This window comes from Actinomycetota bacterium (assembly GCA_040754375.1).
Taxonomy (GTDB): Bacteria; Actinomycetota; Acidimicrobiia; order Acidimicrobiales; family AC-14; genus JBFMCT01.
In genome coordinates this window covers 1-44,669 of sequence record JBFMCT010000029.1, presented here as the reverse complement: position 1 = coordinate 44,669, position 44,669 = coordinate 1, and the positions used below count along the sequence as shown (strand labels likewise).

The following is a 44,669-nucleotide window of genomic DNA, read 5'->3' as shown; positions in this document are numbered from 1 at the left end:
CGGCCCGGGCCAGGTACTCGTAGATGGTCGTCTTACCCGCCCCGACGCTGGCGGCGATGTCACGACTGTTCATCCCTGCGGCCTTCAACCGCAGGACCTCGGTGATCTTGCGCATGGGTAGCTTCCTCCTGGGCACGTCGGTCCTCCCTCGAATGACAACTGTGGAAGTCGTCATCCAAGAAGGCCGCGTGCCCGCCTTGGTGGACCAAGGCGCCGCCCCGTCGCGCTGGGGATCAGGTGTCCGGAACCAACCGGAACGCATGTCCGCTTTCGTCCGGAACGGGTGTCCGGTTTCCTCCGGAATCAGTGTCCGCTTTCGGCCGGATTACACACCCTAGGCCCACACCTGCAACGCGTAGCCCCATCGCGACCGTCCCCAGAGAAATACTCCTTGCCGTTCCAACGGACGTCTCGGAGTACGGGACCGTGGCGTTGTAGTCGAACGAGACCCCGGCGTTCTCACGGAACCTCGCCTCTCGCATGACCTTGCACTCGGTCGACATCACGATCTCCTCGACGTAGGGCTGGAGGTCGATGCAGGTCGCCGGGCTAGGCCCAAGCTGCTCGGCCATTCCCGTGAGGTCCAGGCCGTTGACCGGGTCTCCCGAGAGGTAGTCGTAGGCGTTGGCGCTGCCGCCGTCGACGGGCCCCTGGGCCAGGAAGCGGCCGATGGAGGGCAGGTAGGGCCTCGCTCCCATCTGGACGACCGGGGCCAGGCCGTCGGCGTGCTCGGTGGGGCGCTGGTGCGAGCCCAGCCAGCCGTAGCCGAAGGGGCCGTCGAGGTTGCCGGGGACGGGGCCGAGGGCCTGGCCGTCGGGGGTGTAGACCACGGTGGGGCCTTCTTTGGCCCCGGAGGCGTCGGCGGTGGCCATGACGTCGCCGTGGACGTTGGGGTAGCTCCACCTCTGGTGCTGGCCGGTGACGGTCACGCTCACACCCCCGAGCAGGGCGACGTAGCGCCGGGCCACGGCGCCGGCGTCGTCGGTGACGAACGTGGGGGCGTCGCCCGGGCCGGAGTAACCGTGGCGGGAGGCGGGCTGGCCCGCCTCGGCCCGCCTGACGATGCGCCCGGTGGCGTCCCGGGAGTAGGTGACCCGGGCGGCACCGCCGACGTTGGTGGAGCTCGGCCAGCGTGGTCCCGTTACCGTAGGCCACCGAGGTCAGCTCCCCAGCGGAGGGGTCGTAGGAGGCCGTGGCCAGCACGGTGCCCTCCACCCTGGCTTCCATGGTGGTGAAGAGGTGGAGGCCGAGGCCGTAGACAAGACGACGCGGCGGGACGGCCCCTCCCAAGCGTGATGCGTCTATCACGGTGGTGACCGGAGATCTCCAAAGGGACCGCCTTGAGGGCATGGCCGCCACTCGCCATCCTCCATCACGACGGAGATCACCGACAACACGCGTTGCCTCTCGCCCTCAAGAACATGGTAGGCAGCTCTCTGCTCACCACGTAGAGGGCGGACCACCCTGATCCTACCAATGCGGTTAAAGTCCCTTTCTACCATGCTCCTAAAAGAGTCGAATGACACTGAGTCCCTGGTTGTACCGCACAGCATCTCGTAGGCAGCGTCTAAGTTGCCTTCGCGAAGAGCCCCAATATAGGTACGAACGGCTGGTCCGAACCGACTCTCCAGGAACGATGGAAGCGTAAGGACCGCTATTATGGCAAGTACTAGTGACACTCCTAGGAACCAAGGCCAGAACTGACGGTGGCGGGTTAGCTGAGGACCGCCAGGACATCGTTCCGGCGCGACCGACTGGACATCGTTCCGCAACAGGACGTCGCTAGCCGACAGGACATCGTTCCGGTGGTGGAGATGCGCTTCCGCCAGGACATCGTTCCGGTTTTGCTTCTCGCTCATCATCGAGCGAGGAGGCATGGTTGTCCGAGGAAGAACTGCGTCGTGAGGCGGTCCGTCGGAGGCTGGCCGGGGAGAGTCCGGACCAGATCGCCTCGGCACTGGGCCGAACCGACCGCTGGGTGCGCAAGTGGGTGGCCCGCCACGCTGAGGACGGCCACGCTGACCGCTGGGCTCAGGAGCGGTCCCGGGCGCCGCACAGCTCACCGACGCGGACACCCGACGAGCTGCGGGATCAGATCCTCGCTGCCCGGGAGCGCCTGGTAGCCAACCCGCGGGCGCAGTACGGATCCCTCGCCATCCAGTGGGAGCTGCGCCGGCTCGGGGTGGACCCCATCCCGCCGTCGCGCACCATCGAGCGCGTGCTGGCCCGGGCCGGACTCAGCCGGCCCCGTCGCCGCTCGCCCCGCTACGTCTCCAGGGGCGTTCCCTACCCGGCCCCGGTGGGCGTCGAGCCCGGCACCACCCACCAGGTGGACCTCGTCGGTCCCCGGCACCTCTTCGGTGGCGTCGAGTTCCACGCCCTGAACCTGATCGACGTCGGATCGCACGAGGCGGCCAACGACATCCTCGACGTGTGCCGCCCGCCGTTGCTGGCTCGGTCTTTGGTGGGGATCTGGTCAAGCGTCGGGGTGCCGGCGGTGGCCCAGTTTGACAACCACGCCAACTTCAGGGGAGGCATCCAACCCGCCTCGGAGTACTTCGGCCCGGTCGTGGCCACGTGTCTGGACCTGGGCGTCACGCCTCGCTTCATCCCGCTGCGGGAGCCGTGGCGCAACGGGGTCATCGAGCACTTCAACGACGTGTGGGACAAGAGCTTCTTCCGCACCGAGGTCTTCGGCGGCATCGACCACCTCCGGACCGAGAACCGGGCCTTCGTCGCCTTCCACAACACTCACCACCGCTACGCCGCCCACGGCGGCGCCAGCCCCAGCGAGGTCATGGCCGGCCGGCTGCGCAACCCACTGTCGGCCAGCTACGAACCGCCGACACGCCTGCCCGCCCAGGGGCGCATTGAGGTCGTCCGCTACGTGCGATCGAACCGCCGGGTCGACCTCTTCGGCAAGCGCATCACCGTCGCCGAGGACCAGACCCACCAGTACGTCACCGCCATCATCAAGGTGAGGGCCCGCAAGGTCCTCGTCGTCACCCTCGACGGCGAGGTCATCCATCACGGCGACTACGCCATCTCTCGAGTCCTCCGTTGACGGTGGCGCCGAGCGGAACGATGTCCCGTCGGCATGTGAAGTCGTGTGCCGGAACGATGTCCTGACGGTCGTCTACCTCGGCGCCGACCGGAACGATGTCCGGTCGGTCAAGAGTTAGCATCCAGTACTCACATACTTCGTTCTGCCGACAACTACCGAGCCTCCGAACGAAAGTCCACCTGCAACATCACCTGGTACCCCCGGGCTTCCGGTACTCCCAGCAAGCCGACCAGCGCTGGCGCCAAGTTGAAAGCAGTTACGAAGCGGTGCTGGTTGGCTCGTATACAGTACATTTGCTGACGCTCCCACACCGCAGCAACCGATACCCCATTATGGAGCTCCCCCTTGTGCTCCACGACTGACACAGATCGCAATGCAGGCATGCAGCGAGACATCAATCCTCGATCTGACGCTCGCAGCTGCGCCCGGAGCCCCCTCGGAGTACGGGACCGTGGCGTTGTAGTCGAACGAGACCCCGGCGTTCTCATCTCACGGAACCTCGCCTCACGCATGACCTTGCACTCGGTCGACATCACGATCTCCTCGACGTAGGGCTGGAGGTCGATGCAGGTCGCCGGGCTAGGCCCAAGCTGCTCGGCCATTCCCGTGAGGTCCAGGCCGTTGACCGGGTCTCCCGAGAGGTAGTCGTAGGCGTTGGCGCTGCCGCCGTCGACGGGCCCCTGGGCCAGGAAGCGGCCGATGGAGGGCAGGTAGGGCCTCGCTCCCATCTGGACGACCGGGGCCAGGCCGTCGGCGTGCTCGGTGGGGCGCTGGTGCGAGCCCAGCCAGCCGTAGCCGAAGGGGCCGTCGAGGTTGCCGGGGACGGGGCCGAGGGCCTGGCCGTCGGGGGTGTAGACCACGGTGGGGCCTTCTTTGGCCCCGGAGGCGTCGGCGGTGGCCATGACGTCGCCGTGGACGTTGGGGTAGCTCCACCTCTGGTGCTGGCCGGTGACGGTCACGCTCACACCCCCGAGCAGGGCGACGTAGCGCCGGGCCACGGCGCCGGCGTCGTCGGTGACGAACGTGGGGGCGTCGCCCGGGCCGGAGTAACCGTGGCGGGAGGCGGGCTGGCCTGCCTCGGCCCGCCTGACGATGCGCCCGGTGGCGTCCCGGGAGTAGGTGACCCGGGCGGCACCGCCGACGTTGGTGGCCACGTGGCGGTCAGCCCCGTCGAAGACCAGCTCCTGGCCGTCGAGGCCCACCGCGTTGCCCCGGCTGTCGTAGGCCAGGGCCACGGTGGCCGGGGAGCTCGAGAGCAGGCGGTCGTCGGTGCCGTAGCAGTAGTCGGTGGCCCCGCCGTTGTCCACGGCCCGGGTGCGGTTGGTGTTGAGCCCCGCGGCCTGGGCAGGCCCGCAGGCGGCGGTGGCCGAGAACTCGCGGCCGGCCTGGTCGTAGGAATAGGACGTGAGGTTGCCCCAGACGTCGGTGTAGGGCACGAGACGGCCGAGCAGGTCCACCCTGGCCTCGATGGTACCCAGCCCGGGCTCGCTGGCCTCGCCCATGGGGTCGACCGTCGTCTTGGACAGTAGGCGCGTCGGGTCCTCGCTGTCGTGGGAGAGGGACCGGTCGACGACCGTCGCCGTGGCCCCGCCAACGAGCACTCCCGGGCTCTCGTAGGTGGTCGTCCGCACAACCGCACCGCGGCGGGGGAACACGTTGGCGGCCGGGACGGGGGCCGGGGGGGCCAGGCCGGGAGGGCCCCAGGACAGGCCCAGCAACGGCGTGCCCTCGGGCACGTAGTCGAGGCGGGCGCGGTGGCGCCCCGCAGCCAGCTCGACCTCGGGGCCCCCCACGGGGTTGGCGTGGGGCGCCCAGGCGTCGACCACCAGCACGTCGTCGACCCACAGCCTGGCCTTGCCGTTGGCCGAGAGGTAGAAGCGCGCAATCCCGGCTCGGACCGCCACATCTGGCTCGTGAGGGCGACGAGGACGGGCGGCGGCGGGCTGGCAACATGAGCGGGTGGCGACGCCCCTGGAGGAACTGGTCGAGTTGCTCGACCTCGAGCAGATCGAGGTCAACCTGTTCCGGGGGGTGAGCCCCAAGGACGACCGCCAGCGGGTCTTCGGTGGGCAGGTAGCGGGCCAGGCCCTGGTGGCTGCAGGCCGCACCGTGGCCCGGGGGACCGTCCATTCCCTCCACGCCTACTTCCTGCGTCCCGGGGACCCGGCGGTCCCGATCGTCTATGACGTGGACCGCATCCGTGACGGGCGTTCGTTCACGACCCGCCGGGTGGTGGCGATCCAGCACGGGCGGGCCATCTTCAACCTGGCGGCCTCGTTCCACATCTCCGAGGAGGGTCTCGACCACCAGATCGCCATGCCCGCCGTGCCCGGCCCCGACGACCTGGCCACGTCGCCCCACGGGCCTCGGTCGATCGACGTGAGGCCCGTCGATGTGGGCGGGCCGGGGCCACGGGGACGGGCCTGGTTCCGGGCCGACGGCCCCCTGCCCGAGGACCCGTTGCTGCACGCCTGCGTGGTGGCCTTCGCTTCCGACCTGACCCTGCTCGACACCACCTTGTCGGCCCACGGGCTGCACGTGTGGGAGGCGCCGGGCGTGATGCTGGCCAGCCTCGACCACGCCATGTGGTTCCACCGGGCCTTCCGGGCCGACGAGTGGCTGCTCTACGACCAGGACAGCCCGGTCATGACCGGGGCGCGAGGCTTCGCCCGGGGGTCGATCTTCACCGCCGAGGGCCGCTTGGCCGTCTCGGTCGTGCAGGAGGGGCTGGTGCGGCCCCTCCGATGAGCCTCCCCGGGCGCCGCCGCCGTACCCCCCTGGTCGTGCTCGCTCTCGTGCTGGTGGCCGCCGCCTGCAGCGCGGGCGGCAACGGCGGGGGCGACGGCGCGGGGCCGGGGACGACGGCTGAGGGCGAGGCACCCGCCAACGGCAACGGCCCGGGCGGCGAAGGCCCGGGGCCGACCGAGCCGTCGGAGCCGGCCGGCCCGCCCGAGGTCGGCCGGGCGGACGTGCGCCTCGTCAGGGTGGCCGACGTGCAGAGCCCGGTGGCCATGGCCGTGCGGCCCGGGGACGACTCGATCTACGTGGCCGAGAAGACCGGGCGGGTGAGGAGGGTCGTCCGGGGCCAGACGGCCGATCCCGGCGGCCTTGACAGCGCGGCCGTGCTCGACCTGTCGGGCCAGGTGTCCACCGGTTCGGAACAGGGCCTGCTGGGCCTGGCCTTCTCTCCCGACGGTGACCGGCTCTACGTGAACTACACCGACCGCAGCGGGGACACCCAGGTCGTCGAGTACGCCTTCCGTGACGGCCGGGCCGACACGTCCAGCCGCCGGGTGGTCCTGTCCGTCGACCAGCCCTTCGGCAACCACAACGGCGGGCAGGTCTCGTTCGGGCCTGACGGGATGCTCTATGTCGGTCTGGGCGACGGTGGGAGCGGCAACGACCCCGGCAACCGGGCCCAGAACCTGGCCGACCTGCTCGGGTCGGTCCTGCGCATCGACCCCCGGCCCTCGGGTGGTGCGGGCTACACCGTGCCCCCCGACAACCCGTTCGCCTCGGGCCAGGACGGCGCCCGGCCCGAGATCTGGATGTACGGGCTGCGTAACCCGTGGCGCTTCAGCTTCGACCGCCAGAGTGGCGACCTGTGGATCGGCGACGTCGGCCAGAACGCCGTGGAGGAGGTCAACTTCCTGGCTGGCGCAGCGCCCGCCGGGACCAACTTCGGGTGGGCGCAGGTCGAGGGCTCCCGGCGGGTGAAGGGGCCCAACCCCCCGGGAGCCGTCCTGCCCATCCACGAGTACGGCCACGACCAGGGGTGCTCGGTCACGGGCGGGCACGTCTACCGGGGGAGCCGGGTGCCCACCCTGAGGGGGATCTACGTGTTCGGGGACGCCTGTTCGGGCACCATCTGGGGCTTGGTGCAGTCCGGGGGGGAAGCCGTGGACCACGGCGTGCTGGTGAGCGGGGACGACGCCGCTGTGCGAGCGCCGGGCTTCTCCATCGCCTCGTTCGGCGAGGACTCGGCGGGCGAGCTCTACGTGCTGAACCTGGCGGGCTCGCTCCTGCGCTTCGAGCCGGCCGGTTGAGCCGCCCGGGGGTTTAGGGTGGGGCCCGTGCCGAACCCCCAGGAGGACCCCTACCGGGACCTGATGCTGGCCTCGTTCGCCAACCTGGCCAACCAGGGGACGATCACCGAACTGGGCCTGTCGATGGTCGTCGGCGGCGCCTGGGTCACCGGCCAACTGGTCGGGGCACGGGCGTGGTTCGAGGGCCTGGCCCGCTCCCTCGACGACACCGGCTCGTCGAGCGGCTTCGGCGACGTGATCAGGATGGTGGGCGCCCAGGTCTACCCGTCGGAGTCCGAACGGCTGGCCGCCGGAGAGCTCGACGACGACCCGCTCCTGCCGTCGTTCCTTCACCTGCGTGACGCCCACGTCGTGGGCGGGGACGGGCGCGGCGTACCCACCCGGGGCGGGTTCGTACGGGTGCGGGTCGACTCGGTGGCCGCCTGGATGCTGGGCCGGATCGGCCCTGTCGGCTACCAGCCGCCGCCCGCGGGCTGATGTCAAGGGCAGGCGAGCCCGATTACGTCGAGTTCGAACAGGGGCGGCCCGACGCCGTGCTGGCTCGCATGGCGGCCATCGCGGCCGCCGGCCAGGGCTGGGTCAACTTCGAGCCGGCTGTCCACGTGGAGGACGTGCCCCCGCCCCGCAGCGGGATGTTCTCCATCTTCTCGGCCCGGGGCCCGGACGTGCCGTTGGCCACGTGGACACCTGGCGACCCCGGCCGCTCCCGCCCCGAACCCCCCACGATCGGCATCCTCCACCCGACCGGCGCCGGGGCCAAGGCCCGCCTGGCCGACCGGGGCCGGCCCGTGCCCGACAAGTGGGTCGTGCTCCAGGACTACTCGAAGAAGGGCCTCGTCGTGGCCGTGCCTCCTTGGGTCAGCCACGGCGAGGTGCTGGACTGGCTGCTGGCGGCCTCGACCATCCTGTCGCTGATCCCCCTCACCGGCACGTGGAGGGCTTCGGTCTACGAGGGCTGACCGGCCCGTACCGTGGCCGCCTCCTCCCGGCAGTTCCGGGCGCGGGCCTCGTCGCGGCCCTCCAGCGCGGCCGCCCACTCGTCCAATGTCCGGGCCAGCAGGGGGAGGGCCCCGGTCCGGCGGTGGACCTCGACGGCTTGGGCGAAGTGACGGTCGGCCTCCGCGGCCCGGCCCCGGGCCACGGCCACGTGGGCCCGGGCCCGCTCGACGGCCCCGGCGCACGCCCAGCCCGGGCCGACGACCACCAGTTGGGCGGCGGTGGCCGACAGGGAGTGCCCCAGGGCGGCCGCCTGGTCGCGTGCCCCGGTCAAGAAGGCCACCTCGGCCAGGGCGGCGACCGCGTCGAGGCGCAGGCCGTGGGCCCCAAGCGTGCCCGCCAGCTCCCGGCCGGCCTCGTCAAGGCGCCCGAGGCGGGCCAGCAGCAGGGCCAGCCACGCCCTCCAGGCCTGGTCGCCGTGGCGGTAGGCCCGCTCCCGGCAGTGGTCGAGCAGCTCCTCGCGCTCGCTGGCCGTCCCGTACTCGATGGCCGCCCAGAACCTCTGCGCCCACGCCCGCTCGGCCTCGGCACCCCCTGACCAGGGTGCAGCCAGCGTGACGGGCCGCCCGGCCATGAGGGCTCGCATGGTGGCCCAGGCGGCGGCGTCGGCCCGGTCGGCGGCCCGGCCCTCGTCCCGGGCGAGGGCGGCGTGGGCCGCCAGCAGGCGGTCCACCTCGGCCATGTCGCCCGTGGCCAGCACGGCGGGGATGCGCCGGGCCAGCTCGGTGATCTGGGGTTCGGTGTCGTCCCCGGCGCCCGCCAGGACCGCCGCGGCCAGCCGTAGCCGGTCCCGGGGCGAACCCGACGCCGTGCCGGGCGCGGGTGAGGGCGTGGACGGGCGCTGGTCCCGGCGGCCACCGGCCCGGTCCCGGCCGGGGGAGGCGGGCGCCGGCCGGCGTCCGTCCCCCGATGGCCTGGGGGGCGCCGTGCCGCCCGGGGCCGTCCGGTCAGCGGCGGTGCGGTGGGACGCGGTGTGGCCTGGGGCACTCGGGGGCGATGGGGGGCTGGCCTGGGGGGAGCTGGCCGGGGCGACGCTGGCCGGGGCGGCGCGGTCCGCGGCCCAGGCCGTGTCGTCCAACACCCAGGGGGCCTGGTCGGCTGCGGGGTGGGCCGGGCCCGTTGGGGCCCCGGCCCAGGCCGTACCGCCCGGCTGGGCCGTCCCGGATGTCGTCCACGCCGACGACGAGCCGCGGAGGAGCCGGACCTCCTCGGTGAGCGCCTCTTCGAGTTGGCGGTCCAGCAGGTCGATGTCGATCACCGGCGTGCCCTCCGTTGTCTGTGGCTGATCGGGCCAACCGGAGGTATCGGCGCGCCGGCGCCTCGGCTTGAGGGGCGGGCCCGCGAGACTGGCCGGCCGTGGTGCACGACGAGTTCACGACCTTCGCCCTGATCATGGGCCTGGCGGCCGTGGCCGGCTTGGTCGCCAACCGCCTGCGCCAGCCCCTGATCGTCGCTCTCATCGCCGTAGGGGTACTGGCCGGCCCTGCCGGCCTGGGCTGGGTGAGCGGGGGAGACGAGCTGGAGCTGCTGGCCCGGCTGGGGATCGCCTTGTTGCTCTTCCTGGTGGGCCTGAAGCTCGACGTCCACCTCATCCGCACCACCGGCCCCGTGGCCCTGGCCACCGGCCTGGGCCAGGTGGCCTTCACCTCCGGCATCGGCTTTCTCATCGCCCTCGGCCTGGGCATGAGCGCCACCACTGCCCTCTACGTGGCGGTGGCCCTCACCTTCTCGTCGACGATCATCATCGTCAAGCTCCTGTCGGACAAGCGCGAGCTCGACCAGCTCCACGGCCGCATCGCCGTGGGCTTCCTGGTCGTGCAGGACATCGTCGTCGTCCTGGTAATGATCGTGCTCAGCGCCTTCGGGGGTGGCCCGGGCGAGAGCCTGGCGTCGGAGGTGGCCCTCGTCCTGGCCAAGGGCGGGGCGTTCCTCGGTGGCCTGTTCGTGTTCGCCCGCTACCTGCTGCCACCCGCCCTCAACTGGGCGGCCCGTTCCCAGGAGCTGCTCAGCTTGTTCGCGGTGGCATGGGCCACCGCCCTGGCGGCCGTCAGCGAGCACCTGGGGTTCAGCGTGGAGGTGGGGGCCTTCCTGGCCGGGGTGGCGGTGGCCTCGACCCCCTACCGCGACGCCGCCGGGGCGCGCTTGGTGGGGCTGCGGGACTTCCTGCTGCTGTTCTTCTTCCTCGATCTCGGTGCCCGGCTGGAGTTCAGCGACGCCGCCACCCAGCTCGGCAACGCGGCCGTCCTGTCGTTGTTCGTGCTGGTGGGCAACCCGCTGATCGTGCTCGTGATCATGGGGGCCATGCGCTACCCGGCGCGGGTGTCGTTCCTGGCCGGGCTGACGGTGGCCCAGATCAGCGAGTTCTCCCTGATCCTGGCCACCCTGGGGTTGGCCCTGGGCCACATCGACGACTCGACGGTGGCCCTGATCACCGTGGTGGGCCTGGTGACCATCGGCCTGTCGACTTACATGATCCTGTACTCCCACCAGCTCTTCGACCGGCTGGCGCCCGTACTGCGCCGGTTCGAGGCTCGCACCACCCGGCCCTTGCCCGAGGACGTGGGCGGCGGCTACGACGTGATCGTCTACGGGCTGGGGCGCTACGGCTCGCACGTCGTGGCCGCCCTGCGCCGGGCCGGCCAGCGGGTGCTGGCCGTCGACTTCGACCCCCGGGTGGTATCGGACCAGGGCCCGTCAGCCACCAAAGGGGGCACCGGCGACGGCACCACCGAGGGTGGGGTCGTCTTCGGCGACGCCGAGGACCTCGACTTCCTCGAGACCCTCCCGCTGGCCTCGGCCGCGTGGGTGGTGAGCACGATCCCGTCGGCGCCCGCTTCGCTCGCCCTGCTGCACGGGCTCCGCCACCACGGCTACCAGGGCCGGGTGGCCCTGACGGCCCTCAACGAGCACGACGCCCAGCGCTACGCCGAACTGGGGGCCGACGTGGTCCTGCGCCCCTTCGCGGTGGCGGCCGACGCCACCTGCGACCTGCTGGGACTGGGGGTCGGCGCGCCGGCCGGCGGCCTCAGCCCTCCACCGGACGGCCCTGAGCCCGACCCGTCCCCATCCTGACGGCGGCCGCCAGCGCGAGCCGGCCGCCCCGGCGGTGGGCCTCCAACTCGGACACGAAGGCGTCGTGGACCGCCTGGCGGAGCCGGTCGCCCTGGCTGGCGACCAGGGCGGCGGTGCGGACCGTCCCGTGCACCAGCGCCTGCCAGACCTGCTCGGCGTCGGCCGCCTCGTGCGTGAAGGCGAGAGTCGTCACCGACACCTCGGCCAGGCCGGCCCCTTCCAGCAGGCCGGTCAGGGCCGCCTCGTCGGAGTAGCGGAAGAAGGGCGGGCCCTCGGGTACTCCCGCGGTGGGCGGCGCCTCGCAGGCGGCCAGCGCTCGCTGGAAGGCATCGAAGATGGCCACCTCCTCGGGGTGGCCCCACACCGTCACGGCCAGGGTGCCGCCGGGCACGAGGGCCCACGCGGCCTCGGCGGCCGCGTCGTCGGGCCGGCCCATGTGCAGGACGGCGAAGTTGGCAGTCACGGCGTCGAACGACCCGGCGGCGAACGGAAGGTGGTGCCCGTCGGCCCGGCACAGGCCGAGTGGAGGGCACCGGACGCGGGCGATGGCCAGCATGGCCTCGGCGACGTCGAGCCCGACGACGTGCGCACCCCGGGCGACCGCCGCCCTGGCCACGACCCCCGGCCCCGTGGCCAGGTCGAGCAGCCGGGCCCCGGGCCCGACGGCGGCCGCGTCGAGCAACGGCCCGGCCGCCTGGGCCGTCATGGCCGGGAAGAACCCGTCGTAGCCGGCCGCCTGGCGTTCCCATGTCGACGCCTCGAAGGCGTCGAAGTCGGCGAACGGCTGCTCCCCGGGCGATGGCTCCACTCGGCGACCCTAACCCCGGCCCCTTGCGCCAACCTCACGGCCGTCGCGATCGCCGGGCAACCGTGCGTGCCCACCAGCCCTGAGCTGGCGTGGACTGGTGGTGGGCCGGGAAACCGGGGCCATGGCTCGTGCCGAGTGGGCGCCGTCAGTGGAGGCGGTCCCGTAGGGGGCCGTCGACCGAGGCCACCATCCGTGCCCTCCACTGGCTGGCCCGCCGCTCGTGGTGGGCGCTGGCCGTGGCCGCCGCGGCCAGGCGGTGGCCGTGCTCGGCCAAGGCCGCGAAGCCGTGGCCCTCGGCCACGCGGATGCCGGCCCTCAGCTCGGACCGGGCTTCGGCGCCCGCCCGGGCGCCGGCCGGCAGCCGGGCCAGGGCCTCGCCCCTCAGCAGGTGCGCCCTGGCTCGGTACTTGGGCGCCCCGTAGCGGTCGGCCATCGTCGCCGTCTCGGCGGCTGCGGCCAGGGCGGTCTCAATGTCGTCGCCGGCCAGGGCGAGCAGGCCGCGGGCCCAGTGGAGGCGGTTGAGGTAGCGGAACCGGGCGTACTCGGCTTCGGGCACCAAGGCCTCGGCCTCGGCCAGCCGGGTGGCGGCCCGGCCCGGGTCCCCGAGACGCAGGTGGTCGGCCGCCAGGTTGAGAAGGGTGTGGACTCGGGGCTCGAGGGCCGCCGGGCCACCCTGGTCACAAGCGATCTCCAGGCTCTCCTCGTCGGCGTCGAGAGCCATCTCCACCAAACCGAGGTCGAACAGGAGCGAAGCCCGGGTATTGGGCACCCGGGCCCGCACCACTGCCTCCTCGCCCCGCCCCACCGAACCCACGTCGTCGAGGGCGGCCAGGGCCTCGCCGTAGCGGCCCAGGGCGCCCAGCGCCCACGCCCTGACCACCCGCTCGAACACCAGGGCGCGCTCGTCGTGCTGGTCGGTGGCCAGCGCCCGGCACCAATCGAGGGCCTCCAGGGCGCCGGGCTCCTCGCCCCGCTGGTGGCGGACCAGGGCCAGGCGGTAGACGACCAGGGCGGGCGGCGCGACGCCCCGGCGCTCGGCCACGGCCAGGGCGGCGGCGACGTGCTCGGACGCCAGGGCGAGCTCGCCCAGGCTGCCGTAGGGGTTGGCGATGAAGGCGTGGGCCCGGCCCGCCAGGTCGTCGTCGCCCAGCGACGTCGCCAGGTCGAGGGCGGCGCGGGCCGGGGCGAGGGCCAGGGACGGCTTCCACGCCGCCCAGTGGCAGTCGGCCTCGACCAGCAGGCGCTCCACCTCGGCCGGGCCCTGCCCGGCGGGCAGGGAGGCGACGGTGGCGGCCGCCTGCTCGGTCTCGCCCAACACGAGGAGTGCCCGTGCCCGGCCCACGGCCGCCCGGTGGCGGACCGCGGGCCTGTCCGGGGTGGCCCCCGGCTGCTCGTCGAGGACGGCCAGGGCCCGTCCGTAGTGGCCGGCCGCCTCCCGGTTGGAGTAGGCCGCCGCCGCCCGCTCGCCGGCGTCCAGGCTGGCGGCCAGCGCCCTGGGCCAGTCCCCGGCGGCAAGTGCGTGGTGGGCCACCTCCTCGGGCCCGGCCTCGGAGGTGAGCAGCCACTCGACGGCCCGGCTGTGCCAGTCCCGCCTGGCCGGCGGGTCGAGCTCCCCCAGGACCAGGTCGGCGAACACGTCGTGGCGCACCCGCCACGTCCCGCGGGCTTCGGCCATGAGCCCGGCGTCGGCCAGCGCGCCAGCGGCGCGCCGGGCTCCGGCGCCCGTGATGCGGGCCAGGGTGGCCAACGAGCCCAGGGGGACCGGCCGGCCCACGACAGCGGCCGCCCGCACCAGCTCCACGGCGTCGGCCCCGGCCGTCCGGGCCCGGCCGAGCACACCCGCGGCCAGGTCGGAGTCCTGGGCGCCGGCCAGCAGCTCGCGCAGCAGCAGGGGGTGCCCGCCCGAACGTTCCCAGAGCTCGAACGCGTAGCCGCCGGCCATCACCTCGTCGGCGCCCAGCGGCCCCAGGTCGAGCCGTTCGAGGGCCCCGAGGCCGGAGGCCAGTTCGAGGAACTGGGTGGGGGCCCCTTCGCCCGCCAGGTCGGCCTCGCGGCCCGTGGCCAGCAGGGCCAGCTTGCTCGGACGGGCCCGCAGGACGAGCCCCAGCGCAGTGAGGCTCGGGGGATCGGCCCATCCGAGGTCGTCCACCACCACGACCACCGGGCGGCCCGCCAGGGCCTCCAACCACCGCGCCGCCAGCCGGCCGGCGACCGCGGCCGGGGCGACCCCCGGGGCCGGCCCGGCGTCCAGGTCCGGGGCCAGTTCTGGGGCGAGGTCGCGCAGCGCCCCGTAGGGGACGCCGGCCAGCAAGCGGAAGCAGGCCGCCCGCCGCACCTCAGGGACGGGAGCGCGGGCCACCGCCTCGTCCACGAGCCGGCTCTTGCCGATCCCCGGTTCGCCCGCCACCAGCACCACCCGCGGCCCACGGCCGGCGGCAGCGGCCCCTATGGCGGCGGCCAGCCGTCCGAGCTGGGCCCGGCGACCGAGCAGGGGCGCGTCGACCTCGCCGCGGGGTGGCCCCGGCCGGCCCGCGGGCGGGGACGAGGATGGCCGAGTGGGGGGCCGGCCGGCCAGGACCTGTTCGTAGAGGGCGTCGGTCTCGGGCGCAGGGGCCGTCCCCAACTCCTCGCGCAGGGCCCGGCGGCAGTGCTCGTAGGCCCGGAGGGCCTCGGCCGGCCGGCCCAGGTGGGCCAGGGCGGCCATCAGGCCGCGGTGGGCGTCCTCTCGCAGGGGGGCCTCGCGTACCGCCGCTGCGAACCGCAAGGCGGCGGCCTCGTCGTCGCCCCGGGCAGCGGCCGTACCGGCGGCCTTGACGGTGACATCCAGCCGGGCGCGGGCCAGCTCGCTCCTCTGGCGTACGACCCACTCGGTCGCCGGTTCACCGGCCAGCAACTCCCCGGCGGCCAAGGCGAGGGCCTCGTCCCAGCGGCCGGCGGCCATGGCCCCGTGCAGCTCCTGCCAGTCCGACGAGCACGCCAGCCGGTAGCCGCCGTGGCGGGTCTCGATGTCCAGACCCCAGGGCCTGACGGCCCGGCGCAGGAGGCTGACGGCCGTTTCTACGGCGGCCGCGTGGCGTACGGGAGGGCGGTCCCACAGGCGCTCGGCCAGCACGTCTTTGGGTAGGGCCTCGCCTCCGGCCATGGCCAGGACGGCCAGCAGGCGCCGCTCCCGGGCCCCTCCCAGGCCCGGCCCTTCCAGCCGGGCGTCGCCCTCCTCCACGGCGAGGGGGCCGATGACCCGGACCCGCGGCGCCACCGGGCCAGCGTAGGTCCCGCAAGGTCCGCGTGAGGTGGTGCCCCCAGACTGGGCCCACAACCGAGCAGGAGGAGGCCGCGAAGATGAGCATGCCGGTGCAGGAGGTGGGGCAGGTGCAGGGTTCGACGACCGCACCCGACGGGGTGGAGATCGCATGGTGGGCCACGGGCCGGGGCCGGCCCCTCGTGCTCGTGCACGGGACGACGGCCGACCACACGCGCTGGGCTCCCGTGACCGAACGGCTGGGGGTCGACGCCCTGGTGTGTGCCGTCGACCGGCGGGGCCGGGGGGCCAGCGGGGACGCCGAGGACTACGACATCGAGCGGGAGTACGACGATGTGGCGGCCGTGATCGATGCGCTGGCCGGCCAATCGGGGGCCCCGGTCGACCTGTTCGGGCACTCTTACGGGGCCCTGTGCTCGCTGGAGGCCACCTTGCGGGCCCCCAACGTCCGCAAGCTGGTGCTCTACGAACCGCCCGTCCTGTTCGACGACGGCGCCGCCCCTCCCGATGTCGTCGAACGCATGGAGGCCCTGCTGGCCGCGGGCGAGCGCGACGAACTGTTGGCCACGTTCTTCCGGGACGTGGTGCGTATGCCCGAGCACGAGCTCGACCGGGCCCGGCGCCTGCCCGCCTGGCAGGGACGGGTGGCCGCGGCCCACACCCTCCTGCGAGAGGAACGGGCGTCGGCCGCATACCAGTTCGACCCCGACCGGTTCACGGCGCTGGCCGTGCCGACCCTCATGCTCCTGGGCAGCGACAGCCCCCCGTTCCTGCAGTCGTCCACCGAGGCCGTCGCCGCGGCCCTGCCCGACGCCCGAGTCGAGGTCCTCGCCGGCCAGCAGCATGTCGCCATCGACACCGCGCCCGACCTCGTCAGCACGCTGGTCCTCGACTTCCTCGCCGAGCCCGGCAGCTAACCGGCCGGCCCCGGCCGGGCCTGGCGACCGAAGAAGTCCCGGTCCGGGCCCGGCCTGGGGCGTGCACCGTGCCACCGGCCTCCACTGGGGCCCGGCGCCTGGAATGCTGGGGCCGATGGGGGCCAGCGGTTCCGCTCGGGACGACGCCTCCTCGGGCGTGCACCTGTCCGAGGTCGTCGGGTCGATCGCCATCGCCAGCGACCTCGGTCTGGGACAGCCGCTGGAGCACGTCCTGCGCTCCTGTGTGATAGCGGTCCGGCTCGCCGACCGGATCGATACCCCCCAGGAGGACCGTGACGCCGCATACTGGGCAACGCTGTTCGTGGCCGCGGGCTGTACCGGCTCGTCGTTCGAACTGTCGAGCCTCTTCGGTGACGACATCTCCTTTCGGGCGGGCGTCTACGACACCCTCACGAACCTCGCCTTCCTACGGTTCGCGATGGGGCGAGCCGGGGGCGATGGCGGCGTCCTACGCCGGGCCAGGGCCCGTTTCCAACTGCTCAGCTCGGGGGGCTCCACGCTGACATCGGCTCTGCTCGCTCACTGCCGGGTGAGCGCAGAGATGGCTCGCCGGCTCGATCTCGGTGAGGCGGTGGTCGATTCGCTTCTGCAGACCTTCGAGCAATGGGACGGCAAGGGCATCCCGGACAAGCTGCGCGGTGACCAGGTGCGCCTGCCGGTCCGGATCGCCAACCTGGCCACCCTGGTCGAGGTGCACGACCGCAGTGGCGGGGCCGAGGCCACCAGGCGGGCGGCCCGCCGGGGGGCGGCCACCGTCGGCCCCGCGCTGGCCGACGCGTGGTGCGAGGTGGCCGAGGACGTCCTGGCCGGTGTCGACGCCGAGTCGTCGTGGCAGCACGTCGTCGCCTCCCAGCCGCGTGGTCGAGGGGGGCTCACCAACCGCGAGCTCGACAGCGCGCTGGAGCTCATGGGCGACTACGCCGACCTCAAGTCGCCGTGGTTCACCGGTCACTCGCGAGGCGTGGCGTCGCTCGCGGTCTCGGCCGGACGAGAGCTGGGGCTGCCCGACGAGCAACTCGTGACACTGCGGCGGGCCGCCCTCATCCACGACATCGGCCGCAACGGTGTCCCGAACTCGATCTGGGACAAGCCTGGGCCGCTGACCGACAGCGAGATGGAAAGGGTGCGGCTGCACGCCTACTACACCGACCGGGTCGTTCATCGGGCGGGGCGCCTGGCGCTACTGGCCTCGATCGCCTCCGCCGCCCACGAGCGCCACGACGGCTCGGGCTACCCGCGGGCCGTGGCCGGTGGTGCCGTACCAAGACTGGGCAGGCTGCTGGCGGCCGCCGACGTGTACCACGCTCTCCTCGAGGACCGGCCCCACCGATCGGCCTGGCCCCGGGACGCGGCCGGAGGCGAGCTGCGCCGGGCCGCCCGCGACGGCGAGCTCGACCCTTCCGCGGTTGACGCCGTCCTGGCGGCCGCCGGCCATGTCGCTCGGCGGGCGCGCGCAACGCCCGCCGGGCTGACCCCGCGCGAGATCGAGGTCCTCCAGCTTGCGGCCCGCGGGATGACCGCCAAGCAGATCGGCGCCCAACTCGGCATCACACCCAAGACGGCCGGCAACCACATCGAGCGCATCTACCTGAAGATCGGCGTATCGACGCGGGCCGAGGCCGCCATGTTCGCCATGCGCCACGAGCTGGTCAGCGCCTGGGACGGCGGCGAGGGGCCCTGAGGGGAACTCCTCATGGCAGTCCGGCTACGGCGTGCGACTCTCAGCCATGACCATCGAAGAAGCCGCTCAACAGGGCTACGTCGACCTCGACGGCGTCCGCACCTACCACGAGATCTCCGGGACCGGTGAGCCGCTCGTTCTCCTCCACGGCGGGATGTGCACGATCGACACATTCGCCGGCCTTGCATCTCAACTCGCGCCCTCCTACCGGGTGTACCGCCCCGAGCGGCGGGGCCACGGCCGCACGCCCGACGTGGCCGGCCCGATCACCTACCAGAACATGGCTGCCGACACGGTCGCTTACCTCGATCGGCTGGCCATCGCTCCGGCGCACCTCGTCGGCTGGAGCGACGGAGCGGTCATCGCCCTGCTTGTCGCCCTGACCCGGCCCGACCTGGTGAGAACCCTTACCTTCATGGGCTGCGCGCTCACCGAGGACGGCCTCCCCGCCGAGATGCTGCCCCTTCCGGAGCGGGTCCCCATCGAGGCTCTGCCCCCGTTCCTACGGGAGATGTACGCCGCCGTGTCCCCCGACGGCCCGGGGCACTTCGACGTCGTATGGGAGAAGCTGGCGCCCGCGTGGACCGCGTTCCCTCTGGTGGACCTCGACGAGCTAGGAGGCCTCCGGGCCAGCACCCTGGTCGTGGCCGCCGACCATGACACAGTGACGGCCGAGCACGCCGCCAAGATCGCCCGCACGATCCCTGAAGCCCGCCTCGCCATCCTGCCCGGCGAGCACTCACTCCCCATCGACAAGCCCGCGCTGGTCGGTGCTCTCGTTCGGGACTACCTCTCCGGGGTCGCCATGGCCACCTGAACGCCGGTGCCCCGTGGCCCGTCGGCCAGGCGGCGGCTCGGGCCAGCGGGCTCGGCCGTGGGCCGCACAGGCATTGATGAGCTCCTGGCGGGTGGGCGGCACCATCATCGGACCGGTGAACACGCTGCCGAGCCGGGTGGTGCCGCCAACGACCACCGGACGATGACAGAGCGGGCACTCCCAGTTCGGTGGTGACGACCTCGACGTGCCGGGCCGCCAGGCCGTAGGGGCCCACAACCAGGACCACGCCCGCCTGATCCGGCCTCTGGCCACGTACCGATCATCGCGCTCTCGTCATTGGAGTCAAGCATCGGGCCCGCCTGGCCGATGTACCCGGGGACGGAAGGACGCGGGCCCCGATGGCGCAGGAGAACGGACAACCGACGGGACGGGCGCTGGTGGTCGGGCTCGTCATGGTCGCGCTCGTCGGGTCGGCCCTTGGCGCCGTCGTCGTTCGCAGTGATCTGCTGACCGGGCGGTCACCGGCGGCGGCGGCCCCCGCCCGTGACTGCGGCGCGGTACCGGCCGCCGAGCCCGACCCCGCACCGTTCACACCCGGCCGGGCCCTCGAGACCGTGTCCGGGTTCGTCCCGAGACCTCAGGTGCCGGACCTCGGTGACGCGTTCATGTCCGGGCACCACGAGTACGCCACGCCCGAAGCCCATGGCCGGTCCACCCCGCTTCTCCTCCCGTCGACCGTCACGGAGGCCATGGTCGCCAACGGGCTGCGGGCGGCTCAAGCTGTCGGCTTCGAGGCGGGGACGACGGTATTCGGGCTCGAAGCATTCCGCTTGGCCAGCCCCGAGGCGGCCGCGTCCTATGCCCGAACCGTGCTCTTGGCCGAGTGCGAGCACGGGGTGGCGGGCAGCCTGCGGCCCTTGCCCGGGGTGGCCGGGGGCGTCATGTTCGCCTACCACCACGACCGGCGGCCTCCCCTGCGGGCCAGCTTCGTCGTGGGGGACACGGCCGTGCGGGCGAACCTGTGCATCTGCCGCAAGATCGAAGGCGATCCGTTCGAGGTATTGGAGTCGTGGGCGCGTGAGGTCGCCTTCCTGATGCGGGGAACAGTCGGGTGACCGCCGTACGCCACCACCCGGCGCCTCCCATCCGGACCGGGGACGATCCCGGCCTTCGCTTACAGTGCAACGCCTTCTTCGCGGCCGCCGGGCTGATGATCGCCCCGGCGCTGGTGGTCACGGTCATGGGCCTTTCCCAGTGGCAGGCCATGGCCGAGCTGGACCGCAACGGTGTGGTGGCTCCGGCCGAGGTCGTCGGTGCGTCGTCGTGGCAGGTGTCCGACCGGGTACGGGTGGCCTTCGCGACCGAGGAAGGCCGGCTCGTCGAAGCCAGCCTTCCCGTCGACGACTTGGAGGATCACTGGCGGGGTGCGACCGTGCTCGTCCGCTACGACCCCCAGAACCCGAGCCGGGCCCGCCCGCTGGAGGGATGGAACCCCGAGTACCGGGTGCTCTTTCTCATCGCCGCGACGCTCCTGGTGATCGGGGCCGCGTTCGTGGTGCAGGCCTGGCGGTGGCCCCGCCGGCTTCTCCGGGTCGCGGCCAGCCCAGGGCCGCGGCAGTCGATGCTCCTGACCGGCGCCATGGTGCCGGGCCAGGTGCCATCGCCCTGGGCCGTACTGTCGTCGGCCGGGGCCGCGAGGCACGCGTTCCGTCTAGCTGACAACGGCGACCTGCCCACCGGTCCCGTGGAGGTGCGGGTGATAGGCGACGTCCGCCGCCTCGGGATAGTCGTGGTCGATACCCCGGACCGGCGGATCTGGCCGGCGAGCAGGCTTCGCCGCCCTCCGAAGCGAACGCTCCCGGCCCACCCCTTGCCGTTGCCGGGCCCCGTGCCAGGCGCCTCCGAGGACGCTGTTCCCGAGTGGCGTCAGCGTGGAGACATCCCGGCCCTTCCGCCCGACCTCGCCGAGCGCCTGCGCCAGAAGGAGCGCACATGCCGGCCTTCCCCGGCCCGGTTCCTGGTCCTTCTCCCGGTCTCGGTCATGGTCGCTGCGCCCGCCTTGGTGCCCGCGGCCGTCGAAGCTCGCCGCCACATCTGTGTGGCCCCACCATCCACTGTCGGGACTGCTGACCAGGCTGTCGTGCCCGAACTGGCCTTGCCGGACTTCCTCCCGCAGGTCGCCGGGTTCGCACCGGTACCGGCCGAACTGCTGGGGCTGGGGGCATACGACGACCCCGTCGGGCCTGTGCTGCTGGAGGACGCCGGGTTCCTCTACGGCGCGCAGCGGGTGTTCGTCGGGGACGGCAGCCAGGTCGCTGTGCAGGTGTTGCAGTTCTCGTCCGAACGTGGCCCGCTCCACTTCGAGGCCCTGCGCATGACGACGTGGTGCGTCGAGCGGCCCCGGGCCGTCGCGGTCCCCGCCGGCAGCGGCGCCCGCGGTTCGGTCGTCTCCACCGAAGGCGGCCCCGACCGCACGCGGTTCGCCTTCGTGCGCGGCAGCCGCGGCTACCTGGTCCACATCACCGGTGTGAGCCCGTATCTCCACCACGACATCGTCAGGTCCGCCCTGGCCACCGCCGGGTAAGCGTGGCCCGACCGGTCACTCGGCGCAGGCCGCCGACCGCCAAGGCCAAACCCCCGACCATCATGAGGACGATTATCGTCCACGAGAGGAGGTCAGCCTGGGCCGCCGGGTACGGATCGCTGAACACCCACTAGGACGGACAGCCGCGCTGCGCTGGTCGCCAGCGACCCGAGGGCGGATTGGCCTCTCTTTCTGCCTTCTGGGGAGTTGCCAGACGTAGGCCAGGCCGCGGCCGGTGCGTGTCTCTTGCACCGCCTCCGGATGGTCAACGGCTCCCGTCCTACAGGTGCTTCAGCGCCAGGAGCGGCCCCCGATCACCTACTCCGATGTCAGGAGAGCCGCACATCTTGGGGATGCGTGTAAACCTGGCGGTCCGCTCGAGCGAGTAGAAGACGGTGGCGATCCTGCACCAGCACCCAAGGCATGACGTGATGGCACCGGCTGAGTTCGACTCCTTCTACCGGCGCGAGTATGGCCGGGTCTTGGCGCTGGCGTACGTCCTCTCGGGCAGCCGGGAGGCTGCGGAGGACTTGGCACAGGACTCCTTTCTGGCCGCGCACCGCCAGTGGGAGAGGATCGAGCGGTACGACGAACCTGGTGCGTGGGTTCGGAGGATCTGTTTGAACCGCTCGACGTCGCTCGTCCGCCGGCGGATTGCCGAGGCCAAGGCCATTGGCCGGGTCGCGGCCCGTCGGGTTCTTCCCGACGAGCTGCCGCCCGATGCGGAGGCCTTTTGGCAGGCGGTAAGACGGTTACCTCGGAGGCAAGCGCAGGTGGTGGGTCTCCACTACGTCGACGACCGGTCAATCCAGGAGATCGCAACTCTCCTCGAGTGTGCGGAAGGCACCGTGAAAGCGCATCTCCACCGGGCCCGGAAGGCGCTCGGCGCTGATCTGGGACTGCACGTGAGCGACGAGGGAGGAGGCCAGGGATGAGGCCCGACGAACTGGACCTCCGCGCCTACCGGGCGTCCGAGGCGGCCCGGACCAGCGTCCTGAGGTTGGCCAACGCGTCGCCGCCCGTCTGGCAGAAAGGCAGACACCGAGTTCGGAGCCTCCTCACCGCCGGTGTGGCGTGCTCCGTCGTCATCGCGGCCGTGGCCCTGCTGACAGTGAGCCGTGGTTCCGACACGACGAGTGTGTCCACCGACCTAGCGGCCACCGGCAACCCGAGTGAGCTCCCGCCACCTCCGCCGATCCCACCCTCTCGCTTCATCGGAGACGGCATATCCGTCATCACAACCGGCACCGCGCCCGATGGCCGCGTGTGGTCGCTGTACCTGAGTGGGCCTGACGCCAACCTGTGCCTATCGGTCGAGCTGCCAGGAGTCAATGTGGAGCCGGGCATGTGCGCGAGCACGCCGGGCGGGGGTTCGTTGGGGAATGACGAATACCGTCCTCTGTTCTTTAACGACACGCGTGCGCCCGCGTTCGTCTTCGGTCGAATGCCACTAGGCGTCGAGGATGTCACCGTCGGCTCAAGGAGCGGGGACGTGGTCGGAAGGGCTCCGGTCATCTCGACGAGCGCAGGGCTGTTCTACGTGGTGCAAGTCGATGACGGCGTCACTCCCGTGGCCGTCCTGGGACGCTCCGCCCAGGGCGCGCCTGTTCGTTACGAGCTGTCGTTGGGCGCTGTGCGAGGTCGCGACTACTCCGCCTTCTGGTTCGTTGCCGGATTGGGCCTCTTGGTCGGGGTTACGGCCTACCGGCGACGCCTTGCTCGCGGCGCCCGATAAGGGGAGAGACCGCGCGCTTACCTCGCGCCGCAGTGCCGTTACCGGGCGGGTGGCGACCGCCCCGGTGGTCAGGCGGTCCTCATAGGGGACGGTCCGGCCGGTCGATCTCGACCCGTGATTCGGCGGCGCCTTGCGCGCCGACCGGACTCACGGAGCGGCGTGCGTCGGAGCCGGCGGTCCCGGGGTTACGAACGGGCGGTGACGATGAGCGCGCGGGCGCCGAGGTGCACCGTACCGTTGCGTTCGAACGGTCGGAGGGCATCGACGATCGCCGACCGAGTGGCGGCGCGGCGTTCGGGATGCCGTCGAAGGCCTTCGACCAATAGCGGGTTGAAATCCATGACGACGTCGGCAACCGTGTCAGCGCCGCCCGCTGGGTGCGGCGGATCGAGCTGGAGGTCGGTGATCCGCACGTCAGTCCAGCCAGCCGCTTCCAGGATGGGCCGCACGACTGCGGGCTCGGGAAGGGAGAACGGCCCCGGCTCGCCGGGGCCTGCGAACCGGGGCGGGCCCAGCACCGGAACGGACGCCATGACCGGCAGCGTCATGACCGGGTTGGCGACGGGCGGGCCCCAACAGCAGAACCCGAGTCGCGCATCGGGCGCCGCATAGGAACGCAGCCGTGCGAACGCCGACACCGGGTCGGAGAAGAACATGACCCCGAAGCGCGAGAACACGACATCGAACGGGCCGCCCAGCGCCGCATCGAGAACGTCGCCTACCTCGAAATGGGCACGCGGGTCCTCGATCCAGGTGCGGGCGGCGGTGAGCATCGGCTCGCTGAGGTCGACACCGACCACCGCGCCGGCACCCCGCTCGATGAGATGGGAAACGGTGGCGCCCGTCCCGCAGCCCACGTCGAGGACCCTGGCGCCGCGAATTTCACCCAGGGCGTCCATGACGGCGATGCCGAACGGCTCGGCCTGGCGGTCGTGCAGGTCGGCGTGGCGCACCCAAGCTTCGCCTACCAGGTCGTTCCAGATCGCCCGTTGCGACCCGCTGAGCAGCTGATCCGTCATCACTTCCTCCTTGAGTCGGTACTCGTTCCGACGAATCATTACATGGGACCTGTAATGACGTAAGGGATACGCTAGTCAAATGGCGCAGGATGTCAAGGGTGCACGTCCCTACCGGTCGCCGAGGCGCGAACAGCAGGCCGCGGCGACCCGGTTGGCGATCCTGAGCGCGGCGCAGCGGCTCTTCGAAGCAGACGGCTACCCATCGACCACGATGGGCGCGATCGCCGCCGAGGCCGACGTCGCGCTCAAGACGGTGTACCTCGCATTCGAGACGAAGGCCGGGCTCCTCCGTGCAGTGTGGGACCTCGCCCTCAAGGGCGACACCGACGACGCGCCTGTGGCAACGAGGCCCTGGTACCTCGAAGTACTCGATGAGCCGAATCCCGAACGCAAGCTGCGGCGTCTGGCCGCTGCATCGTGTGGCGTGAAGCGAAGGATCGGAGCTCTGCTCGGGGTGATCCGAGACGCGGCGCCCAGTGATGACGAGATCGGTGACCTCTGGTCGCTCATCCAGTCAGACTTCTACGCGAACCAGGGCGCGATCGTTACGACCCTCCATCAAGCTGGCGCCCTGGTAGACGGATTGGACGTGGCACGTGCCACGGACATCCTTTGGACGCTGAACCACCCCGACGTCTGGCTCCTCCTCGTTGGCCAGCGCGGTTGGACGCCCGAGGGGTTTGAGACCTGGCTGGGCGACACCGCTATCGACCAGCTCCTGCGTCAGCGCCGGCCCCGCGGACCGCGTTCGTAAGTTCACATGCTGCGATGCCCGGGTGTTCCGGCTGCGGGACGCTGTCGACCTCGACGCAGCCCCATTGCGTCCGGCCGTTGAGAGCGACTCGAAAGGAGGTTGGAGAAGGCGTTTATCGACCGGCCGTCCGCGGCACCGACGCGGTCGTACCGCCGGCCGGGCCCGGCGGTCGAACTACGCCTCGAGGTCCAACCTCCACACGTTGGTGTCGCGGGGCCGGAAGCCGGCTCGCTGGTAGAGGCGGTTGGCGGCTTCGCGCGACGGCCGAGAGGTGAGGTCGACGGTTCGGGCGCCGGCCGCGCCGGCTCGGCGGACGGCCTCCTCGGTCAGGGCCATGCCTACCCCCCGGCCCCGGGCCGACTGGTCGGTCACGACGTCTTCGATCCAGGCTCGTACACCGGTGGGGATCCGGAACAAGGCCAGGGTGAGCATGCCGACGACCAACCCGCCGTCGCCGTCGCCGTCGCCGTCGCGCGCCACCAGCAGCACGGTGGCCGGCGAACTGGTGATCTCCGCGATCTGCTCGGCCGAGGGCGGTTGGGCACTGGAGGAGAGCTGCCCGACCAGGCGCTGCACGGCCGCGACCACCTCGGGCGTGGCCGACGTGGCCTCTTCGACAGAGAGGGCCACGGCGGCGGGCTACGCGTCCTCGAGGTCGGGGACGGGGACGGGCGGCGGCGGGCCGGCGTAGTGCGCGCTGGGCCGGATCAGACGGTTGTCGGCCGCCTGCTCGAGGATGTGGGCCGTCCACCCGATGACCCGGCTCGACGTGAACGTGGGGGTGAACAGGTCCGGTGGCAAACCCACGCGGTCCATCACCACGCCCGCGTAGAACTCGACATTGGCGTACAGGTGCCTTCCTGGCTTGAGCTCGGCCAGGATGTCGACCACCGTGCGCTCGATCTTGGTGGCGAACTCGGACTTGTCGCCGCCCAGGCGTACGGCCACCTCCCGCAGCAGCAGGGAGCGAGGGTCGTCGGTCTTGTAGACCCGGTGGCCGAAGCCCATGATCTTCTCGCCCTTCTCGATGGCGTTGCGGATCCACGGGTCGGCGTTCTCGGGGGTGCCGATGGCATCGAGCATGTCGAGGGCGCGGCTGGGCGCCCCGCCGTGGAGCGGGCCCGACAGGGCCCCGATGGCCCCGACTACGGCCGCCCCCAGGTCGGCACCCGTCGAGGTGATGACCCGGGCGGTGAACGTGGAGGCGTTGAAGCCGTGGTCGGTGGTGAGGATCAGGTACTGCTCGATGGCGCGGGCGTGCTCGGGCTCGGGGACCTTGCCGGTGAGCATGTAGAGGTAGTTGGCCGCGTAGGGCAGGTAGGGGTTGGGCTCGATCGGCTCCAGGCCGTTCTGCAGGCGGTAGAGGGCCATGATGAGGGTGGGCATGACCGCGCTGGTCTGCATGGCGTTGTGGCGCAACGTGGCCTGGTCGATGTCCATCCACGACTTGAAGTCGAGGGCGTAGGCCAGCGTCGAGCACGCCGTGCGCAGGGCGTCGAGGGGCACGAAGGTCTCGCCCGCCCGGGCGATATCGGGCAGCAGCTTCTTGACGCTGGGGGGGATCTTGCGGAGCTCCTTGATCTCCTCCATGAAGTCGCCGCGCTCCAGCTTCGTGGGGAGGTGCCCGTTGTAGAGCAGGTACCACACGTCTTCGAGCGTGCGCTTGCGGGCCAGCTCGGTGGCGTTGTACTGCCGGTAGTGGTAGAAGCCCTCCTGGCCCCGCACGTCGCCCACCTCGGTCTCGGCCACCACCACCCCCTCGAGGCCCTTGGGGGCTTCGATGAGGCTGGGGTGCTTCACCGGGCGGACGAAGGCCATGCCCAACATGTCCCGCATGGAGATGACTCCCGCCAGCTTGCCGTCCTCGGTGACCGGGAAGTGGCGGTAGCCGTGCTGGACGAGCGACACGTAGGCGTCGTTGAGGTCGGTGGCCGGGCTGACCGAGTCGGGGCTGGCCGTCATCCACTCGGACACCTTGGCGATGCTCAGGTCGGCTCCTGCGGCCGAGGCCCGCACGACGTCGCGCTCGGTGAAGATGCCGATGACCCGGTCGTCGTCGACCACGATGGCCGACCCCACCTTGCCGCCCGGGCGGGTGAGCATGGCTTTGCAGGTCTCGGCCACCGTGCCCGACGGCGACGCCGTGAGGACGTCGGTGGTCATGGCGTCGGCGACCTTGCGCGTCTTCGTCGTGTCAGCCATCCCGACCTCCCTCGTCGTCACAACCGGGCTCGGTGCGGAGCCGCCCCTGCCCCGTTGCGGTGGCCGGGCTCCGGGTGGGCAGTATAGGAGGCGGTCCTCGGCCGCCTCCCCGGGCCGGTCGGGTCCGGCCACCGAGGCCCTGCGGCCAAGGCGGCTGTTACGAACCCTTCGGGCCCCTCGCGGCCCCCGGACCTTGTGGAGCCGGGGCGAGGGGCTGGCACCGGGGGCACCAGTAGGCGACCCGGGCCATCTCGCCTTGGCGGCGGGCCAGGACCGGGGCGCGGCACCGGGGGCAGGGGCGGCCCGCCCGGCCGTAGACCCACCGGTCCAGGCCTCGGCCGGTGAACGGCCCGAGCTGGGCCGACATGAGGCGGGCGGCCGTCGTGAACAACGAGCAGAGCTGGTCGTCGTCCAAGGCGGCCTGGGGCGTCCACGGGTTATGGCGCTCGGCGAACAGCGACTCGCAGCGCCAGATGTTGCCGATCCCGGCGGCGACCGTCTGGTCGAGGAGCAACTCGCCCAGCGCTACGCCCGGGGCGCCTGCCCGCGCCCGATCGCGGATCTCGTCGACGGCGAGGGGGACGGCCAGGATGTCGGGGCCGAGGCCGGCGAGGGCGCGATGTACCCGTTCGGCGCCGGGCCGCAGGAGCTCGACGACGGGGGCGTTGAAGCAGACGGCCACCCGGTCGCCGCACGTCACCGTCAGGCGGGCCTCGGAGCGGGGTCGCCGCCAGCGTTCGCCGGAACGGTAGACGTGCCACGAACCGGTCATCTTCATGTGGGTGTGCAGCACCTGCCCCGAGCCCAGGCGCACCAGCAGGTGCTTGCCCTGGGCCTCGACGGCCTCGACCCGCTGGCCAACCAGCCGGGCTGCCGGGAAGCCCTCGACAGTGGTCGTGGCCTCGGTGACGGCCCGCCCCGCCAGCCAGCGCCGGAGGGTGGCGGCACTGCGGAAGATCGTGTCGCCCTCAGGCAAGGGCCGTCACCCGTAGCGCACCAGGCCCTTGGGCGAGGGCACGAAGCCGGCGGCCCGCAGTGCCGGTTCGAGGGCCGGGTCGAAGCGCTGGAGGGCCAGGCGCTTGGCCCGGCCACCCTCCACCAGCGTGCCCAGGGCGTCGACCGCGGCCTGCTCCCACGAGCCGTCGAAGGCCCGCAAGGCGACCAGCGAGCGGCCCCCGCGCTCCAGGTAGAGCGACGGCCGGCCACCCATCAGCACGACGTAGGCGCCGGCCACCCGGCGGGCGACGGGCCGGCCCGCACCCGCCGGACCGTCACCGGGACCGGCCACCGCGGTGTCGGTGGTGGCGGGGGCGGGCCAGGGGAGGGCGACGCCGAAGGGGTTGGCCGGGTCGGTGGCCGCCAGCACGACGGCCGCCGGGGGCCCCGAGGGGGGGCGCTCCCGCAGGCGGTCGACGGCCCCGGGCAGGGCGAACTGGGCACCGCCCAGACCGGCCACGAAGTAGCCCCGGCGGGCCCGGCCGGCCTCCTCCAAGGCCCGCAGAACGGAGTAGACGGACGCGTACCCGCCCGCGTGGCCCTCGCCCCGGACGGCTTCGCGGGTGAGCACGCCGTGGCGTTCGAGCAGGACAGCGGCCAGCGCCCGGCTGCGCTCGGTGGCCGACACCCCGCTCCCGCCGTCGGAGGCTGACCCCCCCGACCAGGCGCCCAGGTCGGCGTCGACCAGCGACCACCGGCCCTGAGCGGTGGGGGGGCCGAGCACGGTGAGCGACCCGAGGTTGGGGCGCCCCCGCCGGGCCCCCGCCCCGCGGGCCCCGCTCCCACCCCCGTGCCGGCCGCCCGAGCCGGTGAACGCCCGCAGGGCGGCGAACGAGTCGTTGGTCACCTCGCCGGCCCACACCAGGTCCCACAGGGCGTCGAGGGTCTGGCGCTCGTCGGTTCCCCGCAGGTCGCCGAAGAAGCAGGCTCCGCGGCGGGCCAAGACCGCCCGGAGCCGGTCGTGCTCGGGGCCCGCGGGCCGGTCCTCGTCGGCCGGCAGCGGTGGGCGCAGGGCGGCGGCCTCGTCCCGCAGCAGCACGATCACCTTGCCGTCGTCGCGCCCCAGCGGTCCCGCCCCCAGCCACACGACCTGGCCGGCGGCCGCCAGTTCGTCGAGCCACCGGGGGGAGTAGTCGTGCACCCGGGAGGCCAGCACGTCGCGTTCGAGCACCGACGCGGGGATGGCCACCCCCTGGAGCTGGGCCACCACCTCGACGAGGCGGTCGAGGCCGCGCGCCTGGCTGCCGACGCCGTGCCAGGAAGGCAGGAACCGGGCCAGGGCCTCGGCCTCGACGGGCTCCACCTCCCGGCGCAGGGCGGCCAGCGAGCGCTGGCGCAGCCGCCGCAGCACTTCGGGGTCGCACCACTCCCGGGCCGTGCCGCCGGGCCGGAACTCCCCCCGCAGGAGCAAGCCGCGGTCGGCCCGTTCCCGCAGGACGGGTTCGACGGCGGCCGCCGGCAGGCCATAGCGGGCCGCCGGTTCGGCCGTCACGAACGGGCCCCGGCCCCGGGCCCAGCGGGCCAGGAGCGTGCCCAGGGGGTCCTCGACGGGTACGAGGAAGGCGTCGGGCAGCCCGGCCGGGGGCTGGACGCCCAGGCCGTCGCGATAGCGGCCGGCGTCTTCGGCGGCGATGAGGCGGGCCTCGCCCGCGATGCGGACCTCGGCGGCCCGCCGCTCGGCCACCAGGGCGGGTGCGAAGTCGGCCACCGACCGGGCCCGGAGCTCGCCCGGCGTGAGGTCGCCGAGGCGGCGCAGCAGGTCGTGGGCCGCGTCGGCGTCGGCCGCCCACCGGTCCTCGTCGATGTGCTGGAGGTCGGCCTCCAGCCCGGCCAGGGCTTCGGGGGAGATCAGCTCCCGCAGGTCCTCCGAGCCCAGCAGCTCGGCCAGCAGGCCCCGGTCGAGGGTGAGGGCCTGGGCCCGGCGCTCGGCGATGGGGGCGTCGCCTTCGTAGAGGAACGAAGCCACGTAGGCGAAGGCCAGCGACTGGGCGAAGGGGGACGGACGCAGGGTGTCGACCGAGACGACCCGGGTGGTGCGCTGGCGGACCGACCCCATGAGCTCGACCAGGGCGGGCAGGTCGAACACGTCCCGCAGGCACTCGCGGTAGGTCTCGAGCAGGATGGGGAACGTCCCGTGGCGCGAGGCCACGGCCAGCAGGTCGGCGGCCCGCTGGCGCTGCTGCCACAGGGGCGTGCGGGAGCCCGGTCGGCGCCGGGGCAGCAGCAGGGCGCGGGCGGCGTTCTCCCGGAAGCGGGTGGCGAACAGGGCCGAGCCCGCCAGCTCGGCCACCACGAGCTCCTCGACCTCCTCGGGGTCGAGCAGGACCGACTCCACCGGCGGGGCCTCGTCGGCCTCCGGGAGGCGGACCACCAGGCCGTCGTCGCTCCACATCGTCTGGACCTCGACGCCCAACCGGGAGCGGACCTTGGCTTCCACGGCCAGCGCCCACGGGGCGTGGACGCGCCCGCCCAGCGGTGACAGCACGCACACCCGCCAGTCGCCGAGCTCGTCCCGGAAACGCTCCACCACGATCTGGCGGTCGGTGGGCAGGGCGCCGGTGACGGCCACCTCGTCGGCCAGGTAGGAGCGCAGGTTGCGCACGGCCAGGGGGTCGAGCGAGCACTCCTCGGCCAGCCGTTCGTCGGTCCACGTGCCCACCTCGCCCAGGAAGGCCCCGATGGCCCGCCCCAGCTCGGCCGGCCGCCCCACCCGGTCCCCGTGCCAGAAGGGCATCTTGCCGGGTTCGCCCGGGGCCGGGGTCACCACCACCCGGTCGCGGGTGATGTCCTCGATGCGCCACGTGGTCGCCCCCAGGACGAACGTCTCCCCGGGCCGGCTCTCGTAGACGAACTCCTCGTCGACCTCGCCCACGCGGCCCAGGGCCGAGCCCCCGCTCCCGGCGGCGGCCGCCGTGAACACCCCGAACAGGCCCCGGTCGGGGATCGTGCCGCCCGAGACCACGGCCAGCATCCGCGCCCCCCGGCGGGCCCGCAGCGTGCCTTCGACCCGGTCCCATACGAGGCGGGGCCTCAGCTCGGCGAACTCGTCCGACGGGTAGCGGCCGGCCAGCATGTCGAGGACCCCCTCGAGCACGGGGCGGGTGCACTCGGCGAACGGTTCGGCCCCGGCCACCACCGCGGCCACCTCGTCGACGGTCATGTCGTCCATGGCCACCATGGCCACGATCTGCTGGGCCAGCACGTCCACGGGGTTGCGGGGCACCCGGGTCTGCTCGATGAGCCCGGCCTTCATGCGCTGGACGACCACGGCCGCCTCGACCAGGTCGCCCCGGAACTTGGGGAAGATGCGGCCCCGGGACGCCTGGCCCACCTGGTGGCCGGCCCGGCCCACCCGCTGGAGCCCGCTGGCCACCGAGGTGGGCGACTCCACCTGCACGACCAGGTCGATGGCACCCATGTCGATGCCCAGCTCCAGGGAGCTGGTGGCCACCAGGGCCGGCAGCTTGCCCGCCTTGAGGGCGTCCTCGATCTCCAGCCGTTGCTCGCGTGCCACCGACCCGTGGTGCGCCCGCACGAGGTCTTCTCCGGCCAGCTCGTTGAGCCGGTTGGCCAGCCGTTCGGCCAGCCGCCGGGAGTTGACGAAGACCAGCGTCGAGCGGTGGGACCGGATCAGCTCCAACAGCACGGGGTGAACGGCCGGCCAGAAGGAGTGGCGCACTTCGGGGTCGCCGGCCGCCGGCCCCGACAGCAGGGCCTCGTGGCCGCCACCGCCGGTTCCGCCCGTTCCGCCGGTGCCCACGGGCCGGCCCAGCTCGCCTGTGCCCACGGGCCGGCCCAGCTCGGCCATGTCCTCGACGGGCACGATGACCCGCAGGTCGAGGGTCTTGCGGGCCCCGGCGTCGACCACGGTGACCGGCCGCCGGGTACCGGTGCCATCGCGGCCCCCCAGGAAGCGGGCGATCTCGTCCAGGGGGCGCTGGGTGGCCGACAGGCCGATGCGCTGGGGGGCGGGGTGGGCGGCCAGGGAGACGAGGCGCTCCAGCCGTTCCAGGGACAGGGCCAGGTGGGCACCCCGCTTGGTCCCGGCCACCGAATGGATCTCGTCGACGATCACGTGCTCGACCCCGGCCAGCACCTCGCGGGCCGCGGACGTGAGCATGAGGTACAACGACTCGGGCGTGGTGATGAGGATGTCGGGCGGGTGGCGGGCGATGTCGCGCCGGTCGGCCGCCGGTGTGTCACCGGTGCGGGTGGCCACCTTCACGGCCGGCACGGCCAGCCCCCTACGGCCGGCTTCGACGGCCATGCCCGCCAGCGGGGCCCGCAGGTTGCGCTCAACGTCGTAGGTCAGGGCCTTGAGCGGGGAGATGTACAGCACCCGGCAGCGCCCGGCGGTGCCCGCCGTCGTGGCCAGCCGGTCAAGGGCCCACAGGAAGGCGGCCAGGGTCTTGCCCGAGCCGGTGGGCGCCAGCACCAGGGTGTGCTCACCCCGGCTGATGGCGTCCCAGCCCTGCTCCTGGGCCGGGGTGGGGGCCTCGAACGTCGCCTCGAACCACGCCCGGGCCACGGGCGAGAACCGGTCGAGCGAAGCCACGGAGCCAGGCTACGGCCCCCCCGGCCAGGGCGGGCAGGGATCAGCCGTAGACCCGGCGGCGGGTGAGGGCCCAGACGACGACCATGGCGCCCAGGACCGACATGATCCAGCCCGGCGTGTAGCCCTCGCCCCACAGGAGCTTGCCCACGAACCCTCCGAGGAAGGCACCGGCCACGCCCGCGGCCATCGTCCCCAGCAGGCCCATGGGGCTCGGGCCGGGGACCAGGAGGCGGGCGATGGCCCCCACGATGAGGCCGAACAGCGCCAGACCCAGCAGGTAGAGGACCAGTGACTCGTTCATAGCTGGGGTGTTCCCAGGTCCCCCCGGGCCCACACCCGGGGCTTCGCTGGGACGGCTCGCCGCGACGGTGAGATACTGGCGCCATGGAGAAGACCCAAGCTGATGGCATCATCTCTCAGAGCCGGTGCGCCATGTGCAACCGTGGGGTCTACATCGACGCAAAGCACGGCCGGATCACGTGCAGCGGCTGCGACATGTACATCGAAGGTTGCCTGTGCCCCATCGAGGCTCCGGCCCCTCGCTGACGGGCCGCGGCGGGCGGGACGGGGGGCATCTCGGTGCGGTGCCGGCGACGGATAGGTTCTAGTGGTCCTGCCGGGGCGGTGCAGGGTTTGAGTGGAGGACAGGGAGTTGCGCGTCACCGAGCAGTCGTCCGAGGTGGGTAGCGGTCCTGAGGGGGCCGCCCGATGAAGCCCTGGGAGGTCCTTGGGGTCCCCCAGCGGGCCACCCGCGCCGAGATCACCACCGCGTACCGCACGCTGGCCTACATCTTCCACCCCGACCGGTTCGTCGACGCTCCCGACCCGGTCAAGGACGAGGCCCAGCGCCGGATGGCCCAGCTCAACAAGGCCTACGACCTGGCCAAGCGGGGCCGCAAGGACGAGGTCACCTACAACATCGTGGCCGACGAGCGGGCGGCGGCCGAGCGCATGGCCCGGGCCCGGGCGCAACCGGCCTGGCAGGACGTGGTGCGCGAGCGGGCGCGGGCCGAGGCCAAGGCCAAGCAGGAGCGCGAGGCCCGCGAGCGGGCCATGGTCAACGGCCAGGCCCGGTCCCGCCCCAAGCCCAAGGTGCGCAACGGCCCTTCGATAATGGCGGGGGCGGGCGAGGCCGTGCACACCGGCAAGATCTTCTGCCGGAGCTGCAAGAGCATCCAGTGGCTGCCCGCGGAGTGGCGCGAGGCGCTCACCACGACCGACTTCTACTGCTCGGTCTGCGACAAGATCATCCTGTCGCGCTGACCCTTTTCTGCTCCGGCACATCTAAGTGTGCTGAACAGATAGAAGTCATAGGCATAAAGCGACGTCGCATATTAAGCAACAACTAGATGTCTGTGACACTATCGCCATGCCCGTTTGGTGGCCTACTATCGCCACGTCAGTTTTGGAACCGACCGTTCTCTCTCTAGGAGCCGACGCGTGGTCTGGTGGTGGATCGGAAACATCCTGCTCATCGGGGTCGTGGCCCCGGCCGTTGTGTACTTCCTCAACAAGGTCTGGCGGCCCATCAAGGAGATCGACGCCTACGTTCAGGACATCTTGGAGCACGGCGTGCTCCTGACGGGCACGCTCGACTGCGTGCCCAACCTGATCCGCACGTGCGAGCTGTCGGGCACGGCCCGGCTCAACGTCACGCGCTACGGCCTCGCCTTGGCCCGCCTCCTGCCCGTCGAGGAGGACTGACCGGCCCGGCGCCGTCGTCCGGCATCACAAGCAAGTCATGAGAACTCAGGTCATGGGAACAAGGGGGAACTCAGGTTGTCTGTAGCGTCGATCGTCCTCTTCATCGGGATCGCGGTAGCGGTGGCGATCATCGCCCTCTACCTGATCGCCGTCGCCTGGACCCTCAACCGGGTCACCTTCACCCTGGGCACGGTGATCGTGGGCGTGAAGTCCATCTGCAAGCAGGTCGAGCCCGTCCCCAAGTACGTGGGCATCATCCTCAACGACGTCATGGCCATCGACCAGGCGGCCAAGCAGCTCCTGGCCTGGGGCCTCGAGCCCGAGGACATGATCGTCGACCCTCGGATCGCCAAGATGACCCTGCAACTGCAGGATGTCGACGACGACGAGGAAGCAGCCGGTACGCAGCCGGGCTCGAGCGGGTTCCGCCGGGCCTGGGCAGAGCAGCACGGGTAGGTCACGATGGCCGACGAAGAACAAGCATGGGCCGAGATGGCGGCGCAAGGGGGCGGTGGCACGACCACGATGTCCCCACCGACGACGTCCCCACCGGCGATGCCCCCGCCCAGTTCACCCCCGCCTGAGCAGGCCCAGGCCCAGGCGGCCCCGGTCCAGCCCGAGAGCGGCAAGCGGCGCAAGAAGGAGAAGGCCCCCAAAGCCCCCAAAGAGGCGCGGGCGCGGGCTCCCCGGAGCTCGGGAGGACCGATGGCCGAGGACAAGGACTGGGTCCTGAGCCTCAGCGAGGACGGCCCCAGCCGCCAGGAGCTCGAGCAGATGGCGGCCGCCGAGCTGTTCGCCGCGCTGGCCCCGTCCTACGACCTGCTCCACGCCGAGGTGCCCGACGCGGCGTCGCCCGACGACGCCGTCCGCAAGATCGAGAGCAAGCTGGGGCCGGCCCCGTCGGACACCGACGCCGACTTGCCCTCGCACCCGATCTGGCAGGGCGATGCCCTCGTCTACCAGCAGCTCAAGCGCCACTATGGGAGGCCCCACCAGGGCTCGTCGTTCAAGCGCTCCTGGTACCCCCTCAGCGGGGGCTGAGGCCGGCCCCGCTTTCGCGCCTTATAAGATCACCATCCCGCGGCAGAGTGCCGCCTAATAGGGGGTGATCGACGAGTGGCCAAGTTCACGTGGACGTCCGAAAGCGTCGTGGAGCTGAATGCCGATTCGAGCGTGCATCCGATCCACGGGGAGATCAGAAATCTCCGCGGTGAGGCCAATGTCGACGTGGTCGACGGCAAGCTGGCTCCGGGCCCTGGCGCATCCGCCTGGATCGAGGCCGACGTCGACCAACTCGGCACGGGCAAGAAGCTCGAGGACATGGCGCTGCGCAAGCAGATCGACGCCAAGAAGTACCCCAACGTGCGCTACGAGCTGCGCAGCGTGGAGGGCGGCCCCGACAGCTTCAAGGTAGCCGGGGCCTTCACCTTCCACGGAGTGAGCCAGGACTTCGTCGAGGAGGTCCAGGCGTCGCTCAACGGCGGCCGCCTGCAGGTCGAGGCCGAGCACACCTTCGACATCCGCGACTTCGGGGTCCAGCCGTTCAAGGTCCCGGTGATCAACCTGCAGATCAAGCCCGAGGTCAAGCTGGTGGTACGCCTCGTCGGCACCGAGTCGGCCGGCGGCGGGGGCTGGGGCTAGCCCCGGCCTGCGGTTCCGGCGCACCGGGCGGTGCCATTGGCCCGCCCGGTGCGTCTGCTTTCGTGTATTCTCATGTAGGTGAGAGCAGTGATGGTCATGGTCCCACCTGACCTCCTAGAAGAGCGGCGGCGCACAGGCGCCGACCGCTGGGACGAGATGTGGGACGGGGTGCTCCATATGGTGCCGGCACCGAGCGGGCCCCACCAGCGGTTCACGACCAGGCTGGCGGCAGTGCTGGGCCCGGCGGCCGAGGGCCGGGGCCTGACTTTCTCCCACGGGACCGAGCTCTACCGGCCCGGGGTGGGCCGCCCCGACCACCGCATCCCCGACTTGGCCGCCTACCGGCGCGAGCACGCCACCGAGCGGGGGATCGAGGGCCGGGCCGAGCTGGTGGTCGAGGTCCGCTCACCTGGCGACGAGACCTACGACAAGTTCGGCTTCTACGCCGAGATGGGCGTGGATGAGGTCCTGGTCGTCGACCCGGCCACGTGCGTTGCCGAGATGTTCGTCCTCGAGGGCGCCTCCCTGGTCACCGGGCCACTGCGCTGCGAGGTGCTGGGCTTGACGTTCGCCTCGGCCGCCACCCCCGCCGGCCCCGTCCTGCGGGTGACCGGCGCCGACGGAGCGGTCACCGAGGTCCACGGCCGGCCCTGACCTGACCAGGCCAGGGGGCTTCAGGTCGAGGCGGCGGCGATGGCGGCCTGGCCCACGCTGACGCCGCCGTCGTTGGGGGGCAGGCGGCGATGGACGAGGGGGGTGAGCCCGGCTTCGGTGAGCCCGCCGGCCACGACGGCGGTCAGGCGGGCGTTCTGGAACACGCCGCCCGACAGGGCGACGGTGCCCAGCCCGTGGGCCCTGCTCAGCCGGGTACAGGCGGCCACCACCGCTTCCCCCAGGGCCCGGTGGAAGCCGGCGGCGATGAGCGGGAGCGCCGTCCCCCGGTCGCGCTCGGCCACGACCCGGGCCAGCAGGGGGGAGGGGTCGATGCGCACCAGGTCGCCGTCGTGCACCTCGACCGGCCAACCCGCCGGTGCCTCGGCCACGGGCACCGTCGTGGCCAGCGCTTCGAGGGCGATGGCCGCCTGGGCCTCGTAGGTCACCCGGGGGTGGAGGCCCAGCAGGGCGGCCACCGCGTCGAACAGCCGGCCCGCGCTGGTCGTGAGCAAGGCGTCGGGTTTCTCGGCCAGGGCCAGGACGGCCCGCCAGCGGTCGTCGACGGCCCGGCCGAACCGCTCGGCCTCGTCGCGACCCAGGGCGTGGTCGGCCCACACGGTGGCCATGCGCCACGGCTCGCGCACCGCCAGGTTGCCGCTCACCAGGGGCACCGGCTCGAGGTGGCCCACCCGCTGGAAACCCCGCAGGTCGGCCACCAGGAGCTCGCCGCCCCAGATGGTGCCGTCGGTGCCCATGCCCAGCCCGTCGAAGGCCACCCCGAGCACGGGCTCCCCCGGGGCACGGCCGTGCTCGGCCAGGCAGGCGGCGATGTGGGCGTGGTGGTGCTGCACCCCCAGCAGGGCCACGTCGTCGAGGTCGGTGGCGAACTTGGTCGAGAGGTATTCGGGGTGCAGGTCGTGGGCCACGACCTCGGGGGTCACGCCCGTCAGGTGGCACAGGTGGCCGACGGCCTGGAGGAACGACCGGTAGGCGGCCAGGTGCTCGAGGTCGCCGATGTGATGGCTGGCCACCACGTTGTCGCCCTTGGCCACGGCTACCGTGTTCTTCAGCTCCGCCCCCACGGCCAGGACGTGGCGGGACGTGGCCTGGCGCAGGCGTACGGGCTCGGGGGCGTAGCCCCTCGAGCGCCGGACCATCTGCACGAAGCCCTCGGGCTCACCAGCGGGGCCCTCGGGACCCATGGGCACGTCTCGTACGACCGAGTCGTCGCAGCGGATGTGGATGGCCCGGTCGTGGGTGAGGGCCCCGTCGACCAGCGGACCGAGGCGCTCGCGAGCGTCGGGATCCTCGTGGGCGATGGGCTCGTCGGACAGGTTGCCGCTGGTCATGACCAGGGGCCGCCCCACCTGGGCCAGCAGCAGGTGGTGCAGGGGCGTGTAGGGCAGCATCAGGCCCAGCTCGGGTAGGCCGGGTGCCACCCCGGCGGCCACGGCCGCACCCGGGCGCCGGGGGGCGAGCACGATCGGGCGCCTCACCGAAGCCAAGGTTTGCGCGGCTGCCGGCGATAGCTGGCACAGGGCGCGGGCGGCCTCCAGGTCGGGGACCATGACGGCGAAGGGCTTGTCGTCGCGGGCCTTGCGCGTGCGCAGGTCGGCCACGGCCCGCTCGCTGGTGGCGTCGCACGCCAGGTGGTAGCCGCCCAGTCCCTTCACGGCCAGCACCCGGCCCGCGACCAGGTCGGCGGCCGCCCCGGCCAGGGCCTGGTCGCCGTGGAGGTCGCCGTAGGAGAGGTGGGGCCCGCACGCCGGGCAGGCCACCGGTTCGGCGTGGAACCGCCGGTCGGCCGGGTCCTCGTACTCCCGGCGGCAGTCGGCGCACATGGCGAAGGGCGCCATGGTGGTCGCCGCCCGGTCGTAGGGGATGGACTCGATGATCGTGTAGCGGGGCCCGCAGTTCGTGCAGTTGACGAACGGGTAGCGGTAGCGGCGGTCGGCCGGGTCGGCCATCTCGGCCAGGCAGTCGTCGCACGTCGCCACGTCGGCGGGCACGGCCACCGCGGGTGCCCCCCCGGACCGGCTGTCGACGATGCGGAACCCGGGCCCGGTGCCCACACCGGCGACGTCAGTGGCTTCCAGTGACTCGACGAGGGCCAGCGGGGGAGCCTCGGCCACGATCCGCCGGGCCAGCGCGTCGAGGGCCTCGGGCGGCCCGGAGGCCTCGATCAGTACGCCCAGGCTGTCGTTGGAGACCTCGCCGACAAGGCCGAGCTCGATGGCCAGGCGGTAGACGAAGGGGCGGAACCCGACGCCTTGGACGGTGCCGGTGACGCGGAACCGGCGGGACGTCAGCAGATGCGGGGCAGGGGGTCGCCCACCAGCATGTCCACGATGCGGTTGCCCCCGAAGTGGGTGTTGAGGATCACGATGCCGGGCGGGTCGTCGCGGATCTCGCCGATGACCGCGGCGTCGGCCCCCACCGGGTGGGCGCGCATGGCGGCCAGCGCGGCGTCGGCCTCCCCGGGCGGCACGACGGCCACCAGGCGGCCTTCGTTGGCCACGTAGAGGGGGTCGATGCCCAGGATCTCGCACGCCCCGTTGACGATGTTGCGCACGGGGATGGCCGACTCCTGGAGCACGACCGACACCTCGGCGGCCCGGGCCAGCTCGTTGCAGACGGTGGCCACGCCCCCCCGGGTCGGGTCGCGCAGGAACCGGGTGTTGGGCGCAGCCGCCAGCAGGGTCTCGACCAGGCCGTTGAGGGGAGCGGTGTCCGAGGGGATGTCGGCCTCCAGGGCCAGGTCGCCACGGGCGATGAGAACGGCCACCCCGTGGTCGCCGATCTTGCCCGACACCAGGACCTTGTCCCCGGGCTGGACCAGCGACGGGTCGAGGCGTACGCCCTCGGGGATCAGGCCGACGCCCGCGGTGTTGATGTACACCCCGTCGCCCGCCCCCTTGTTGACCACCTTGGTGTCCCCGGTCACGATCTCGACGCCTGCGGCCACGGCCGCCTCGCGCATGTCGGCCACGATGTCGCGCAGCTCCTCTATGGAGAAGCCGTCTTCGAGGATGAACCCGGCCGACAGCCACTGGGGCCGGGCTCCCATCATCGACAGGTCGTTTACCGTGCCGTGGACCGCCAGGTGGCCGATGGAGCCCCCCGGGAACCGGGCCGGCTTGACCACGTAGGAGTCGGTGGAGAAGGCCAGGCGCTCGCCCGAGGGCAGGGTGAGCACGGCCCCGTCGGCCATCGTCTCCAGCGTGGGGTTGCGGAACGCCTCCAGGAACACGGCGTCGATGAGGGCGGCCGACGCCTTGCCCCCGGCCCCGTGGGCCGAGTTGATGAAGTCGTCGCGCAGCTTGGGACGCCGCCGCCGGAAGGCCTCGATGCGCTCCAGGACTATGTCTTCCGGAGCCACCCCGTCTTCCGGAGCCACCCCGTCTTCCGGAGCCACCCTGTCGTGGCCCGTGCCGTCAGCGTCCCCCGAGCCGTCCCCCCCGTCGGCCATCGGGGGCTAACCGACCTTGACGGGGATCGTCGCCTGCTTGGTGAAGCGGCCGTAGTTGTAATAAGCGGCGCACGCGCCCTCGGAGGAGACCATGCAGGTGCCGATGGGGGTCTCAGGGGTGCAGGCCGTGCCGAACACCTTGCACTCCCACGGCTTGATGACGCCCTTGAGGACCTCGCCGCACTGGCACGCCTTGGGGTCGGCCACCCGCACGCCCGGCACCTCGAACTTCAGCTCGGCGTCGAAGGCGGCGTAGCTCTCACGCAGCTTGAGGGCCGACTGGGAGATGAAGCCCAGGCCCCGCCACTCGAAGTGGGGGCGCAGCTCGAAGACCTCGCGGATGACCCCGAGGGCCTTGGGGTTGCCGGCATCGACGACGGCCCGGGTGTACTGGTTCTCGACCTCGCACCGGCCCTCGTCGATCTGGCGGCACAGCATGACGATGGCCTGGAGGATGTCGAGGGGCTCGAACCCGGCGGTGACCAGCGGCTTGCCGTAGACCCCGGGCACGAACCGGTAGGGGTGGTTGCCGATCACGGTGGAGACGTGGCCTGGGCCCAGGAAGCCGTCGAGGCGCAGGTCGGGCGACTCCAAGATGGCCTTGAGGGGCGGCACGATCGTGACGTGGTTGCAGAAGACCGAGAAGTTGCGCACGCCCTTCTCCTTGGCCTTGAGCAGGGTCACGGCCGTGGACGGGGCCGTGGTCTCGAAGCCGACGGCGAAGAACACGACCTCGCGGTCGGGGTTGGCCATGGCGATGCGCAGGGCGTCGAGGGGGGAGTAGACCATGCGCACGTCGGCGCCCTGGGCCTTGGCCTCGAGCAGGTTCTCGGAACCGCCCGGCACCCTCATCATGTCGCCGAACGACGTGAAGATCGTGCCCGGGGTCTTGGCCACGGCGATGGCGTCGTCGACCCGGCCCATGGGGATGACGCACACCGGGCACCCGGGCCCGTGGACGAGCTCGACCGAGGGGGGCAGCACGTTCTCGATGCCGTGCTTGTAGATGGTGTGGGTGTGGCCACCGCACACCTCCATGAACTTCAGGTGATGGCCCTTGGCCTCGGCGATGGAACCGGCCACCCGGTCGATCTCGGCCACGCACGCCCGCGCCGCGACCGGGTCGCGGTACTCGTCGACGAACCTCACGATGCCACCTGTGCGGCGCCTGCGCCGGGTGCCACCTGTGCGGCCCCTGCGCCGGGTGCCACCTGTTCGGAAGCCCCCGGGGCGGCCTTGCCGGCGGCATGGAACTCGGTTGGGTCGGTGCCGCTGGACGCGAACTGGGCCAGCTCGTCGTCGTAGAGGCTCCCGAGGTCCTTGATGAAGGCCAGGGTGCGGGCCGCCTCCTCCTCGTCGATACGGGACATCGCGAACCCGACGTGGATCAGGACCCAGTCTCCGATCTTGATGCCGCCGGCTTCACCCTCGACGAGGTGGATGTTGATCTCGCGCCTGACACCGTCGACGTCTGCGATCGCACGGTGCTCGGCGAGGTCAACGATCTCGACGAGCTTTCCGGGGATACCGAGACACATACGCGCACCTCATTCGTTCGGGACCGGGGCCGCCGCTGGCTTTCAACTCATTCTCGCACCCCGGCGGGGTTAGTGAGCACTCGACTTGGCGGGCAGCTCGTCGTAGCGGTCGAGCAGGCTGACCAGGATCTCGCGAACGTCCCGCAGGGAGCCGACCGACACCTCCAGGGCAGCGGCCCCTTCGTCGGTGAGCACGTAGGTGCGCCGGGCCGGGCCAGCCTGGGAAGGCTCCCACCACGAGCTGACCAGCTCCTCCTTCTCCATCGACCGTAGGTAGCGGTAGAGACCGCCGGGTTCGGCGCCCTTGATCCCCATGTTGCGGACGTGCTCGAGCAGCTCGTAGCCGTGGGACGGGCCCTCGGCCAGCAGCAGCAGCAGGCAGGGCTTGAGGTAGTGGCGGGGCAGGGCACCGTTGGTGTCCCGGCTGGTTGCGGGGCTCATGGGTTGCGGCTCTTCCTCTCTGTGGGGGTCGGCCGTTCTTTCTGGGAGGAGCACGCCTGGGCCTCCTCGTCGGACATCTGGCACCAGCACTCCGGGCTGCACTGGCCGTGGACGGGCTTGAGCAGGTCGCTGAAGGCGCAGAGGTACTCCTCCTCGCCCTCGACCAGCCCCTGCTCGGACAGGGCGAACCAATCGCCGTCTCTCACCACCAGACCGTCCTCGACCAGGTTCTCGAGGTAACCGAGCCCCACCTTGGCGTCCAGGCCCAGGTAACGCCGCAGCATCGGGGCGTCGACCAGGTCACCGAAGCCCTCGCCCCGCAGCCAGTACATGAGCCGCAGGATCTCGCTTCGCCAGTAGAGGGCCCGCAGGCCCTCGGACTTGGGTGAGTAAGTGCTCATTCGCAAGGTGGCCGGTGGATAGAGACAGGATACATCTACCGGAGGGGTCCCCGGCATGACTTTCCCGCGACTTCGCCGACCGCCACCTGGCCTGGGGCCGCCGTCGGGCTATCCGCCGATCAGTCGCTCAGGGCGGTAACCCGGTCGGCGACCTTGGCCACGGCCGAGATGAACGGGTCGCTGGGCTCGTAGTCGAGCACCGGGACCCCCTCCTTGTCGGCGTTGATGGCGGCCTCGCTCCACGGTAGCTCGCCGTCGAGGTTGAGCCCGACCATCTCGCAGTACTCCCGGATGGCCTCGGCGTCGCGGGCGTTGCGCAGCTTGTTGGCCACCACGGCCACCCGGCGGATGGGAAGCTCGGCGGCCAGGGCAGCCATGCGCTTGGCTGTCTCGTAGGACCGGTAATAAGGCTCGACGATCAGGAACAGGGCGTCGACGTTGCGGGTGGTGCCCCGGCTCAGGTGCTCGGGCGAGGCCTCGAGGTCGAGCACGGTCACCGAGTCCTCCCGGTCGGCGATGTCGTTCATCAGCCCGGCCACGGTGGCGTGGGACGTGCACAGGCAGCCCTCGTCGGCGTGCTTGGGCAGGCACATCATCAGCACCCGCACCTGGTCGGGAGCGGGGATCGAGTGATCGGCCAGCACCTTGTCGATCGGGTCCTTGAGGGCGGGGCCCCCCATCCTGCGCGAGACCAAGGTTATGGGCAGGGGCTGCTGGGACTCGGCCAGCTCTCTGTCGACCCCCAGGGCGACGGCCACGTTGGGGTTGCTGTCGCCGTCGATCACGATCACGTCGCGGCCCTGGCGGGCCAGCAGCCTCGACAGGGTGGCCGAGAACGTGGTCTTGCCGGCACCGCCTTTGCCCGCCACTGCGATTCGGAGAGAGCTCATGTGTTCACCAGCGTACGCGCCGGGGCGGATTGTTCCCGCCCGCGGGGCGTGGTCGCTATGACAGGGACTGCTCGACCGGCACTGTGTCGACGATGCGGTCGTAGCGGTCGAGGTAGGTGGTCAGGTAACGCCGGCCCTCGCGCAGGGCGCCGGCCCAGGCGTGAAGCCAGTCGATGCCGTCCTCGGTGAGGCGGTAGCTACGGCGCGCCGGCCCGGCCGACGAGTGCTCCCACCACGACTCGACCAGCCCGTCCTTCTCCATCACCCGCAGGGCCCTGTAGAGCCCGCCCGGGTCGACGTTGCGCAGGCCGAGGTGGCCGATCTGCTCGAGCAGGTCGTAGCCGTGGGCCGGCGTCTCGGCGATCAGCAGCAACAGGCTGGCCCGTAGGTAGTTGCGGGGCAGACCACCCTGGGCCTCGTCGTTGCTGAGTTTCATCGGCTGGCCTCCTGGGAGAGCTCGAACGCTGGACAACCCTCGGTGCAGTCGCTGTCGACTCCCTCAGGGGGGAAGCAGTGCGGGCAGTCGGGCCCGCATTCTCCGTGAGCCTGGTTGGTCAGGTCGTCGAAAGCGATCGCGAACTCCAACCCAGCTTCGCGCTTGCCGAGCTCGGACAGGGTGTAAAGATCGCCGATCCGGTCGATGAGGCCCTCTTCGACGAGCTGGTCGAGGTAGTCGATACCTACTTCGGCATCGACGCCCAGGAAGCGCTCGATGAGGCCGGCGTCGACCTCCTCGCCGAAGCCCTCGCCCCGGAGCCAGTACATGACCTGGAGGATCTCGCTCCGCCAGAACATGGACTTCAGAGCGCCGCAGTGCGGTGCGTCCAGCGTCTCGCTCACCAGCGAACCTCCCCTCGGGATTTGCCCACCCGGCGCTACACTGCTACCTGACGGGCGGGCCAGATAGGTGTAGTCTACCTCTAGTTTCGACCCAAAAGGGGGGGTCTGACCAAGATGGCGACCGGAAGTGCGGGCAAGGGTTCTGGGCAGTCGACCACTCGGCGTCTTCCTAAGGACACTCGGGGTAAGGTTAGCGGAGGCGAGGCGGCTGGGCTCGACATAGCCGGGTCGGCCGGGTCGGCCACGGGCAGCTCCATCATGCCCGCCGGCGGGGGCTACCTCGACTGGCGCCAGAACCCGCTCGACCCCATGGCCCCCATCGGGGTGCGTTCGCGTGCGGTAGAGCCCGACACGTCCAAGGTCCGCCTGGGCCCGCTGGAGAAGATCTACCTGATCTGGATGGTGGGCGGCTCGTGCGACGGGTGCTCGGTGGCGGCCACCGGGGCCACCCACCCCCGGCTCGAGCACCTGCTGGCCGGCATCATCCCCGGCCTGCCCAGGGTCGAGCTCATCCACACGGTCGTGTCCGTCGAGTGCGGCGCGGAGTGGACCCACAACCTGTTCATGGCCGAGCGGGGCGAGCTCGACGCCCCCTACCTGGTCT

At 72.1% G+C, this 44,669-nt stretch carries 40 protein-coding genes; 20 read left to right on the top strand and 20 right to left on the bottom strand.

Annotated features, from left to right (window positions below; all coding sequences use genetic code 11):
* Nucleotides 1–233: 233 nt before the first annotated feature.
* Nucleotides 234–968, bottom strand: coding sequence for an RHS repeat-associated core domain-containing protein (locus AB1673_12480; protein MEW6154792.1), 735 nt, complete (start codon nucleotides 966–968; stop codon nucleotides 234–236).
* Nucleotides 969–1,879: 911 nt separating this feature from the next.
* On the opposite strand from AB1673_12480, the gene AB1673_12475 reads away from it, so the two are divergent.
* Entirely contained in the window at nucleotides 1,880–3,064 is a 1,185-nt protein-coding gene (locus AB1673_12475; GenBank protein MEW6154791.1) for a helix-turn-helix domain-containing protein, read from the top strand.
* 152 nt (nucleotides 3,065–3,216) lie between these two features.
* Here AB1673_12475 and AB1673_12470 read toward each other — a convergent pair whose 3' ends face one another.
* Nucleotides 3,217–4,968 carry an RHS repeat-associated core domain-containing protein gene (locus tag AB1673_12470; GenBank protein ID MEW6154790.1) on the bottom strand — a complete coding sequence of 584 codons (1,752 nt, stop codon included), beginning with the start codon at nucleotides 4,966–4,968 and terminating at the stop codon, nucleotides 3,217–3,219.
* 55 nt (nucleotides 4,969–5,023) lie between these two features.
* Between AB1673_12470 and AB1673_12465 the strand changes: the two genes are divergently transcribed.
* The 4 genes from AB1673_12465 to AB1673_12450 are packed head-to-tail and all read left to right on the top strand — an operon-like array spanning nucleotide 5,024 to nucleotide 8,069.
* The gene (locus AB1673_12465) at nucleotides 5,024–5,812 is read left to right on the top strand and encodes an acyl-CoA thioesterase II (GenBank protein MEW6154789.1); all 789 of its coding nucleotides are present in this window, start codon (nucleotides 5,024–5,026) and stop codon (nucleotides 5,810–5,812) included.
* Entirely contained in the window at nucleotides 5,809–7,110 is a 1,302-nt protein-coding gene (locus AB1673_12460; protein ID MEW6154788.1) for a PQQ-dependent sugar dehydrogenase, read from the top strand. The genes AB1673_12465 and AB1673_12460 overlap by 4 nt, the downstream gene beginning before the upstream one ends.
* 27 nt (nucleotides 7,111–7,137) lie before the next feature.
* Nucleotides 7,138–7,587, top strand: a complete 450-nt coding sequence (locus AB1673_12455) for a hypothetical protein (GenBank protein MEW6154787.1) — start codon at nucleotides 7,138–7,140, stop codon at nucleotides 7,585–7,587.
* Nucleotides 7,587–8,069 (top strand): hypothetical protein, encoded by a 483-nt coding sequence (locus tag AB1673_12450; GenBank protein MEW6154786.1) that lies wholly within the window; start codon nucleotides 7,587–7,589, stop codon nucleotides 8,067–8,069. The genes AB1673_12455 and AB1673_12450 overlap by 1 nt, the downstream gene beginning before the upstream one ends.
* Here the strand turns inward: AB1673_12450 and AB1673_12445 are convergent.
* The gene (locus tag AB1673_12445; GenBank protein MEW6154785.1) at nucleotides 8,057–9,364 is read right to left on the bottom strand and encodes a hypothetical protein; all 1,308 of its coding nucleotides are present in this window, start codon (nucleotides 9,362–9,364) and stop codon (nucleotides 8,057–8,059) included. The two genes, AB1673_12450 and AB1673_12445, sit on opposite strands and share 13 nt — an antisense overlap.
* Nucleotides 9,365–9,498: 134 nt before the next feature.
* On the opposite strand from AB1673_12445, the gene AB1673_12440 reads away from it, so the two are divergent.
* Complete coding sequence (locus tag AB1673_12440; protein ID MEW6154784.1) at nucleotides 9,499–11,178, top strand: cation:proton antiporter; 1,680 nt, start codon at nucleotides 9,499–9,501, stop codon at nucleotides 11,176–11,178.
* On the opposite strand, the gene AB1673_12435 is transcribed toward AB1673_12440, so the two are convergent.
* Both AB1673_12435 and AB1673_12430 read right to left on the bottom strand, forming a co-directional pair.
* Nucleotides 11,132–11,986, bottom strand: a complete 855-nt coding sequence (locus AB1673_12435) for a methyltransferase domain-containing protein (protein MEW6154783.1) — start codon at nucleotides 11,984–11,986, stop codon at nucleotides 11,132–11,134. The two genes, AB1673_12440 and AB1673_12435, sit on opposite strands and share 47 nt — an antisense overlap.
* A gap of 145 nt (nucleotides 11,987–12,131) precedes the next feature.
* Nucleotides 12,132–15,242: a BTAD domain-containing putative transcriptional regulator gene (locus AB1673_12430; GenBank protein ID MEW6154782.1), complete on the bottom strand. Its 3,111-nt coding sequence runs from the start codon at nucleotides 15,240–15,242 to the stop codon at nucleotides 12,132–12,134.
* 83 nt (nucleotides 15,243–15,325) lie between these two features.
* Between AB1673_12430 and AB1673_12425 the strand changes: the two genes are divergently transcribed.
* The 6 genes from AB1673_12425 (at nucleotide 15,326) to AB1673_12400 (ending at nucleotide 22,161) form a co-directional block, all read left to right on the top strand.
* Nucleotides 15,326–16,162, top strand: coding sequence for an alpha/beta hydrolase (locus AB1673_12425; GenBank protein MEW6154781.1), 837 nt, complete (start codon nucleotides 15,326–15,328; stop codon nucleotides 16,160–16,162).
* Nucleotides 16,163–16,277: 115 nt separating this feature from the next.
* A complete protein-coding gene (locus AB1673_12420; GenBank protein ID MEW6154780.1) occupies nucleotides 16,278–17,864 on the top strand; it encodes an HD domain-containing phosphohydrolase in 1,587 nt (528 codons plus the stop codon).
* A gap of 46 nt (nucleotides 17,865–17,910) precedes the next feature.
* The gene (locus AB1673_12415; GenBank protein MEW6154779.1) at nucleotides 17,911–18,681 is read left to right on the top strand and encodes an alpha/beta hydrolase; all 771 of its coding nucleotides are present in this window, start codon (nucleotides 17,911–17,913) and stop codon (nucleotides 18,679–18,681) included.
* Nucleotides 18,682–19,040: 359 nt separating this feature from the next.
* Entirely contained in the window at nucleotides 19,041–19,757 is a 717-nt protein-coding gene (locus AB1673_12410; protein MEW6154778.1) for a hypothetical protein, read from the top strand.
* On the top strand, nucleotides 19,754–21,226 hold the full coding sequence (locus tag AB1673_12405) for a DUF3592 domain-containing protein (protein ID MEW6154777.1): 1,473 nt from the start codon (nucleotides 19,754–19,756) through the stop codon (nucleotides 21,224–21,226). The genes AB1673_12410 and AB1673_12405 overlap by 4 nt, the downstream gene beginning before the upstream one ends.
* Before the next feature lie 395 nt (nucleotides 21,227–21,621).
* Complete coding sequence (locus tag AB1673_12400) at nucleotides 21,622–22,161, top strand: SigE family RNA polymerase sigma factor (protein MEW6154776.1); 540 nt, start codon at nucleotides 21,622–21,624, stop codon at nucleotides 22,159–22,161.
* A gap of 985 nt (nucleotides 22,162–23,146) precedes the next feature.
* Here AB1673_12400 and AB1673_12395 read toward each other — a convergent pair.
* Nucleotides 23,147–23,980 (bottom strand): class I SAM-dependent methyltransferase, encoded by an 834-nt coding sequence (locus AB1673_12395; protein MEW6154775.1) that lies wholly within the window; start codon nucleotides 23,978–23,980, stop codon nucleotides 23,147–23,149.
* A 79-nt stretch (nucleotides 23,981–24,059) separates the two neighbouring features.
* Between AB1673_12395 and AB1673_12390 the strand changes: the two genes are divergently transcribed.
* Complete coding sequence (locus tag AB1673_12390; protein MEW6154774.1) at nucleotides 24,060–24,734, top strand: helix-turn-helix domain-containing protein; 675 nt, start codon at nucleotides 24,060–24,062, stop codon at nucleotides 24,732–24,734.
* A 174-nt stretch (nucleotides 24,735–24,908) separates the two neighbouring features.
* Here AB1673_12390 and AB1673_12385 read toward each other — a convergent pair whose 3' ends face one another.
* The 5 genes from AB1673_12385 to AB1673_12365 all read right to left on the bottom strand — a co-directional run bounded on the left by AB1673_12385 (nucleotide 24,909) and on the right by AB1673_12365 (nucleotide 32,788).
* Nucleotides 24,909–25,364, bottom strand: coding sequence for a GNAT family N-acetyltransferase (locus tag AB1673_12385; protein MEW6154773.1), 456 nt, complete (start codon nucleotides 25,362–25,364; stop codon nucleotides 24,909–24,911).
* A 9-nt stretch (nucleotides 25,365–25,373) separates the two neighbouring features.
* Nucleotides 25,374–26,936 carry a citrate synthase gene (locus AB1673_12380; protein MEW6154772.1) on the bottom strand — a complete coding sequence of 521 codons (1,563 nt, stop codon included), beginning with the start codon at nucleotides 26,934–26,936 and terminating at the stop codon, nucleotides 25,374–25,376.
* Between the two features lie 157 nt (nucleotides 26,937–27,093).
* Nucleotides 27,094–27,912 carry a DNA-formamidopyrimidine glycosylase family protein gene (locus AB1673_12375; protein ID MEW6154771.1) on the bottom strand — a complete coding sequence of 273 codons (819 nt, stop codon included), beginning with the start codon at nucleotides 27,910–27,912 and terminating at the stop codon, nucleotides 27,094–27,096.
* 6 nt (nucleotides 27,913–27,918) lie between these two features.
* Nucleotides 27,919–32,487 (bottom strand): DEAD/DEAH box helicase, encoded by a 4,569-nt coding sequence (locus AB1673_12370; GenBank protein MEW6154770.1) that lies wholly within the window; start codon nucleotides 32,485–32,487, stop codon nucleotides 27,919–27,921.
* 40 nt (nucleotides 32,488–32,527) lie between these two features.
* Nucleotides 32,528–32,788: a GlsB/YeaQ/YmgE family stress response membrane protein gene (locus AB1673_12365; GenBank protein MEW6154769.1), complete on the bottom strand. Its 261-nt coding sequence runs from the start codon at nucleotides 32,786–32,788 to the stop codon at nucleotides 32,528–32,530.
* 407 nt (nucleotides 32,789–33,195) lie between these two features.
* Here AB1673_12365 and AB1673_12360 point away from each other — a divergent pair, with 407 nt between their 5' ends.
* The 6 genes from AB1673_12360 to AB1673_12335 all read left to right on the top strand — a co-directional run bounded on the left by AB1673_12360 (nucleotide 33,196) and on the right by AB1673_12335 (nucleotide 36,486).
* Nucleotides 33,196–33,750: a J domain-containing protein gene (locus AB1673_12360; protein MEW6154768.1), complete on the top strand. Its 555-nt coding sequence runs from the start codon at nucleotides 33,196–33,198 to the stop codon at nucleotides 33,748–33,750.
* A 177-nt stretch (nucleotides 33,751–33,927) separates the two neighbouring features.
* Nucleotides 33,928–34,191: a hypothetical protein gene (locus tag AB1673_12355; GenBank protein MEW6154767.1), complete on the top strand. Its 264-nt coding sequence runs from the start codon at nucleotides 33,928–33,930 to the stop codon at nucleotides 34,189–34,191.
* A gap of 75 nt (nucleotides 34,192–34,266) precedes the next feature.
* Nucleotides 34,267–34,647 carry a hypothetical protein gene (locus AB1673_12350; protein MEW6154766.1) on the top strand — a complete coding sequence of 127 codons (381 nt, stop codon included), beginning with the start codon at nucleotides 34,267–34,269 and terminating at the stop codon, nucleotides 34,645–34,647.
* Nucleotides 34,648–34,653: 6 nt separating this feature from the next.
* A complete protein-coding gene (locus AB1673_12345; GenBank protein ID MEW6154765.1) occupies nucleotides 34,654–35,232 on the top strand; it encodes a hypothetical protein in 579 nt (192 codons plus the stop codon).
* A gap of 75 nt (nucleotides 35,233–35,307) precedes the next feature.
* The gene (locus tag AB1673_12340) at nucleotides 35,308–35,832 is read left to right on the top strand and encodes a YceI family protein (protein ID MEW6154764.1); all 525 of its coding nucleotides are present in this window, start codon (nucleotides 35,308–35,310) and stop codon (nucleotides 35,830–35,832) included.
* A gap of 90 nt (nucleotides 35,833–35,922) precedes the next feature.
* Nucleotides 35,923–36,486, top strand: coding sequence for a Uma2 family endonuclease (locus tag AB1673_12335; protein ID MEW6154763.1), 564 nt, complete (start codon nucleotides 35,923–35,925; stop codon nucleotides 36,484–36,486).
* Nucleotides 36,487–36,506: 20 nt separating this feature from the next.
* Here AB1673_12335 and hypF read toward each other — a convergent pair whose 3' ends face one another.
* The 9 genes from hypF to AB1673_12290 all read right to left on the bottom strand — a co-directional run bounded on the left by hypF (nucleotide 36,507) and on the right by AB1673_12290 (nucleotide 44,065).
* Complete coding sequence (gene hypF / locus AB1673_12330) at nucleotides 36,507–38,795, bottom strand: carbamoyltransferase HypF (protein MEW6154762.1); 2,289 nt, start codon at nucleotides 38,793–38,795, stop codon at nucleotides 36,507–36,509.
* Entirely contained in the window at nucleotides 38,792–39,955 is a 1,164-nt protein-coding gene (gene hypE / locus AB1673_12325) for a hydrogenase expression/formation protein HypE (protein ID MEW6154761.1), read from the bottom strand. The genes hypF and hypE overlap by 4 nt, the downstream gene beginning before the upstream one ends.
* A 6-nt stretch (nucleotides 39,956–39,961) precedes the next feature.
* Nucleotides 39,962–41,104, bottom strand: a complete 1,143-nt coding sequence (gene hypD / locus AB1673_12320; protein ID MEW6154760.1) for a hydrogenase formation protein HypD — start codon at nucleotides 41,102–41,104, stop codon at nucleotides 39,962–39,964.
* Complete coding sequence (locus AB1673_12315; protein MEW6154759.1) at nucleotides 41,101–41,493, bottom strand: HypC/HybG/HupF family hydrogenase formation chaperone; 393 nt, start codon at nucleotides 41,491–41,493, stop codon at nucleotides 41,101–41,103. Before AB1673_12315 ends, hypD begins: the two co-directional genes overlap by 4 nt.
* Before the next feature lie 69 nt (nucleotides 41,494–41,562).
* Nucleotides 41,563–41,934: a PadR family transcriptional regulator gene (locus AB1673_12310; GenBank protein MEW6154758.1), complete on the bottom strand. Its 372-nt coding sequence runs from the start codon at nucleotides 41,932–41,934 to the stop codon at nucleotides 41,563–41,565.
* Complete coding sequence (locus tag AB1673_12305) at nucleotides 41,931–42,335, bottom strand: hypothetical protein (GenBank protein MEW6154757.1); 405 nt, start codon at nucleotides 42,333–42,335, stop codon at nucleotides 41,931–41,933. Before AB1673_12305 ends, AB1673_12310 begins: the two co-directional genes overlap by 4 nt.
* Nucleotides 42,336–42,454: 119 nt before the next feature.
* Complete coding sequence (locus AB1673_12300) at nucleotides 42,455–43,225, bottom strand: AAA family ATPase (protein ID MEW6154756.1); 771 nt, start codon at nucleotides 43,223–43,225, stop codon at nucleotides 42,455–42,457.
* A gap of 55 nt (nucleotides 43,226–43,280) precedes the next feature.
* The gene (locus tag AB1673_12295; protein MEW6154755.1) at nucleotides 43,281–43,661 is read right to left on the bottom strand and encodes a PadR family transcriptional regulator; all 381 of its coding nucleotides are present in this window, start codon (nucleotides 43,659–43,661) and stop codon (nucleotides 43,281–43,283) included.
* Entirely contained in the window at nucleotides 43,658–44,065 is a 408-nt protein-coding gene (locus tag AB1673_12290) for a hypothetical protein (GenBank protein MEW6154754.1), read from the bottom strand. Before AB1673_12290 ends, AB1673_12295 begins: the two co-directional genes overlap by 4 nt.
* A gap of 258 nt (nucleotides 44,066–44,323) precedes the next feature.
* Between AB1673_12290 and AB1673_12285 the strand changes: the two genes are divergently transcribed.
* Nucleotides 44,324–44,669: hypothetical protein (locus AB1673_12285; protein MEW6154753.1), on the top strand; the 346-nt coding region annotated here is incomplete at its 3' end.

What these genes read in the sequence shown, in the direction of transcription:
- AB1673_12460 (MEW6154788.1), top strand. Translation starts at nt 5,809, where the DNA reads ATGAGCCTCCCCGGGCGCCGCCGCCGTACCCCCCTGGTCGTGCTCGCT.
- AB1673_12450 (MEW6154786.1), top strand. Translation starts at nt 7,587, where the DNA reads ATGTCAAGGGCAGGCGAGCCCGATTACGTCGAGTTCGAACAGGGGCGG.
- AB1673_12440 (MEW6154784.1), top strand. Translation starts at nt 9,499, where the DNA reads ATGGGCCTGGCGGCCGTGGCCGGCTTGGTCGCCAACCGCCTGCGCCAG.
- AB1673_12425 (MEW6154781.1), top strand. Translation starts at nt 15,326, where the DNA reads ATGAGCATGCCGGTGCAGGAGGTGGGGCAGGTGCAGGGTTCGACGACC.
- AB1673_12420 (MEW6154780.1), top strand. Translation starts at nt 16,278, where the DNA reads ATGGGGGCCAGCGGTTCCGCTCGGGACGACGCCTCCTCGGGCGTGCAC.
- AB1673_12415 (MEW6154779.1), top strand. Translation starts at nt 17,911, where the DNA reads ATGACCATCGAAGAAGCCGCTCAACAGGGCTACGTCGACCTCGACGGC.
- AB1673_12410 (MEW6154778.1), top strand. Translation starts at nt 19,041, where the DNA reads ATGGCGCAGGAGAACGGACAACCGACGGGACGGGCGCTGGTGGTCGGG.
- AB1673_12395 (MEW6154775.1), bottom strand. Translation starts at nt 23,980, where the DNA reads ATGACGGATCAGCTGCTCAGCGGGTCGCAACGGGCGATCTGGAACGAC.
- AB1673_12390 (MEW6154774.1), top strand. Translation starts at nt 24,060, where the DNA reads ATGGCGCAGGATGTCAAGGGTGCACGTCCCTACCGGTCGCCGAGGCGC.
- AB1673_12380 (MEW6154772.1), bottom strand. Translation starts at nt 26,936, where the DNA reads ATGGCTGACACGACGAAGACGCGCAAGGTCGCCGACGCCATGACCACC.
- AB1673_12365 (MEW6154769.1), bottom strand. Translation starts at nt 32,788, where the DNA reads ATGAACGAGTCACTGGTCCTCTACCTGCTGGGTCTGGCGCTGTTCGGC.
- AB1673_12360 (MEW6154768.1), top strand. Translation starts at nt 33,196, where the DNA reads ATGAAGCCCTGGGAGGTCCTTGGGGTCCCCCAGCGGGCCACCCGCGCC.
- AB1673_12345 (MEW6154765.1), top strand. Translation starts at nt 34,654, where the DNA reads ATGGCCGACGAAGAACAAGCATGGGCCGAGATGGCGGCGCAAGGGGGC.
- AB1673_12335 (MEW6154763.1), top strand. Translation starts at nt 35,923, where the DNA reads ATGGTCATGGTCCCACCTGACCTCCTAGAAGAGCGGCGGCGCACAGGC.
- hypE (MEW6154761.1), bottom strand. Translation starts at nt 39,955, where the DNA reads ATGGCCGACGGGGGGGACGGCTCGGGGGACGCTGACGGCACGGGCCAC.
- AB1673_12315 (MEW6154759.1), bottom strand. Translation starts at nt 41,493, where the DNA reads ATGTGTCTCGGTATCCCCGGAAAGCTCGTCGAGATCGTTGACCTCGCC.
- AB1673_12310 (MEW6154758.1), bottom strand. Translation starts at nt 41,934, where the DNA reads ATGAGCCCCGCAACCAGCCGGGACACCAACGGTGCCCTGCCCCGCCAC.
- AB1673_12305 (MEW6154757.1), bottom strand. Translation starts at nt 42,335, where the DNA reads ATGAGCACTTACTCACCCAAGTCCGAGGGCCTGCGGGCCCTCTACTGG.
- AB1673_12300 (MEW6154756.1), bottom strand. Translation starts at nt 43,225, where the DNA reads ATGAGCTCTCTCCGAATCGCAGTGGCGGGCAAAGGCGGTGCCGGCAAG.
- AB1673_12295 (MEW6154755.1), bottom strand. Translation starts at nt 43,661, where the DNA reads ATGAAACTCAGCAACGACGAGGCCCAGGGTGGTCTGCCCCGCAACTAC.